Source organism: Streptomyces sp. NPDC004658 (assembly GCF_040609555.1).
Taxonomy (GTDB): domain Bacteria; phylum Actinomycetota; class Actinomycetes; order Streptomycetales; family Streptomycetaceae; genus Streptomyces.
Genome location: NZ_JBEXKG010000044.1, coordinates 1 through 53,195 on the forward strand (window position 1 = coordinate 1; position 53,195 = coordinate 53,195).

General features: G+C 72.6%; 48 protein-coding genes and 1 pseudogene. 31 read left to right on the plus strand and 18 right to left on the minus strand.

The window, feature by feature from the left end; genetic code table 11:
* A pseudogene (locus ABZV94_RS17565) lies at nucleotides 1-366 on the minus strand (hypothetical protein); the annotation flags it as partial.
* Nucleotides 367-434: 68 nt separating this feature from the next.
* A complete protein-coding gene (locus ABZV94_RS17570) occupies nucleotides 435-1,760 on the minus strand; it encodes a DUF2252 domain-containing protein (protein ID WP_356341240.1) in 1,326 nt (441 codons plus the stop codon).
* A 221-nt stretch (nucleotides 1,761-1,981) separates the two neighbouring features.
* On the opposite strand from ABZV94_RS17570, the gene dnaE reads away from it, so the two are divergent.
* Nucleotides 1,982-5,521: a DNA polymerase III subunit alpha gene (dnaE, locus tag ABZV94_RS17575; protein ID WP_356341241.1), complete on the plus strand. Its 3,540-nt coding sequence runs from the start codon at nucleotides 1,982-1,984 to the stop codon at nucleotides 5,519-5,521.
* Between the two features lie 81 nt (nucleotides 5,522-5,602).
* Here the strand turns inward: dnaE and ABZV94_RS17580 are convergent, their stop codons facing one another.
* Nucleotides 5,603-5,770, minus strand: a complete 168-nt coding sequence (locus ABZV94_RS17580; RefSeq protein WP_165951540.1) for a hypothetical protein — start codon at nucleotides 5,768-5,770, stop codon at nucleotides 5,603-5,605.
* Between the two features lie 225 nt (nucleotides 5,771-5,995).
* Here ABZV94_RS17580 and ABZV94_RS17585 point away from each other — a divergent pair, with 225 nt between their 5' ends.
* From ABZV94_RS17585 to ABZV94_RS17600, 4 genes are all read left to right on the plus strand, one after another.
* Nucleotides 5,996-7,216 carry an NYN domain-containing protein gene (locus tag ABZV94_RS17585; protein WP_356341242.1) on the plus strand — a complete coding sequence of 407 codons (1,221 nt, stop codon included), beginning with the start codon at nucleotides 5,996-5,998 and terminating at the stop codon, nucleotides 7,214-7,216.
* Between the two features lie 59 nt (nucleotides 7,217-7,275).
* Nucleotides 7,276-8,289, plus strand: coding sequence for an ABC transporter ATP-binding protein (locus tag ABZV94_RS17590; RefSeq protein WP_356341243.1), 1,014 nt, complete (start codon nucleotides 7,276-7,278; stop codon nucleotides 8,287-8,289).
* A gap of 64 nt (nucleotides 8,290-8,353) precedes the next feature.
* Nucleotides 8,354-9,175 carry an ABC transporter permease gene (locus ABZV94_RS17595; protein WP_356341244.1) on the plus strand — a complete coding sequence of 274 codons (822 nt, stop codon included), beginning with the start codon at nucleotides 8,354-8,356 and terminating at the stop codon, nucleotides 9,173-9,175.
* 34 nt (nucleotides 9,176-9,209) lie between these two features.
* Complete coding sequence (locus ABZV94_RS17600; RefSeq protein WP_356341245.1) at nucleotides 9,210-9,842, plus strand: AAA family ATPase; 633 nt, start codon at nucleotides 9,210-9,212, stop codon at nucleotides 9,840-9,842.
* 111 nt (nucleotides 9,843-9,953) lie between these two features.
* On the opposite strand, the gene ybaK is transcribed toward ABZV94_RS17600, so the two are convergent.
* From ybaK to ABZV94_RS17620, 4 genes are all read right to left on the minus strand, one after another.
* A complete protein-coding gene (ybaK, locus tag ABZV94_RS17605) occupies nucleotides 9,954-10,454 on the minus strand; it encodes a Cys-tRNA(Pro) deacylase (protein ID WP_356341246.1) in 501 nt (166 codons plus the stop codon).
* 18 nt (nucleotides 10,455-10,472) lie between these two features.
* Nucleotides 10,473-11,213, minus strand: coding sequence for an LON peptidase substrate-binding domain-containing protein (locus tag ABZV94_RS17610; RefSeq protein WP_356341247.1), 741 nt, complete (start codon nucleotides 11,211-11,213; stop codon nucleotides 10,473-10,475).
* 11 nt (nucleotides 11,214-11,224) lie between these two features.
* Complete coding sequence (locus ABZV94_RS17615) at nucleotides 11,225-12,310, minus strand: hypothetical protein (RefSeq protein WP_356341283.1); 1,086 nt, start codon at nucleotides 12,308-12,310, stop codon at nucleotides 11,225-11,227.
* A gap of 207 nt (nucleotides 12,311-12,517) precedes the next feature.
* Complete coding sequence (locus tag ABZV94_RS17620; protein ID WP_356341248.1) at nucleotides 12,518-14,095, minus strand: oxidoreductase; 1,578 nt, start codon at nucleotides 14,093-14,095, stop codon at nucleotides 12,518-12,520.
* A 220-nt stretch (nucleotides 14,096-14,315) separates the two neighbouring features.
* Here ABZV94_RS17620 and hisD point away from each other — a divergent pair, with 220 nt between their 5' ends.
* From hisD to ABZV94_RS17670, 10 genes are all read left to right on the plus strand, one after another.
* Nucleotides 14,316-15,641, plus strand: a complete 1,326-nt coding sequence (hisD, locus tag ABZV94_RS17625) for a histidinol dehydrogenase (protein ID WP_356341249.1) — start codon at nucleotides 14,316-14,318, stop codon at nucleotides 15,639-15,641.
* Nucleotides 15,638-16,750 carry a histidinol-phosphate transaminase gene (locus ABZV94_RS17630; protein WP_356341250.1) on the plus strand — a complete coding sequence of 371 codons (1,113 nt, stop codon included), beginning with the start codon at nucleotides 15,638-15,640 and terminating at the stop codon, nucleotides 16,748-16,750. Before hisD ends, ABZV94_RS17630 begins: the two co-directional genes overlap by 4 nt.
* Entirely contained in the window at nucleotides 16,747-17,340 is a 594-nt protein-coding gene (gene hisB / locus ABZV94_RS17635; protein WP_356147650.1) for an imidazoleglycerol-phosphate dehydratase HisB, read from the plus strand. The genes ABZV94_RS17630 and hisB overlap by 4 nt, the downstream gene beginning before the upstream one ends.
* 3 nt (nucleotides 17,341-17,343) lie before the next feature.
* Nucleotides 17,344-17,508 carry a hypothetical protein gene (locus tag ABZV94_RS17640; protein WP_014672133.1) on the plus strand — a complete coding sequence of 55 codons (165 nt, stop codon included), beginning with the start codon at nucleotides 17,344-17,346 and terminating at the stop codon, nucleotides 17,506-17,508.
* Nucleotides 17,499-18,155, plus strand: a complete 657-nt coding sequence (hisH, locus tag ABZV94_RS17645; RefSeq protein WP_356341251.1) for an imidazole glycerol phosphate synthase subunit HisH — start codon at nucleotides 17,499-17,501, stop codon at nucleotides 18,153-18,155. The genes ABZV94_RS17640 and hisH overlap by 10 nt, the downstream gene beginning before the upstream one ends.
* A gap of 3 nt (nucleotides 18,156-18,158) precedes the next feature.
* Entirely contained in the window at nucleotides 18,159-18,884 is a 726-nt protein-coding gene (gene priA, locus ABZV94_RS17650) for a bifunctional 1-(5-phosphoribosyl)-5-((5-phosphoribosylamino)methylideneamino)imidazole-4-carboxamide isomerase/phosphoribosylanthranilate isomerase PriA (RefSeq protein ID WP_356341252.1), read from the plus strand.
* A complete protein-coding gene (locus ABZV94_RS17655) occupies nucleotides 18,881-19,270 on the plus strand; it encodes a RidA family protein (protein WP_058080196.1) in 390 nt (129 codons plus the stop codon). The genes priA and ABZV94_RS17655 overlap by 4 nt, the downstream gene beginning before the upstream one ends.
* A gap of 24 nt (nucleotides 19,271-19,294) precedes the next feature.
* Entirely contained in the window at nucleotides 19,295-20,050 is a 756-nt protein-coding gene (gene hisF, locus ABZV94_RS17660; protein WP_356341253.1) for an imidazole glycerol phosphate synthase subunit HisF, read from the plus strand.
* Nucleotides 20,051-20,165: 115 nt separating this feature from the next.
* Nucleotides 20,166-20,753 (plus strand): helix-turn-helix domain-containing protein, encoded by a 588-nt coding sequence (locus tag ABZV94_RS17665; protein WP_356341254.1) that lies wholly within the window; start codon nucleotides 20,166-20,168, stop codon nucleotides 20,751-20,753.
* 23 nt (nucleotides 20,754-20,776) lie between these two features.
* Nucleotides 20,777-22,015, plus strand: coding sequence for an MFS transporter (locus ABZV94_RS17670; protein WP_356341255.1), 1,239 nt, complete (start codon nucleotides 20,777-20,779; stop codon nucleotides 22,013-22,015).
* Between the two features lie 7 nt (nucleotides 22,016-22,022).
* Here ABZV94_RS17670 and ABZV94_RS17675 read toward each other — a convergent pair whose 3' ends face one another.
* Nucleotides 22,023-22,421 (minus strand): VOC family protein, encoded by a 399-nt coding sequence (locus tag ABZV94_RS17675; protein ID WP_356341256.1) that lies wholly within the window; start codon nucleotides 22,419-22,421, stop codon nucleotides 22,023-22,025.
* 12 nt (nucleotides 22,422-22,433) lie between these two features.
* Entirely contained in the window at nucleotides 22,434-23,069 is a 636-nt protein-coding gene (locus ABZV94_RS17680; protein ID WP_356341257.1) for a TIGR03085 family metal-binding protein, read from the minus strand.
* A 129-nt stretch (nucleotides 23,070-23,198) separates the two neighbouring features.
* On the opposite strand from ABZV94_RS17680, the gene hisI reads away from it, so the two are divergent.
* The 10 genes from hisI (at nucleotide 23,199) to lgt (ending at nucleotide 31,970) form a co-directional block, all read left to right on the plus strand.
* Nucleotides 23,199-23,600, plus strand: a complete 402-nt coding sequence (gene hisI / locus ABZV94_RS17685) for a phosphoribosyl-AMP cyclohydrolase (RefSeq protein ID WP_356341258.1) — start codon at nucleotides 23,199-23,201, stop codon at nucleotides 23,598-23,600.
* Between the two features lie 11 nt (nucleotides 23,601-23,611).
* Nucleotides 23,612-25,090: an anthranilate synthase component I gene (locus tag ABZV94_RS17690; protein WP_356341259.1), complete on the plus strand. Its 1,479-nt coding sequence runs from the start codon at nucleotides 23,612-23,614 to the stop codon at nucleotides 25,088-25,090.
* A 72-nt stretch (nucleotides 25,091-25,162) separates the two neighbouring features.
* Nucleotides 25,163-25,801 carry a TIGR02234 family membrane protein gene (locus tag ABZV94_RS17695; protein ID WP_356341260.1) on the plus strand — a complete coding sequence of 213 codons (639 nt, stop codon included), beginning with the start codon at nucleotides 25,163-25,165 and terminating at the stop codon, nucleotides 25,799-25,801.
* Between the two features lie 116 nt (nucleotides 25,802-25,917).
* Nucleotides 25,918-26,175, plus strand: coding sequence for an HGxxPAAW family protein (locus tag ABZV94_RS17700; protein WP_356341261.1), 258 nt, complete (start codon nucleotides 25,918-25,920; stop codon nucleotides 26,173-26,175).
* A 109-nt stretch (nucleotides 26,176-26,284) separates the two neighbouring features.
* Complete coding sequence (locus tag ABZV94_RS17705) at nucleotides 26,285-26,716, plus strand: DUF2752 domain-containing protein (protein WP_356341262.1); 432 nt, start codon at nucleotides 26,285-26,287, stop codon at nucleotides 26,714-26,716.
* 134 nt (nucleotides 26,717-26,850) lie between these two features.
* On the plus strand, nucleotides 26,851-27,660 hold the full coding sequence (trpC, locus tag ABZV94_RS17710) for an indole-3-glycerol phosphate synthase TrpC (protein WP_356341263.1): 810 nt from the start codon (nucleotides 26,851-26,853) through the stop codon (nucleotides 27,658-27,660).
* 296 nt (nucleotides 27,661-27,956) lie between these two features.
* Entirely contained in the window at nucleotides 27,957-29,240 is a 1,284-nt protein-coding gene (gene trpB / locus ABZV94_RS17715; protein WP_356341264.1) for a tryptophan synthase subunit beta, read from the plus strand.
* Nucleotides 29,237-30,055 (plus strand): tryptophan synthase subunit alpha, encoded by an 819-nt coding sequence (gene trpA / locus ABZV94_RS17720; protein ID WP_356341265.1) that lies wholly within the window; start codon nucleotides 29,237-29,239, stop codon nucleotides 30,053-30,055. The genes trpB and trpA overlap by 4 nt, the downstream gene beginning before the upstream one ends.
* A gap of 111 nt (nucleotides 30,056-30,166) precedes the next feature.
* Nucleotides 30,167-30,940, plus strand: a complete 774-nt coding sequence (locus tag ABZV94_RS17725) for a thioredoxin domain-containing protein (RefSeq protein WP_356341266.1) — start codon at nucleotides 30,167-30,169, stop codon at nucleotides 30,938-30,940.
* An 82-nt stretch (nucleotides 30,941-31,022) separates the two neighbouring features.
* A complete protein-coding gene (gene lgt / locus ABZV94_RS17730) occupies nucleotides 31,023-31,970 on the plus strand; it encodes a prolipoprotein diacylglyceryl transferase (protein ID WP_356341267.1) in 948 nt (315 codons plus the stop codon).
* A 102-nt stretch (nucleotides 31,971-32,072) separates the two neighbouring features.
* Here lgt and ABZV94_RS17735 read toward each other — a convergent pair whose 3' ends face one another.
* From ABZV94_RS17735 to ABZV94_RS17765, 7 genes are read right to left on the minus strand one after another with little or no spacing between them, the layout of a single operon-like run.
* Nucleotides 32,073-32,885: a CoA ester lyase gene (locus ABZV94_RS17735; protein WP_356341268.1), complete on the minus strand. Its 813-nt coding sequence runs from the start codon at nucleotides 32,883-32,885 to the stop codon at nucleotides 32,073-32,075.
* Complete coding sequence (locus ABZV94_RS17740; protein ID WP_356341269.1) at nucleotides 32,882-34,114, minus strand: CoA transferase; 1,233 nt, start codon at nucleotides 34,112-34,114, stop codon at nucleotides 32,882-32,884. Before ABZV94_RS17740 ends, ABZV94_RS17735 begins: the two co-directional genes overlap by 4 nt.
* The gene (gene rbsK, locus ABZV94_RS17745; protein ID WP_356341270.1) at nucleotides 34,111-35,004 is read right to left on the minus strand and encodes a ribokinase; all 894 of its coding nucleotides are present in this window, start codon (nucleotides 35,002-35,004) and stop codon (nucleotides 34,111-34,113) included. The genes ABZV94_RS17740 and rbsK overlap by 4 nt, the downstream gene beginning before the upstream one ends.
* Nucleotides 35,001-36,362, minus strand: a complete 1,362-nt coding sequence (locus ABZV94_RS17750; RefSeq protein WP_356341271.1) for an ADP-ribosylglycohydrolase family protein — start codon at nucleotides 36,360-36,362, stop codon at nucleotides 35,001-35,003. The genes rbsK and ABZV94_RS17750 overlap by 4 nt, the downstream gene beginning before the upstream one ends.
* Nucleotides 36,350-37,534 carry an ADP-ribosylglycohydrolase family protein gene (locus ABZV94_RS17755; protein WP_356341272.1) on the minus strand — a complete coding sequence of 395 codons (1,185 nt, stop codon included), beginning with the start codon at nucleotides 37,532-37,534 and terminating at the stop codon, nucleotides 36,350-36,352. The genes ABZV94_RS17750 and ABZV94_RS17755 overlap by 13 nt, the downstream gene beginning before the upstream one ends.
* Before the next feature lie 8 nt (nucleotides 37,535-37,542).
* The gene (locus ABZV94_RS17760) at nucleotides 37,543-38,661 is read right to left on the minus strand and encodes an ADP-ribosylglycohydrolase family protein (protein ID WP_356341273.1); all 1,119 of its coding nucleotides are present in this window, start codon (nucleotides 38,659-38,661) and stop codon (nucleotides 37,543-37,545) included.
* The gene (locus tag ABZV94_RS17765) at nucleotides 38,658-40,037 is read right to left on the minus strand and encodes an ADP-ribosylglycohydrolase family protein (RefSeq protein ID WP_356341274.1); all 1,380 of its coding nucleotides are present in this window, start codon (nucleotides 40,035-40,037) and stop codon (nucleotides 38,658-38,660) included. The genes ABZV94_RS17760 and ABZV94_RS17765 overlap by 4 nt, the downstream gene beginning before the upstream one ends.
* Before the next feature lie 264 nt (nucleotides 40,038-40,301).
* Between ABZV94_RS17765 and ABZV94_RS17770 the strand changes: the two genes are divergently transcribed.
* From ABZV94_RS17770 to ABZV94_RS17785, 4 genes are all read left to right on the plus strand, one after another.
* Nucleotides 40,302-41,033 carry a VIT1/CCC1 transporter family protein gene (locus ABZV94_RS17770; RefSeq protein WP_356341275.1) on the plus strand — a complete coding sequence of 244 codons (732 nt, stop codon included), beginning with the start codon at nucleotides 40,302-40,304 and terminating at the stop codon, nucleotides 41,031-41,033.
* A gap of 478 nt (nucleotides 41,034-41,511) precedes the next feature.
* Nucleotides 41,512-46,113, plus strand: coding sequence for a glutamate synthase large subunit (gene gltB / locus ABZV94_RS17775; protein WP_356341276.1), 4,602 nt, complete (start codon nucleotides 41,512-41,514; stop codon nucleotides 46,111-46,113).
* Nucleotides 46,106-47,569: a glutamate synthase subunit beta gene (locus tag ABZV94_RS17780; protein ID WP_356341277.1), complete on the plus strand. Its 1,464-nt coding sequence runs from the start codon at nucleotides 46,106-46,108 to the stop codon at nucleotides 47,567-47,569. Before gltB ends, ABZV94_RS17780 begins: the two co-directional genes overlap by 8 nt.
* Before the next feature lie 164 nt (nucleotides 47,570-47,733).
* Entirely contained in the window at nucleotides 47,734-48,495 is a 762-nt protein-coding gene (locus ABZV94_RS17785; protein WP_356341278.1) for a VWA domain-containing protein, read from the plus strand.
* Here the strand turns inward: ABZV94_RS17785 and ABZV94_RS17790 are convergent.
* The gene (locus ABZV94_RS17790; protein WP_356341279.1) at nucleotides 48,492-48,695 is read right to left on the minus strand and encodes a hypothetical protein; all 204 of its coding nucleotides are present in this window, start codon (nucleotides 48,693-48,695) and stop codon (nucleotides 48,492-48,494) included. The genes ABZV94_RS17785 and ABZV94_RS17790 overlap by 4 nt on opposite strands.
* Nucleotides 48,696-48,768: 73 nt before the next feature.
* Nucleotides 48,769-49,650 (minus strand): hypothetical protein, encoded by an 882-nt coding sequence (locus tag ABZV94_RS17795; RefSeq protein WP_356341280.1) that lies wholly within the window; start codon nucleotides 49,648-49,650, stop codon nucleotides 48,769-48,771.
* A 468-nt stretch (nucleotides 49,651-50,118) separates the two neighbouring features.
* Between ABZV94_RS17795 and ABZV94_RS17800 the strand changes: the two genes are divergently transcribed.
* Together ABZV94_RS17800 and pepN are read left to right on the plus strand one after the other, a co-directional pair.
* The gene (locus ABZV94_RS17800) at nucleotides 50,119-50,469 is read left to right on the plus strand and encodes a chorismate mutase (RefSeq protein ID WP_356341281.1); all 351 of its coding nucleotides are present in this window, start codon (nucleotides 50,119-50,121) and stop codon (nucleotides 50,467-50,469) included.
* Nucleotides 50,470-50,596: 127 nt separating this feature from the next.
* Nucleotides 50,597-53,089, plus strand: coding sequence for an aminopeptidase N (gene pepN, locus ABZV94_RS17805; RefSeq protein ID WP_356341282.1), 2,493 nt, complete (start codon nucleotides 50,597-50,599; stop codon nucleotides 53,087-53,089).
* Nucleotides 53,090-53,195 lie beyond the last annotated feature (106 nt).

Consider the following 53,195-nt stretch of genomic DNA (forward strand, 5'->3'; position numbering starts at 1 on the left):
GGCGACCACCGATCTCGACGCCGTGCTCGGCGACAAGTCCATCGACGCGGTGTTCGTCGTCACCCGGCACAGTTCGCACGCGGCCGGGCCGCCCGCGCGGCCGTAGCAGGTGTGCTGGCCCGTGGTGAACACCGTGTCGGCGGTCAGCTCCAGCGGGATCAGCAGGGCCGCGATCCGGCCGTAGCCGCGCTCACGGCCCGCCAGCGCGTAGGCGGTGACGAACACCCCGGCGGCGACCGCGCCCACGGTCGCCAGCGGCAGCGGAGCACGGGACAGCAGCACGTGCGACGCGGTGCTGAGCGTCACGACGAAGGCCGTGAACAGCGCCGCGCGCACGGCTCTGAGCTGGGTCCCGGATATGTCCATAGCGAAAGGAGAGTCTGTCACGTACGCGGGTAAGGGACCCCTAAAGGGTGCCTGTGAATCCGCGAAGGTCACAGCCCCGGAATCCGGCCGTTGCGGAACAGGTCGACGAAGATCTGGTGATCGGCACGCGCGCGTGCGCCGTAAGTGTGCGCGAAGTCCACCAGCAGGGGCGCGAAGCCCTCCTCGTCGGCCGCGAGCGCCGCGTCGATGGCCCGCTCGGTGGAGAACGGCACCAGGGACTCGCCGGAGGTGTCGTCCGCCGCCGCGTGCATGGTGGCGGTGGCCCGGCCCAGGTCGGCGACGACGGCCGCGATCTCCTCCGGGTCGTCGATGTCGTCCCAGTCCAGGTCCACGGCGTACGGCGAGACCTCGGCGACCAGCTGGCCGGCGCCGTCCAGCTCGGTCCAGCCGAGCCACGGGTCGGCGTGCGCCTGGAGGGCGCGCTGGGAGATCACGGTGCGGTGGCCCTCGTGCTGGAAGTACTCCGCGATGGCCGGGTCCGTGATGTGCCGGGAGACGGCCGGGGTCTGGGCCTGCTTGATGTAGATCACGACGTCGTTCTCCAGGGCGTCGCTGTGGCCCTCCAGGAGGATGTTGTACGACGGCAGGCCCGCCGAGCCGATGCCGATGCCCCGGCGGCCCACGACGTCCTTCACCCGGTACGAGTCAGGGCGGGCCAGGGAGGAGTCCGGCAGCGTCTCCAGATAGCCGTCGAAGGCCGCCAGGACCTTGTAGCGGGTGGCCGCGTCCAGCTCGATCGAGCCGCCGCCCGGCGCGAAGCGGCGCTCGAAGTCGCGGATCTCGGTCATCGAGTCCAGCAGCCCGAACCGGGTCAGCGAGCGGGCGTCACGCAGCGCGTCCAGCAGCGGACCCTGCGCGGTGTCCAGCGTGAACGGCGGCACCTCGTCCCGCTTGGCGCCCGTCGCCAGGGCGTGGATGCGCTCGCGGTAGGCGGCGGCGTACACCGTCACCAGCTCGGTGATCTGCGCGTCGCTGAGGGCCTTCGCGTACCCGATCAGCGCGACCGACGCCGAGAAGCGCTTCAGGTCCCAGGTGAACGGGCCGACGTAGGCCTCGTCGAAGTCGTTGACGTTGAAGACCAGGCGGCCGTTGGAGTCCATGTACGTGCCGAAGTTCTCGGCGTGCAGATCGCCGTGGATCCACACGCGCGAGGTGCGCTCGTCCAGGTACGGCCCGCCGCGCTTCTCCGCGTCGAGGTCGTGGTAGAAGAGGGCCGCCGTGCCCCGGTAGAACGCGAAGGCGGAGGCCGCCATCTTCCGGAACTTCACCCGGAACGCGGCCGGGTCGGCGGCCAGGAGCCGGCCGAAGGCGGTGTCGAAGACGGCGAGGATCTCCTCGCCGCGCTGCTCCTCGTCGAGCTGGGGGACCGACATCGCGGAGTGCCTCCTGGTGCTTTGCCTGTACGACAGCGTTTCTGCCGTACCCAACGCACGAAGGTACGCGGGAGTGCCCGCCCGCCGCCCGACCACCACCCCCGTCGAGGCGCTTCCCGCCAAGTCTTCATCTCGTTGTCAGTGGCGCGGCATAGACTTCGACGCTGACCCCAGAACTGTCCGCCAGCCCGTCGCCGAGTGTTTCCCCCGGAGGCCTCACCGTGTCAAAGCCGCCCTTCACGCACCTGCACGTCCACACCCAGTACTCGCTGCTGGACGGTGCCGCGCGGCTGAAGGACATGTTCAACGCGTGCAACGAGATGGGCATGACGCACATCGCCATGTCCGACCACGGCAACCTTCACGGTGCGTACGACTTCTTCCATTCCGCGAAGAAGGCCGGAATCACCCCGATCATCGGGATCGAGGCGTATGTCGCCCCCGAGTCCCGGCGGAACAAGCGCAAGATCCTCTGGGGCCAGCCGCACCAGAAGAAGGACGACGTCTCGGGTTCCGGTGGCTACACCCACAAGACGATGTGGGCCGTCAACAAGACCGGCCTGCACAACCTCTTCCGGCTCTCCTCCGACGCCTACGCCGAGGGCTGGCTGCAGAAGTGGCCCCGGATGGACAAGGAGACCATCGCCCAGTGGTCCGAGGGCATCGTCGCCTCCACGGGCTGCCCCTCCGGCGAGGTGCAGACCCGGCTGCGCCTCGGCCACTTCGACGAGGCCCTCAAGGCCGCCGCCGAGTACCAGGACATCTTCGGCAAGGACAAGTACTTCCTGGAGCTGATGGACCACGGCATCGAGATCGAGCGCCGGGTCCGCGACGGCCTGCTGGAGATCGGCAAGAAGCTCGGCATCCCGCCGCTGGTCACCAACGACTCGCACTACACGTACGCGCACGAGGCGGGCGCCCACGACGCCCTGCTGTGCATCCAGACCGGCAAGAACCTCTCCGACCCCGACCGCTTCAAGTTCGACGGCACCGGCTACTACCTGAAGTCCACCGAGGAGATGTACGCCATCGACTCCTCGGACGCCTGGCAGGAGGGCTGCGCCAACACGCTCCTGGTCGCCGAGATGGTGGACACCACCGGCATGTTCGAGAAGCGCGACCTCATGCCCAAGTTCGACATCCCCGAGGGCTACACCGAGGTCACCTGGTTCCAGGAGGAGGTCCGCCGCGGCATGGAGCGCCGCTACCCGGGCGGCGTCCCCGAGGACCGCCAGAAGCAGGCCGAGTACGAGATGGACGTCATCATCCAGATGGGGTTCCCGGGCTACTTCCTCGTGGTCGCCGACTTCATCATGTGGGCCAAGCGGCAGGGCATCGCGGTCGGCCCCGGCCGGGGCTCCGCGGCCGGCTCGATCGTCGCCTACGCGCTCGGCATCACCGACCTGGACCCGATCCCGCACGGCCTGATCTTCGAGCGGTTCCTCAACCCCGAGCGCATCTCGATGCCCGATGTCGACATCGACTTCGACGAGCGCCGGCGCGTCGAGGTGATCCGCTACGTGACCGAGAAGTACGGCGCCGACAAGGTCGCCATGATCGGCACCTACGGCACCATCAAGGCCAAGAACGCGATCAAGGACTCCGCGCGCGTGCTGGGCTACCCGTACGCGATGGGCGACCGCATCACCAAGGCCATGCCCGCCGACGTCCTCGGCAAGGGCATCCCGCTGTCTGGCATCACCGACCCGAGCCACCCGCGCTACAGCGAGGCCGGCGAGGTCCGCGGCATGTACGAGAACGAGCCGGACGTGAAGAAGGTCATCGACACCGCGCGCGGTGTGGAGGGCCTGGTCCGGCAGATGGGCGTGCACGCCGCCGGCGTGATCATGTCCAGCGAGACCATCACCGAGCACGTCCCGGTCTGGGTGAGGCACACCGACGGCGTGACCATCACCCAGTGGGACTACCCGAGCTGTGAGTCGCTCGGCCTGCTGAAGATGGACTTCCTGGGCCTGCGCAACCTCACGATCATGGACGACGCCGTCAAGATGGTGAAGGCGAACAAGGGGATCGACATCGATCTCCTCAGCCTCCCGCTCGACGACCCCACGACCTTCGAGCTGCTCCAGCGCGGCGACACCCTCGGCGTCTTCCAGTTCGACGGCGGCCCCATGCGGTCCCTGCTGCGGCTGATGAAGCCGGACAACTTCGAGGACATCTCCGCCGTGTCGGCTCTGTACCGGCCGGGCCCGATGGGCATGAACTCCCACACGAACTACGCGCTGCGCAAGAACGGGCAGCAGGAGATCACGCCGATCCACCCCGAGCTGGAGGAGCCGCTCAGGGAGGTCCTGGACGTCACCTACGGCCTGATCGTCTACCAGGAGCAGGTGCAGAAGGCCGCCCAGATCATCGCCGGCTACTCGCTCGGCGAGGCCGACATCCTCCGCCGCGTGATGGGCAAGAAGAAGCCGGAGGAACTGGAGAAGAACTTCGTCATCTTCCAGGCCGGCGCCCGCAAGAACGGCTACAGCGACGAGGCCATCCAGGCGCTCTGGGACGTGCTGGTCCCCTTCGCCGGCTACGCCTTCAACAAGGCGCACTCCGCCGCGTACGGCCTGGTCTCGTACTGGACGGCGTACCTGAAGGCGAACCACCCCGCCGAGTACATGGCCGCCCTGCTCACCTCGGTCAAGGACGACAAGGACAAGTCCGCGGTCTACCTCAACGAGTGCCGCCGCATGGGCATCCGGGTGCTCCCGCCGAACGTCAACGAGTCCGAGGCCAACTTCGCCGCCCAGGGCGACGACGTGATCCTCTTCGGCCTGTCCGCCGTCCGCAACGTCGGCACCAACGTGGTCGAGTCGATCATCAAGTGCCGCAAGGCGAAGGGGAAGTACGCCTCCTTCCCCGACTACCTCGACAAGGTCGACGCGGTAGTCTGCAACAAGCGCACCACGGAATCGCTGATCAAGGCCGGCGCCTTCGACTCGCTGGGCCACACCCGCAAGGGGCTCATGGCCCAGTACGAGCCGATGATCGACAACGTGGTCGCGGTCAAGCGCAAGGAGGCCGAGGGGCAGTTCGACCTCTTCGGCGGCATGGGCGAGGAGACCAGCAGCGAGCCCGGCTTCGGCCTCGACGTGGAGTTCACCGACGACGAGTGGGACAAGACCTATCTGCTCGCCCAGGAGCGGGAGATGCTCGGTCTGTACGTCTCCGACCACCCGCTCTTCGGCCTGGAGCACGTCCTGTCCGACAAGGCGGACGCGGGCATCGCCCAGCTCACCGGCGGTGACTACGCGGACGGCTCGGTGGTGACCATCGGCGGCATCATCTCCGGCCTCCAGCGCAAGATGACCAAGCAGGGCAACGCCTGGGCCATCGCCACCGTCGAGGACCTGGCGGGCTCCATCGAGTGCATGTTCTTCCCGGCCACCTACCAGCTGGTGTCCACCCAACTCGTCGAGGACGCCGTGGTGTTCGTCAAGGGCCGCCTCGACAAGCGCGAGGACGTGCCCCGGCTCGTCGCCATGGAGCTGATGGTCCCGGACCTGTCCAACGCGGGCACCAACGCGCCCGTGGTGCTCACCATCCCGGCCGTGAAGGTCACCCCGCCGATGGTCAGCCGCCTCGGCGAGATCCTCAGCCACCACAAGGGCGACAGCGAGGTCCGGATCAAGCTCCAGGGCCCGCGCAAGACCACCGTGCTCCGCCTGGACCGGCACCGGGTCAAGCCCGACCCGGCGTTGTTCGGCGACCTGAAGGTCCTGCTCGGCCCGTCCTGCCTGGCCGGCTGAGGCCCGGCGGAGGGCGGCGACGCGAAGGGGCGCACCCTTGACGGGTGCGCCCCTCACATGTGCCCGGGCTTCAACTGCCCTTTAGTTGTGGCCGAAGCTCTTCTGCTTCTTGCGAGCCGCCTCCGAGGGGCTGCCCGGGGCGTGCGCCATGGGCGGCTCGTGCTCCTCCGCCTGCGGACGCTGCGCGTGCTCGGACTGCGGAGCGCGGTTCTGCGGGCCGGACTGCTTGCGGTTCTTGTTCTTGGCCATGGTGATCTGCCTCCTGTGGGGGATCTAGGGGCCAGGGCCGGGACCAGATTCACATACGCTGACATCAAGCGCATGTCGGATAATTACCGTGTGTGACAGGGGTGGTGGGCGGACCGGAACCGCAAACGCCACGCCGAAGATCGAGTTCGGGCCGTTAACCCTCGCGAGGTCGGGCAGACTCGAAGGAAGTCCGAAGCAAAACCTCCCGGGAAGAGGGTGAGTCGCGTGGACCGCTGCATCGTCCTGGTGGACGCCGGGTATCTGCTGGGAGCCGCCGCCAGCCTCCTCGCCGGTGAGCCCTCGCGATCCCGGATCACCGTCGACCACGCCGCGCTGATCCAGGCGCTGCGGGAACGCGCCGAGTCCGACACCGAGCGCCCCCTGCTGCGCATCTACTGGTTCGACGGCGCCCCCGACCGGGTCCCCCAGCCGGAGCATCGCCGGCTGCGCGTGATGCCCCGGGTCACCGTCCGGCTGGGCGCCCTCACCCGCAGTGACGGACGCTGGGCCCAGAAGGGCGTCGACGCCGCCATGCACGCCGAGCTGACCGAGCTGGCCCGCAACCGCGCCTGCTCCGACGTCGTCCTCGTCACCGGCGACGGCGATCTGCTGCCCGGCATGATGGCCGCCAAGGAGCACGGCGTCGCCGTCCACCTGTGGGCCGTCCAGGCCGCCGACGGCGACTACAACCAGTCCGAGGACCTGGTCGCCGAGGCCGATGAGCGACGCGTGCTGGACCGCGCCTGGATCACCCAGGCCGTCCGCGCCAAGGAGCTGACCGGCGTCTGCGCCCCGCCGCCCGAGCCCCGCCCCGAGATCGCCGCGATCCTCTCCGCGCCGCTGCCCGAGTCCGCGCTCACCACGGCGACCGAACGGCCCGCCGAACAGCCGGCTCACCCGCCGGCCGCCGCCGCGGCCCAGAACGGCACCCAGGAGCGGGTGAGCCCCAAGGGCGTCCCCACCCCCAAGGACCTGGCCGCGCTGCGCGCGCCCGGCACCCAGCCCGTGCAGCACCCGGCGACCGCGACCCTGCGCTGGTCCTCCGACAAGGGCTGGGTCGACCGGCCGGGCGCCGTCGCCGAGCCCCCCGAGGTCGCCTCCATGCCGACGCTGGCGCAGCTCACCACCGCCGAGCAGCGGTGGGCCGACCGGGAGGAGGACATCACCACCGTCGGCGGCGACCCATACGAGGTCGGCCAGGTCTTCGCCCGCCGCTGGATGTCCCGGCTCGGCGACCAGAGCCATCTCCAGCGGCTGTCGCAGATGTACCCGCGCATCCCGCACCGGATCGACGGCGAGCTGCTGCGCTACGCGGCGCGGTTCGGGCTGCTCGCGCACAAGGACGACCAGATCGACGAGCACGACCGTTACGCCATTCGGGCGGGGTTCTGGCGGGAGATCGACGTCCCGGCGGCGGCCGAGCAGCACGCGCCCGCCGCCGACTGAAGGCCCGGAGCCGCCCCCAAAGGCGAGTAAAGGCCCCCGACCCCGTAGGCTCGTCCCTTGTGAGTACGCGCGCGGCACAGGCACTTCGGTACGACGAGGTCGTACGCGTGCGCGGGCTCGGCAAGACCTACCCGGCCGTGAAGGGCCGGCGGGGCGCCCCGGGCACCCCCGAGGTGCGGGCCACCGACGGGGTCGAGCTGGACGTGCGGCGCGGTGAGGTCTTCGGGCTGCTCGGCCCGAACGGCGCCGGCAAGTCCACCCTCGTCCGGCAGCTCACCGGACTGCTGCGGCCGGACACCGGCAGCGTCGAGATACTCGGCCACGACATCGTGCGCCACCCCGAGCGGGCCGCCCGGCTCCTCGCCTACCTGGGGCAGGAGTCCACCGCCCTGGACGAGCTGACCGTCTCCCTCGCCGCCGAGACCACCGGACGCCTGCGCGGCCTGGACGTCCGGCGGGCCCGGGCCGAGCGGGACGCCGTCCTGGAGGAACTGGGGCTGACCCCGATCGCCGGACGGGCGCTGAAGAAGCTGTCCGGCGGGCAGCGGCGGCTCGCCTGCTTCGCCGCCGCCCTGGTCGGGGAACGCCCGCTGCTCGTGCTGGACGAGCCGACCACCGGCATGGACCCGGTGGCCCGGCGCGCGGTCTGGGCGGCCGTGGACCGGCGGCGGGCCGAGCGCGGTACGACCGTGCTGCTGGTCACCCACAACGTCATCGAGGCCGAGACGGTCCTGGACCGGGTCGCCGTGCTCGACCAGGGCCGGGTCATCGCCTGCGACACCCCTGCCGGACTCAAGGCGCAGGTCGCCGGCGAGGTGCGGGTGGAGCTGGTGTGGCGGGAGCGGGCGCCGCTGGAGGTGCCCGAGGTCGCCGCGCTGCGCGAGCGGGCCGTGGAGTCCGGCCGGCGCTGGACGCTCCGGCTCGCGCCCGAGGAGGCCCGCGCCGTCGTCGCCACCGTGACCGGCGGGACCGCGTTCGCCGCCCTGGACGACTTCACGCTCGCCACGCCCAGCCTGGAGGATGTCTATCTGGCGCTGGGCGGCGCGGCCCGGCAGGGGCTGGTGAAGACGTGAGCACGCCGGCCGCGGAATGCGTAGGGGTCGGTGCGACCGCCGTGGGGAAGAGGAGCAGCCCGTCGTGAGTGTCGTACCCGCCGAGGTTCTGTCGGGCGGTGCCCGGGCCGTGCCGGACACGGCGGCCGGCGCGGCCGAGCTGGGGCCTGCCGCGCGGCTGTGGCCGTCGCTGGTGGCCGTCTACCGGGCGCAGCTGTCCCGGGCCCGGGTGGCGCGGATCCCGCTGCTGTTCGTGGCGACCTTCCAGTCCATCGGCATCGCCGTCATGATGCGCGGTGTCGTCGACAGCGGCCATGAGGCCCAGTCCGTGGTGGCCGGGTCCTCCGTGCTGGTCGTCGCGTACGTCGCGCTGAACCTGCTGTCGCAGTACTTCGGGCAGCTGCGGGCCAGCGGCGGCCTCGACCACTACGCCACGCTGCCGGTGCCGCCGGCGGCCGTGGTGCTGGGCGCGGCGGCGGCGTACGCGTCCTTCACCGTGCCGGGGACGCTGGTGACGGCCGTCTTCGGCTGCGTGCTGTTCGGGCTGCCGCTGTCCAACCTGTGGATCCTGGTGGCCGTGATCCCGCTCGCCGGCGCCGCGCTGGCGGGGCTGGGCGCCGCCTGCGGGCTGCTGGCGCCCCGCCCGGAGCTGGCCACGCTGCTCGGCCAGCTCGGCATGTCGGCCGCGCTGCTGCTCGGCGTGCTGCCGGCCGACCGGATGCCGGAGATCATCCGGCTGGCCCGTGATCTGCTGCCGTCCACCTACGGCGTGGAGGCGTACGCGCGGACCTTCGGCACCGACCCCGACTGGGCCGTCGTCCTCGCTGACCTGGGGGTGTGCGCGGGCGTCGGGGTGGTCTCGCTGGCCGTCGCGACCTGGGCGTACCGCAGGGCCGCCGTCCGGTGACGCGGCCCACAGCGCGACCTGGCACGATGGTCGGGTGACCGCACCGCTGACTCCGCCTCCGCCGCCGCACGAGAACTCCCCGCACCAGTTCTGGCAGGCGCCGCCGCCCGCCGGGGCGCCGGGTGCGGGTGCGGGTGCGTACGAACAGGACGGCCCCGGGATGAAGACGGAACTGCGGGAGGCCGCCGTGATCACGGTGGCGGTCGCGCTCGGCGGGGTGCTGTTGGGGCTGCTGTGGTGGTGGCTGGCGCCGCACGTGCCGCTGGTCGGTGACGAGTTCGACGACAACTGGGTCGTCTACGTCAAGGACACCGAGGGCGAGCAGGCGGTCGGGGTGGACGGTACGTTCACCCTGCTGGGGCTTGGCTTCGGGCTGGTCAGCGCCGTGGTGCTGTTTCTGCTGCGGCGGCGCGGCGGTGTGCCGCTCGTGGTGGCGCTGGGCCTGGGCGGGCTGCTCGGATCCCTGCTGGCCTGGCGGCTCGGGGTGGTGCTGGGGCCGGACTCCGACGTACTCGCGCACGCGCGGGCCGTGGGCAAGGGGGTGATGTTCCCGGCGCCGCTCAAGCTGTCGGCGAAGGGAGCGTTGCTGGCGTGGCCGCTGGCGGGACTGCTGGCGCATCTCGGACTGACCGCGCTGTTCGGTCCCCGCGACCCCGAGGCGCCGTGACGAGGGGCACCGCCCCTGACACCCGCGTTCTCTGATTCCGCGTTCCCGGGCTCCCGCGTGCTCCTGGTCCCGCCCGGCCCGGCCGGTCCCGCGTGCCGCTGCTTCCGTGTGTCAGCCGCGTCCGATCGGGGCCAGCAGCGCATCGGTCAGCTTGGCCAGGTCCCCCGGCGCCAGCTCGACCTCCAGGCCCCGGCGGCCCGCCGAGACGCAGATCGTCGGGTGCGACTCCGCCGAGCCGTCGATGACCGTCGGGAGCTTCTTGCGCTGGCCGAGGGGGGAGATGCCGCCGCGGACGTAGCCCGTGGTGCGTTCGGCGAGGGCCGGGTCGGCCATGGTCGCCCGCTTGCCGCCCACCGCCGCCGCCAGGGCCTTCAGGTCCAGCGAGCCGGCCACCGGGACGACACCGACCACGAGGGAGCCGTCCACGTCGGCCACCAGGGTCTTGAAGACGCGGTCGGGGGAGACGCCCATCGCCTCCGCCGCCTCCTCGCCGTAGGAGGGGTGGGACGGGTCGTGGTCGTAGGCGTGGACCGTGAAGTCCACGCCCGCCGCGGTCAGGGCCACCGTCGCGGGCGTCCCCGCGGACTGCTGCTTCTTCGACTTCTTCGCCATGGGGCTGTCGGGCTTCCCTCAGTTCAGACTCGTCGGCGTCCGCGTCAGCTCGAACGCGGGCAATGACGGCAGGCTACGGATGATGGACGTCTCCGCGCGAAGGAGTTTCAGCTCGTCCCGGAGCCGGGAGGCGGTGTCCGGGGCCTGGAGCAGCCGCTGCTTGGTCGGCGTGTCGTGCACCATCGCCGCGGCCACCAGGTACGACACCACGCCCGGGTCGTCCGGCAGGTCGGCACCGGTGGACAGCGAGCGCTCGCGGGCGCCCGCCAGGCGCTTCTGGTACTGGCGGAAGGAGCGCAGGACGCCCTCGGCCAGCGCGCCGGCCTCGTCCCCGGGCTCCTCCGGCAGCTCCTCCAGCTCGGCGGTCAGGAACGGACCGGACGCGTCCACGGACAGCAGACGGACGCGGGTCGTGCCCGTCGCCAGGACCTCGAAGGTGCCGTCGGACCGCTCCCGGATGGTCGCCGCGTCCGCCACGCAGCCCACCCCGTGGAAGGCCTTGAGCGGGTCGGGACCGAAGCCGGCGGCCGGGCCCCGGTCGGGCTCGGCCGTGGGGTCCGGCATGCCCGGGGCGCTCGGCGCGACCTCGTGGCCGTCGCGGATGGCGACGACGGCGAAGCGGCGCGGCTCCTCCTCGGGAGTCTTCAGCAGCGTGCGCATCATGGCGCGATAACGCTCCTCGAAGACGTTCAGCGGCAGCACGAGCCCGGGGAACAGCACCGAGTTCAGCGGAAACAGCGGGAGACGGACGGTGGTCACGGCGCCCCAGCCTAGTGGTCGGCGGCGCGGGTGTGTCCGCCGTGCTCACCGAGAGGGTCCCGGGACGCCGTCAGCAGCCCGGCCGGGGCGGGCCGCGGCCCCGCCGTCTCCAGGTGTTCGCGCACGCGCAGGAAGTGGCCGAGCGGGTCGTCGGAGATCAGGTCCCAGGGGAAGGAGGTGGCGTACGGGCCGATCAGCCGCAGCTGGGTGCGGGCGTCCTCCCAGCGGTCCAGCCGCAGCAGGACGTACAGCAGCTTGTTGCGGACCTCGGCGGGCCACGGGTCGGCCGCCGGGAAGCGCCCGGACAGCTCGATGGCCCGGTCGGCCGCCGCGTCCAGCCGGGCGCGCGGCACCTCGGGACCGCAGCCGTCGGTCAGATAGCCGAAGGCCGCGCGGGCGGGCAGCGCCTGGACGAGCGAGTCGGCCGGGGCGTCCTGCGCGGCGCGGTCGGCGAAGTCGAAGCACTCGCGGTGGGAGGCGTGGGGCGTGTGGGGTGTGTCTCCCCACAGGGTGCAGCAGAAGGCGGCCAGGTAGCGCAGGGCGGCCACGTGGCAGCCGTAGTGGTGCGGGGCGCGCCGGACGGCCGCCTCCCACAGCTCCTCGAAGTAGCGGTGCCCGGCCCGCGAGCCGCGCGCGTGGTCGAGCGCGATCCGCCAGGGCACCGGGTCGCGGTCGTCGGCGCGGGCGGCGGCGGTGATGAGCGGGCTCACCTCGCGCAGCAGCTCGGCGCGGGCCGGCGAGGGCCAGGCGCGGTCCACCGCCAGCTGGGCCCCGAGCAGCAGCACGCCGGGGTCGTCCGGGGCGGCGGCGCGCCACTCGTCGTACCACTCGGGGCGGGAGCGGGCGAAGGCGGCCAGGCGCCGCACGTAGCGGTCCCGGTTCTCCCACTCGGCCGCGGTGCGGGTGACGGCGAGCAGGCCGGCCGCGGCGGCGTACTCGCCCCGGCCGGCCGCGACCAGGGCGGGCGAGAGGCGGTCGTCGGGCGCGTCGAGCACGGCCTCGTCCCCGGCCGGCGGGCGGCCGGCCGGGCGCGCGGAGCGTTTGGTCATCCGGGTGGGGCGGATGAACGAGGGCAGCAGAGCCATGGTGCCGACCATTGAAAGTCCGCAGGTGGGGGCGGCGCCAGAGGGTCTGGGCAAGTCATGGAAAGTTGTAGGGGCGGAAGTCAAGGGCCAGTAAAGGGTGAATGTGTGTTTTGTGCGAGGTGTGTACGTGAAGGGCAGATTCCGGCGCCCTGATGGATTCCCGCCCGCCGCAGGCCCTGTCAGCCCCGCCGCCGCCCTGCCCGCCCGCCGCGGGCCCCGTCAGCCCCGCCGCAGCAGCCGGGTCGCGCCCGCCGCCACCGTCGTCGCCAGGACCCAGCCGATCAGGATCAGCGCCGCCGCCAGCCACTGCCAGCCGCCGCGCAGCTGCCACTGGCCGGCCTGGCCCAGGTCGATCACCGGCAGCAGCAGGTCCAGCGTGAACAGCGCCGGGCTCCAGACCGGATGGCCGCCGGAGCTGACCGGTGGATGGTCGGCGCGGGCGAAGGCGAGCGTGCCCGCCGCCCACAGCACCGCCATCCACACGGCGGCCCGGCCCGGGCGGTAGCCGTAGGCCACCGTCCAGTCCTGGAGGTATCCCCAGACCTTCCCGGTCAGCGGCAGCGTCTCGCGCCGCCGGCGCTGCTTGGCGAGCAGCACCTCGCGCGCGTCCTCGTCCTCCCCGGCCGCGCGGAGCACCGCCGCCAGCCGCTCGTACGGCTCCGGGGCGTACTCGGCGGTGGCCGCCGCCACCCAGTCCAGGCGCTGGGTCAGCGGGAACGGGCCCTGCGGCACCAGGTTCTCGTAGGTGAACCCGCCCATGTGCAGATTGCCCGCGTCCGGCCAGCTGCTCGCCCGGTCCACCAGGTTCACGATCCGCGCGCCGGACAGCACCACCTTGCCGCGCTGCGGCTTGTCCCCGAGGAAGCGCAGCTCCGGCGTCTGCACCCGGCGCAGCGACAGCTCCTGGTCGTCGGTGAAGGTGAACAGGGCCCGCTCCAGGTCGACGGCGTCCCCGAACCGCCCGTCGTCCAGGCGCACCCCGCCCCGGGACTCGAACCGCTGGACGCGTGTGCCGCGCGCGGGTGTCGTGCCGCTCAGCAGCGGGTTGCCCACGCCGGCCGGGGTCAGGTACAGGGTCCGCTCGACCGTCAGCTGGGGGGCGTTGAGGGCGAAACGGGCGTAGGGGTTGGCGAGCTTGGCGCCGCGCAGGCTGAGCGAGACGCCGATCTGGGCGCCGCGCAGGCTGAACTCGCCGTGCGACTCCAGCATCTCCGCCTGGAGGTCCTGCCCGACGGTCAGGCCGTCGGCCGCGATCGACCGCCCGCTGCGGTCCCGGTAGGCGACCGCCTGGTTGAGCAGCAGGTCCGTGCCGATGTGCGCGTCCGTCAGCCGGACCCCGTTGTGGAACCGGCAGCGCGGCAGGTGCAGATCACCCTCCGTGTGCACCCGGGCCGCCTCCAGGCGCGGCACCGCGCAGTCCACCAGGCGCAGGGTCGTGAACCGGGCCTCCGGCAGCCGGACCTCCTCGTCGAAGCGGCAGCCGCGCAGCTCCACGTACGGCGTGATCTGGCCGCCGGCGAGATCCAGCGGGTCGGTGATCCGCACGCCGGCGAGTTTCAGCGCGGACACCCGGCCGGCGAGCGCGGGCGGGCCGTCGAGGAGCAGCCAGCACACGATGCGGGCCCGCACGGTCCGCTCGGGGCCCCAGGGGTGCCCGCCGTGCGGATCGTCCACCGCGAAGTCGCCGCTGGTCAGGTCGTACACGCTGCCGTTGCGGAAGGCCTGCCACATGCCCGCCTCGGTCGCGGTCAGGTCGTCCGGCAGGTCCCCCGTGCGGATGCCGGCTCCCTCGCTCACCGTTCTCCCTCTTCTCTCCTCTTCCGGTTCGCTGGTTTTCGTACAGCCGTTCATGCCCTCTGTGACCGACGGGACACCACCCGTGAAGGTGATCTTCCGGGTTCCGGCCAGCCTCTGTACCAACCGTTGGCCCACGACGTAGCCCGCACGGGTCCACGCTCTGTATCAGCCATTGATACGCGCGGACGGCTCGCGACGGCGGTCTGAGAGAATTGGGACTGTGATTTCCCGAATCGATCTGCGCGGCGACGCCCTTCCCGAGGGCCCCGCCCTGCGCGACCTGCTGCCCCGAGCCGACTTCGACGTTCAGGCCGCCCTGGAGAAGGTGCGCCCGATCTGCGAGGCCGTGCATCATCGTGGCGACGCGGCGCTGATCGACTTCGCCGAGAAGTTCGACGGAGTACGGCTGGAAACCGTCCGTGTCCCGGCCGGGGCGCTCACCGACGCGCTCGCCGGTCTCGACCCGGCCGTGCGCGCCGCCCTGGAGGAGTCCATCCGCCGCGCCCGGCTGGTCCACCGCGAGCAGCGCCGTACGACCCACACCACGCAGGTCGTGCCCGGCGGCTCGGTGACCGAGAAGTGGGTTCCGGTCGAGCGCGTCGGGCTGTACGCGCCGGGCGGCCGTTCGGTCTACCCGTCGTCCGTGGTGATGAACGTGGTGCCCGCCCAGGAGGCCGGCGTCGAGTCCATCGCGCTCGCCTCACCGGCCCAGGCCGAGTTCGGCGGGCTGCCGCACCCGACGATCCTCGCGGCCTGCGCCCTGCTCGGCGTGGACGAGGTGTACGCGGCCGGCGGCGCCACCGCCGTCGCGATGTTCGCGTACGGCACGGAGTCCTGCCCGCCCGCCAACATGGTCACCGGGCCCGGCAACATCTGGGTCGCCGCCGCCAAGCGCTACTTCACCGGCAAGATCGGCATCGACGCCGAGGCCGGCCCGACCGAGATCGCGATCCTCGCGGACGCCGGCGCCGACCCGGTGCACGTCGCCTCCGACCTGATCAGCCAGGCCGAGCACGACCCGCTGGCGGCGGCCGTCCTGGTCACCGACTCCGTCGAGCTGGCGGACGCGGTCGAGAAGGAGCTGGAGCCGCAGGTCGCGGCCACCAAGCACATCGACGACCGGATCGTGCCGGCGCTGAAGGGCAAGCAGTCCGCCATCGTGCTGGTCGACGGCATCGACGAGGGCCTGCGGGTCGTCGACGCGTACGGCGCCGAGCACCTGGAGATCCAGACCGCCGACGCCGCGGCGGTGGCCGACCGGGTCCGCAACGCGGGCGCCGTCTTCATCGGCCCCTGGGCCCCCGTCTCGCTCGGCGACTACGCGGCCGGGTCCAACCACGTCCTGCCCACCGGCGGCTGCGCCTGCCACTCCTCGGGCCTGTCCGTCCAGTCCTTCCTGCGCGGCATCCACATCGTCGACTACACGAAGGACGCGCTCGCCGAGGTCGCCCACCACGTGGTGACGCTGGCGGAGGCGGAGGACCTGCCGGCGCACGGCGCGGCGGTCAAGGCGAGGTTCGGCTGGAAGGTACCCGAGAGCAAGTGAGCGACGTGCGGATCGACGATCTCCCCGTACGGGACGAGCTGCGGGGCAAGTCCCCCTACGGCGCCCCCCAGCTGGACGTCCCCGTACGGCTGAACACCAACGAGAACCCCTACCCGCTGCCCGAGCCGCTGGTCGAGCGGATCGCGGAGCGGGTGCGGGAGGCCGCCCGCGGCCTGAACCGCTACCCGGACCGGGACGCGGTCCAGCTGCGCACCGAGCTGGCCAGGTACCTGACGAAGACCGGGAAGTACCCGCTCGGCATCGAGAACGTGTGGGCCGCCAACGGCTCCAACGAGGTCATCCAGCAGCTGCTCCAGACCTTCGGCGGGCCGGGCCGTACGGCGATCGGCTTCGAGCCGTCGTACTCGATGCACGCGCTCATCGCGCGCGGCACCGGCACGGGCTGGATCTCCGGCCCGCGGAGCGAGGACTTCACGATCGACCGGGCCGCGGCCGAGCAGGCGATCGCCGAGCACAAGCCGGACGTCGTCTTCATCACCACCCCCAACAACCCCACCGGCAACGCGGTCCCCCCGGAGACCGTCCTCGCGCTGTACGAGGCGGCGCAGGCGGCCAAGCCGTCGATGGTGGTCGTGGACGAGGCGTACGTCGAGTTCAGCCACGGCGACTCGCTGCTGCCGCTGCTGGCGGGCCGCCCGCACCTGGTGATCTCCCGGACGATGTCCAAGGCGTTCGGCGCGGCCGGCCTGCGCCTCGGCTACCTGGCCGCGCACCCGGCGGTCGTGGACGCCGTCCAGCTGGTCCGGCTGCCGTACCACCTGTCGGCGATCACCCAGGCGACCGCCCTGGCCGCGCTGGAGCACACCGACACGCTGCTCGGGTACGTCGAGCAGCTGAAGGCGGAGCGGGACCGGCTGGTCGCCGAGCTGCGGGCGATCGGCTACGAGGTCACCGAGTCCGACGCCAACTTCGTGCAGTTCGGCCGGTTCGCCAGCGCCCACGAGGCCTGGCGGAAGATCCTGGACCGGGGCGTCCTGGTCCGGGACAACGGCGTACCGGGATGGCTGCGGGTGTCCGCCGGCACCCCGGAGGAGAACGACGCGTTCCTCGACGCGGTCCGTGAACTGAAGAAGGAGCTTGAGGGATGAGCCGCGTTGGACGCGTGGAGCGCACCACCAAGGAGACGTCGGTGCTGGTCGAGATAGACCTCGACGGCACCGGCAGGACCGACATCGCCACCGGCGTCGGTTTCTACGACCACATGCTCGACCAGCTCGGCCGGCACGGTCTGTTCGACCTGACCGTCAAGACCGACGGCGACCTGCACATCGACTCCCACCACACCATCGAGGACACCGCCCTCGCGCTCGGCGCCGCCTTCAGGCAGGCGCTCGGCGACAAGGTGGGCATCTACCGCTTCGGCAACTGCACGGTCCCGCTGGACGAGTCCCTCGCCCAGGTCACCGTCGACCTGTCCGGCCGCCCGTACCTCGTGCACACCGAGCCCGAGAACATGGCGCCGATGATCGGCGAGTACGACACGACGATGACCCGGCACATCCTGGAGTCCTTCGTCGCCCAGGCGCAGATCGCGCTGCACGTGCACGTCCCGTACGGGCGCAACGCGCACCACATCGTGGAGTGCCAGTTCAAGGCGCTGGCCCGGGCGCTGCGTTACGCCTCCGAGCGCGACCCGCGCGCGGCCGGCATCCTCCCGTCGACGAAGGGCGCGCTGTAACCCATGACCGGTCTGTCGACCCTCCTGATCGTCGTCGGCCTCTTCCTGGTCGGCGGCATCATCTCCTTCGTCAAGCAGAAGATGCCGACCAGCCTGATCGTGCTGCTCTCGATCGGCGCGGGCCTGTGCCTGGTGGCGGGCGTCATGCGACTGGAGGTGTGGAATTGAGCACCACGTCCACGCACAAGAAGGTCGTCGTCTTCGACTACGGCTTCGGCAACGTCCGCTCCGCCGAGCGGGCCCTCGCGCGCGTGGGCGCCGACGTCGAGATCACGCGCGACTTCGACAAGGCGATGAACGCCGACGGCCTGCTCGTGCCGGGCGTCGGCGCCTTCGCCGCCTGCATGCAGGGCCTGCGCGCCGCCCGGGGCGACTGGGTCGTGGACCGCCGGCTGTCCGGCGGGCGCCCGGTCATGGGCATCTGCGTCGGCATGCAGATCCTCTTCGCGCGCGGCATCGAGCACGGCGTGGAGGCCGAGGGCCTGGACGAGTGGCCCGGCACGGTCGCGCCGCTCCAGGCCGACGTCGTGCCCCACATGGGCTGGAACACGGTGGACGCCCCGGCCGACTCGCAGCTGTTCGCCGGCCTGGACGCCGACGCGCGCTTCTACTTCGTGCACTCCTACGCCGTCCACGACTGGGCCCTGGAGGCCCACAACCCGGTGATCGAGGCCCCCAGGGTCACCTGGTCGACGCACGGCAAGCCGTTCGTGGCCGCCGTGGAGAACGGCGCCCTGTGGGCCACCCAGTTCCACCCCGAGAAGTCCGGCGACGCCGGCGCCCAGCTCCTCACCAACTGGATCGGAACCCTGTAGACCATGGCCAAGCTCGAACTCCTCCCCGCCGTCGACGTCCGCGACGGCCAGGCCGTCCGCCTCGTGCACGGCGAGTCCGGGACCGAGACCTCCTACGGCTCCCCGCTGGAGGCCGCCCTCGCCTGGCAGCGGTCCGGCGCCGAGTGGCTGCACCTGGTCGACCTGGACGCCGCGTTCGGCACCGGGGACAACAGGGCCCTGATCGCCGAGGTCGCGGGAGCGATGGACATCAAGGTGGAGCTGTCCGGCGGCATCCGCGACGACGACACCCTGGCCGCCGCCCTCGCCACCGGCTGCACCCGGGTGAATCTCGGCACGGCAGCCCTGGAGACCCCCGAGTGGGTCGCCAAGGTCATCGCCGAGCACGGCGACAAGATCGCCGTCGGCCTGGACGTGCGCGGCACCACGCTGCGCGGCCGGGGCTGGACCCGGGACGGCGGCGACCTCTACGAGACGCTGGAGCGCCTGAACAAGGAGGGCTGCGCCCGCTACGTCGTCACCGACATCGCCAAGGACGGCACCCTCCAGGGCCCCAACCTGGAGCTGCTGAAGAACGTGTGCGCCGCCACGGACCGTCCGGTCGTGGCGTCCGGCGGCGTGTCGTCCCTGGACGACCTGCGCGCCCTCGCCGAACTGGTACCCCTCGGTGTCGAGGGCGCCATCGTAGGGAAGGCGCTGTACGCGAAGGCGTTCACCCTGGAAGAGGCCTTGGAGGCTGTGTCGTCATGAGCGGAGCCGTGCGGCGCGTGCAGAGCGGAAGTCCCTGGGAAGAGAGTTTCGGATTCGCGCGCGCCGTCACGGCGGGTGACCGGGTGCTGGTGGGGGGCACGACGTCCTTCAAGGGCACCGTGCTGTACGGGGAGGGCGACCCCTACGAGCAGGCCAAGGTGGCCTTCACCAGCGCCCTGGAGGCGATCGGGGAGTTCGGGCTCGGCATCGAGTCCGTGATCCGTACGCGGATGTACCTGACCCATGTGCGGGACGTGGACGCCGTCGGGCGGGCCCACCAGGAGCTGTTCGACGCCGTCCGCCCGGTCTCGACCCTGCTGGTCGTGGAGGGCTTCGTCGACCCGCGCATCCTGGTCGAAGTAGAACTAGAAGCATTCAGAGGCTGAAGGCCTTTAAGGAGCCGTGGATTCATGACCCTGGCGGTCCGAGTCATCCCCTGCCTGGACGTGGACAACGGCCGGGTCGTCAAGGGCGTCAACTTCCAGAACCTGCGCGACGCCGGCGACCCCGTCGAGATGGCCAAGGTGTACGACGCCGAGGGCGCCGACGAGCTGACGTTCCTGGACATCACCGCCTCCTCCGGCAACCGGGAGACGACGTACGACGTGGTGCGCCGCACCGCCGAGCAGGTGTTCATCCCGCTGACGGTCGGCGGCGGCGTCCGCACGGCCGAGGACGTGGACAAGCTGCTGCGGGCGGGTGCGGACAAGGTGGGCGTCAACACGGCGGCCATCGCGCGCCCCGACCTGATCCGCGAGATCGCCGAGCGGTTCGGCCGGCAGGTGCTGGTCCTCTCGGTGGACGCCCGCCGCACCCCCGAGGGCACCTTCGAGGTGACGACCCACGGCGGCCGGCGCGGCACCGGCATCGACGCGGTGGAGTGGGCGCACCGGGCGGCCGAGCTGGGCGCCGGGGAGGTCCTGCTGAACTCCATGGACGCGGACGGCACGAAGGACGGCTACGACCTGGAGATGATCGCGGCGGTGCGCAAGCACGTGACCGTCCCGGTGATCGCCTCCGGTGGCGCGGGCAAGCTGGCCGACTTCCCCCCGGCCATCGACGCGGGCGCGGACGCGGTGCTGGCGGCCTCGGTGTTCCACTTCGGCGACCTGAGGATCGGCGAGGTGAAGGAGACGCTGCGCGGGGCGGGGCACCCGGTGCGGTGACCGTCGCCGCGAAGGCCCCGGCCGGATGGCCGGGGCCTTTTGGTTTCCGAGAAGCGCAAGAAAATTTGCGCAAGGAATATTGCGCAGTTTCTCTTTCGTATCTAGGGTCGGTCTCATGGCACGCGAGGAGAACCGCCGGATCACGGACATCGGGACGCTCAAGGCGCTCGCGCATCCGCTGCGCATGCGGCTCTACCGCCTGCTGTGCGTCGCCGAGACCGCCACCGCCTCACAACTGGCCGAGCAGGTCGACGAGGCCGTCTCCCTCGTCAGCTACCACCTGCGCAAGCTGGCCGAACACGGTCTCGTCGAGGAGGCCGAGCCGCGCAGCGCGGACGCGCGGGAGCGCTGGTGGCAGCCGGCGTCCGACGGCGTCACCATCCGCGACGAGGACTTCCGGGACGCCCCCGAGAAGGCGGCGGCGCACCTGGCGGCCTCGCGGCTGTTCCAGGACCAGCGCGCCGAGATGTACCGGCGGTACCTCGACGAACGCGCCCACTGGGGACCCGAGTGGAACACCGCGGCCCACGACTCGGAGTCCCTGCTCCGGCTCACCGCCGGGGAGCTCGCCGCGCTGAAGAAGGACCTGGCCGACCTGCTCGAGCGGTACGACGAGCAGGGACGGGCCCGCGAGGCCGCCGGCGACACCGAGGGGCGCGAGCACGTCGCGCTGCACGTGTACGGCTTCCCGTTCCGCGTCTGACGTCTGAGAGGACAGCCCCTCCCGTGACCGCCACGCTCGTACCGCCCGCCACCGCACGGGCCCACCGCGACCCCAACGTGCTGCGCTGGCTCGGGGCCTACACCTCCTCGATGCTCGGCGACAGCGTGTACTACCTCGCCCTGTCCTGGGCCGCCGTCCAGGCCGGAAGCCCCGCGCAGGCCGGGCTCGTGATGTCGGCCAGCGCGCTGCCCAGGGCCCTGCTGATGCTCGGCGGGGGAGTGGTCGCCGACCGGTTCGGGCCGCGCCGGGTCGTCATCGGCAGCGACGCCGTCCGCTGTGCCGCCGTCCTCGCCGTGGCCGCCCTGCTGGCGCTCACCCGCCCCGGACTGTGGCCGCTCGCCCTGCTGGCACTCCTCTTCGGCACCGTCGACGCGGTGTTCCTGCCCGCCGTGGGCGCCCTGCCGGCCCGCCTCACCGAGAAGGGCCAGCTCGCCCGGGTCCAGGGCATGCGCGGCCTCGCCATCCGCTTCGCGAGCGTCGTGGGCGCCCCGCTCGGCGGACTCGCCGTCGCCCTCGGCGGCGCCCCGGCCGCGTTCACCGTCGCCGGGCTCCTCATCGCCGTCTCGCTCCCGCTGCTGGCGTCGGTGCGGGTACGGGAGCTGCCGCGGGACGGCACGCCCGGCAGGGCGGGAACCGCGTGGAGCGACCTGAAGGCCGGACTGCGCTACATCCGACGGCACCGGGTCCTCGCGCCGCTGATGGTCGCCATCGCCCTCGGCGACCTCGGCTTCGTCGGGCCGCTGAACGTCGGGCTGACCCTGCTCGCCGACCGGCGCGGCTGGGGTGCCGCCGGGATGGGCTGGGTGCTCGCCGGGTTCGGGGCCGGCGCGGGAGCCGCCTCGCTGCTGCTGACCGTCCGGGGGCGGCTGCCGCGCGCCGGGCTGGTCGCCGGGTACGCCATCGTCACGGGCTGCGTGGCCGTCGGCGCCCTCGCCCACGTGCCCGGCCTCCCCGCCGCCGTCGGCACGGCCGTACTGGTGGGCCTGCTCACCGGGCTCAGCGGCGCGATGTGCGGAGCCCTGCTCCAGACCCAGGCCGACCCCGCCTACCTCGGCCGGGTCACCTCCGTCTCCAGCCTGGTCAGCCTCGGGCTCACCCCGCTGAGCATGCCGTTCGCCGCCGCCGCGATCGGGACATGGGGTCCCGGCCCGGTGTTCACCGCCAGCGCGGCCGTCTGCGGGCTCGGCGGGGCCGTCGCCCTCGCCGTACCGGCCCTGCGCCGCGCCGAACTCCCCGGCTGACCGGCCATCACTCCCTGGGCTGAACCAGCTGCACCAGATTGCCCACCGTGTCGTCGAACACCGCCGCGATCACCGGCCCCTGCTCCTGCGGGGGGTGCGTGAACCGGACACCCAGGCCGCGCAGCCGGTCGTACTCCGCCTCCAGGTCGTCCACGGAGAAGACGATGCAGGGCAGCCCCGCCTCGTACAGCGCCCTGCGGTACGGCTCCGCGATCGGGCCCTGCCCGGGCTCCAGCAGCAGCTGGAGATCGGGCTGGGCGCCCTCCGGGGCGCCGACCGTGACGAAGAGCGTGCCGTCGCCGAGGTCCATGTGCGTGCGGGTCTCGAAGCCGAGGACGTCGGTGTAGAAGGCGTGCGCCGTCGCCACGTCGTCCACGTACACGCCGGTCATCGCCACCCTGATCACGGGCCGGCCCCCTCAGAGGCCCAGCTGCTTGGTGTCGCGCAGCGTGGCGATCGCCTCCGTGTCGCCGTCCAGCTCCACCTCGGCCGCGCGCTGCCGGCCGAACGCGAACATCAGCAGCTCCGACGGCTCACCGGTCACCGTGACCACCGGGGTGCCCCGGTGCGCCACCGCCGTCTGCCCGTTCGGACGGCGCAGCACCAGCCCCGTCGGCACACCCCGGCCCATCAGCCGCGCGACGCGTTCGAGGCGGGACCACAGCGCGTCCTGGAACACCGGGTCCAGCTCGCGCGGGCTCCAGTCCGGCTGAGCGCGGCGGACGTCCTCCGTGTGGACGTAGAACTCCACGATGTTGGCCGCCTCGTCGACCTGCTTGAGCTGGAAGGGTGAGAAACGCGGCGGACCGGTGCGGATCAGCTGGATCAGTTCCTCGTACGGCTTCGCCGTGTACTCGGCCATCACCTTCTCCAGACGCGGCGCGAGCTGCTTGATCAGCGTGCCCCCGGCCGCGTCCGGGCGGCGCTCGCGCACGATCACGTGCGCGGCCAGGTCCCGGGCCCGCCAGCCCTCGCAGAGGGTCTCGGCGTCCGGCCCGACGGTTTCCAAGAGGTCGGCGAGGAGAAGCCGTTCACGCTTGGCGAAGGTCGACATGCTGTCAGCCTACGACCGCGTATCCGGTCCGCCCACCCGTGACCTCCCCGAGGAGGCGCTCGGGGCCGCCGTGACCATTCCATGGACGGCCGCGTCCCGCTGTCGGTCCCGCGCGGCACAATGTGACGCATGACCAGTACGACCGGTGCCCCCCGGCCCAGCAGCCTCGACCCGGAGATCGCCGCGCGGCTCAAGCGCAGCCCCGACGGGCTCGTCCCCGCCATCGCCCAGCAGTACGACACCGGAGAGGTGCTCATGCTCGGCTGGATGGACGACGAGGCGCTGCACCGGACGCTCACCACCGGCCGCTGCACCTACTGGTCCCGCAGCCGCCGGGAGTACTGGGTCAAGGGCGACACCTCCGGCCACGTCCAGTGGGTGAAGTCGGTCGCGCTGGACTGCGACGCCGACACCCTGCTGGTCAAGGTCGACCAGGTCGGCGCCGCCTGCCACACCGGCGCCCGCACCTGCTTCGACGCGGACGTACTCCTCAAGGACGCCGGTTCGGGCGTACCCGGACCCGGTCAGTAAGGTCAGCGGCCATGGAACTGGAGACCTTCCGCAAGCTGGCCACCGACCGGCGTGTCATCCCGGTCACGCGCAAGCTGCTCGCCGACGGCGACACCCCGGTCGCGCTGTACCGCAAACTCGCCGCCGAGCGCCCCGGCACCTTCCTGCTGGAGTCCGCGGAGAACGGCCGCTCCTGGTCCCGCTACTCCTTCGTCGGCGTCCGCAGCGCAGCCACGCTCACCGCGCGGGACGGACAGGCCCACTGGCTCGGCACCCCGCCCGTCGGAGTGCCCACCGACGGCGACCCCCTCGCGGCCCTGCGCGCCACCCTCCAGGCCCTGCACACCCCGCACCAGGAGGGCCTGCCGCCCTTCACCGGCGGCATGGTCGGCTACCTGGGCTACGACATCGTGCGCCGCCTGGAGAAGATCGGCCCCGGCGAGCGCGACGACCTGCGGCTGCCCGAGCTGACCATGCTGCTGACCAGCGACCTCGCGGTGATGGACCACTGGGAGGGCTCGGTCCTGCTGATCGCCAACGCGATCAACCACAACGACCTCGACACGGGCGTCGACGAGGCGTACGCGGACGCCGTCGCCCGCCTCGACGCCATGGAGGCCGACCTCTCCCGCCCGGTCGCCCAGCCCCCGGCCCACCTGCCGCCCTCCGAACTGCCCGAGTACACCGCCCGCTGGGGCGGCCCCGACTTCCAGCGGGCCGTCGAGGACGTCAAGGAGCGCATCCGCGCGGGCGAGGCCTTCCAGGTCGTGCCCTCCCAGCGCTTCGAGACGCCGTGCACGGCGAGCGCCCTGGACGTCTACCGGGTCCTGCGGGCCACGAACCCCTCGCCGTACATGTACCTCTTCCGCTTCGACGGGTTCGACGTCGTCGGCTCCTCCCCCGAAGCACTGGTGAAGGTCGAGGACGGACGCGCGATGGTCCACCCCATCGCCGGCACCCGGCACCGCGGGGCCACCCCGCAGGAGGACCAGGCCCTAGCCGAGGAACTGCTCGCCGACCCCAAGGAACGCGCCGAGCACCTGATGCTGGTCGACCTCGGCCGCAACGACCTCGGCCGGGTCTGCGAACCCGGCTCGGTCGAGGTCGTCGACTTCATGTCCATCGAGCGCTACTCGCACGTGATGCACATCGTCTCGACCGTCACCGGCAGGGTCGCCCCGGGCCGCACGGCCTTCGACGTGCTCACCGCCTGCTTCCCGGCCGGCACCCTCTCCGGCGCCCCCAAGCCCCGCGCGATGCAGATCATCGACGAACTGGAGCCGTCCAGGCGCGGCCTGTACGGCGGCTGCGTCGGCTACCTGGACTTCGCCGGCGACTCCGACACCGCGATCGCCATCCGTACGGCCCTGCTCCGCGACGGCACGGCCCACGTCCAGGCCGGCGCCGGCATCGTCGCCGACTCCGACCCGGTCGCGGAGGACCAGGAGTGCCGCAACAAGGCGGCGGCGGTGCTGCGCGCGGTGCACACCGCCAACCGGCTGGGCACGTAGGGCACTCCGCTCGCGGATGGGGCGCTTCTCATACGAACCCCGGGTGACGGTTCACCCGGGGTTCAGGCGATAGTGGAGTACGTGACTGCCGTACCTGACCCCCGTTCCCAAGCCGCCGCGTCCGCCCGGTCCGGCCGGCGGAGCCTCGCCGTGGCCCTCCTGTGCGGCGCGCTCGGCGCGGCCGTGGCGCTGCTCGCGTCCCGGCAGCGCTGGGCGGAGGGCACCGCGACGGTGGCCGGCGGCGCGTTCCCGCTGACCGCCAAGGGCAGCGACGTCACGGGCGTCCCCGCGGCCCTCGCCATAGTGGGCCTCGCCGCGCTCGTCGCCGTCTTCGCCGTCCGCAGGGCCGGCCGGTTCCTCGTCTCCGGGCTGCTCGCGCTGTCCGGCGCCGGGACAGCCGCCGCGGCCCTCGTGTCCGCCTCCGACAGCTCCGCGCTGGACGAGCAGGCCGCCAAGGCGAGCGGCGACACCTCCGCCACGGTCGACGCGCTCACCCACACCGGCTGGCCCTACGTCGCGGCCGCCGGCGGTGTGCTGCTCCTGCTCGCCGGACTGCTCGCCCTGCGCTACGGCCGTCTGTGGCCCGCCATGTCGGGCCGCTACGAGCGGGGCACCGCCCGCCCGCGGCGCACGGCCCGGCCGGTCGACCCGGAGCGGCCCGAGGAGATCTGGAAGGCGCTGGACCGGGGCGAGGACCCGACCGGCGCCTGAACCCCGGATGTGGTGAACCAGACGCCACCCCCGCGTCCGGCACACGCACGCGTACGGGACAATGGACGGCGAGCGTCCGGCTCGTACGACACACAGACAGCAACGAGGAGCAAGTCATGGCGGGCAGCAGCCACGGTCACACCCCGGCCGCCTGGACCGGTGTCATCATCGCCTTCATCGGTTTCTGCGTCGCGGGTGCCTTCATGGTGATGGCCCAGCCCGTCGGCTTCTGGGCCGGTATGGCCCTCACCCTCCTCGGCGGTGTGGTCGGCGGCATCATGCGCGCCATGGGCCTCGGCCAGCCCAAGCAGGACCGTGCCCTGCCGCACACCGCGCCCGCGGCGACGCGCGAGCCGGCGGCCGCGAAGAGCTGAGCCCAGGGCCTTGCGCGAGGGGCGGTCCGGCAGCCGAAAGGGTGCTGCGGACCGCCCCTCGCGTTCGCCGGGTGAGGCGGGTCCGTGACCGGCGGGGCAGAATGCCCGCGTGAACGTCCACAGCCGACCGGTCGCCGCCCTCGTCCCCGTCTGGCGGCGGATCGCCGTGCCGGTGGCCCTGCTGGCGGCCGTGGCCGGGGCCTTCGCGTACGTGGGGGCCGTGGACCCGAACGAACCCGGGCACTACCCCGTGTGCCCGCTGTACCGGCTCACCGGGCTGTACTGCCCGGGCTGCGGAGGGCTGCGGAGCGCGCACGCCTTCGTGCACGGCGATCTGCTCGGGGCGCTGCGTGACAACGCGCTCGGCGTGCTGGCCTACCTGGGCTTCGGCGTGCTGTGGACCGTCTGGGTGGCCCGCGCGGCGCGCGGCCGGCCGGTGCGGTTCGGGCTCGGCACGGCACAGCTGTGGGCCCTCGGCGCACTGCTGCTGGTGTTCACCCTCGTCCGGAACCTGCCCTTCGGCGGCTGGCTCCATCCTTGATCGAACAGCGAATGTCCAGGTAGTGGGACCGCCCTCGACCGGATGCGAGGCCTCGGCGCTCCTGCGGATACCATCGGTTTGACCACGGGTTTTCAGAACCTGAAGGAACCACCGTCTGGAAGGGGGCCGCTCGCGTGAGTGTGCTCGACGAGATCATCGACGGAGTCCGTGCCGACCTCGCGGAGCGGCAGGCACGCGTCACCCTCGACGAGCTCAAGGAGCGCGCGGCCAAGGCCCACGCCGCCAAGGACGGGGTGGCCGCGCTCAAGGGCGACGGCGTCAAGGTGATCTGCGAGGTGAAGCGCTCCAGCCCCTCCAAGGGCGCGCTGGCCGCGATCGCCGACCCCGCCGGACTCGCCGCGGACTACGAGGCGGGCGGCGCGGCCGTCATCTCCGTCCTCACCGAACAGCGCCGCTTCGGCGGCTCGCTCGCCGACCTGGAGGCGGTGCGCGCGCGGGTCGACATCCCGGTGCTGCGCAAGGACTTCATCGTCACCTCGTACCAGCTCTGGGAGGCCCGGGCGTACGGCGCCGACCTCGCGCTGCTGATCGTGGCCGCCCTGGACCAGCCGGCCCTGGAGTCGCTGATCGAGCGGGCGGTGTCCATCGGCCTGACCCCCCTCGTCGAGGTCCACGACGAGGACGAGGTCGAGCGGGCGGTGGACGCGGGTGCCAAGGTCATCGGCGTCAACGCCCGCAACCTGAAGACGCTGGAGGTGGACCGCGGCACGTTCGAGCGGGTCGCCCCGGAGATCCCGGACAGCATCGTGAAGGTCGCCGAGTCCGGCGTCCGCGGCCCGCACGACCTGATCGCGTACGCCAACGCCGGCGCCGACGCGGTGCTGGTCGGCGAGTCCCTGGTGACCGGCCGCGACCCGAAGGCGGCGGTGGCCGACCTGGTGGCGGCGGGCGAACACCCGGCACTTCGGCACGGGCGCGGCTGATCCCCGCTAGGCTTGGTGGCGATGACTCTCACCGTGACGACTGTGGACCGGCACGCGCGCCTGGCGCGCGGCTGCCGCCCGAGGGGCTGCCGCGCCCCCGCCCGGCGTGTCCACGGTCGCAGGGTGCGGTACGTCATCGGTGACGAGCCGGGACAGGTGAACGGACGTCGATGGCAGCGCGCCCCAGAGGGGCGCGGGGAACTGCGCGACCAGCCCCACACGGTCTGAGGTCGTACGACAAGCTCCGCCCCCACGGCGATTAGTGTCTTTCCACAATCTCACCGTGAGGTTTCCGCATGCCCAGCGAGTTCTTCGTCCCTGACCCCACCGGCCAGGTGCCCAGCGCCGAGGGCTACTTCGGCGCGTTCGGCGGCAAGTTCATCCCGGAGGCCCTCGTCGCCGCCGTGGACGAGGTCGCCGTCGAGTACGACAAGGCCAAGAGCGACCCCGAGTTCGCCCGTGAGCTCGACGACCTGCTCGTCCACTACACCGGCCGCCCGTCGGCGCTCACCGAGGTGCCCCGCTTCGCCGAACACGCCGGTGGCGCCCGTGTGTTCCTCAAGCGCGAGGACCTCAACCACACCGGCTCCCACAAGATCAACAACGTGCTCGGCCAGGCCCTGCTCACCAAGCGCATGGGCAAGACCCGGGTCATCGCCGAGACCGGCGCCGGCCAGCACGGTGTCGCGACGGCCACCGCCTGCGCGCTGTTCGGCCTCGACTGCACCATCTACATGGGCGAGGTCGACACCAAGCGCCAGGCCCTCAACGTGGCCCGCATGCGCATGCTCGGCGCCGAGGTCGTCGCCGTGAAGTCCGGTAGCCGCACCCTGAAGGACGCCATCAACGAGGCGTTCCGGGACTGGGTCGCCAACGTCGACCACACCCACTACCTCTTCGGCACGGTCGCCGGCCCGCACCCCTTCCCGGCCATGGTCCGCGACTTCCACCGGGTGATCGGCGTGGAGGCCCGCCGCCAGCTCCTGGAGCGCGCCGGCCGCCTCCCCGACGCGGCCGTCGCCTGCGTCGGCGGCGGCTCCAACGCCATCGGCCTCTTCCACGCCTTCATCCCCGACGAGGGCGTCCGCCTCATCGGCTGCGAGCCCGCCGGCCACGGCATCGAGACCGGCGAGCACGCGGCCACCCTCACCGCAGGCGAGCCCGGCATCCTGCACGGCTCCCGGTCCTACGTCCTCCAGGACGACGAGGGTCAGATCACCGAGCCCTACTCGATCTCCGCCGGACTGGACTACCCGGGCATCGGCCCGGAGCACTCCTACCTGAAGGACTCCGGCCGCGGCGAGTACCGCGCGATCACCGACGACGCCGCCATGCAGGCCCTGCGCCTGCTGTCGCGCACCGAGGGCATCATCCCGGCCATCGAGAGCGCCCACGCGCTGGCCGGCGCCCTGGACGTCGGCAGGGAGCTCGGCAAGGACGGCCTGATCGTCGTCAACCTGTCCGGCCGCGGCGACAAGGACATGGACACCGCCGCCCGCTACTTCGGCCTCTACGACACCGACGCCGAGGTGGCCGCCAACGAAGCCGACACCGCCGAGATCGAGGGGGACGCCAAGTGAGCGGGAACGTGCAGCTGCTGAGCGACACCCTCGCCGCCGCCAGGGCCGAGGGCCGCTCCGCGCTCATCGCCTACCTCCCGGCCGGCTTCCCGACCGTGGACGGCGGCATCGAGGCGGTCAAGGCCGTCTTCGACGGCGGCGCCGACGTCGTCGAGGTCGGACTGCCGCACAGCGACCCGGTGCTCGACGGCCCGGTCATCCAGACCGCCGACGACATCGCCCTGCGCGGCGGTGTGAAGATCGCCGACGTGATGCGCACGGTCCGGGAGGCCCACGAGGCCACCGGGAAGCCGGTGCTCGTCATGACGTACTGGAACCCCATCGACCGCTACGGCGTGGAGCGGTTCACCGCCGAGCTGGCCGAGGCGGGCGGCGCGGGCTGCATCCTGCCCGACCTGCCCGTGCAGGAGTCGGCGCTGTGGCGGGAACACGCCGAGAAGCACGGGCTGGCCACGGTCTTCGTCGTGGCGCCGAGCAGCAAGGACGAACGGCTCGCCCAGATCACCGCGGCGGGCAGCGGCTTCGTCTACGCGGCCTCCCTCATGGGCGTCACCGGCACCCGCGAGTCCGTCGGCGCGCAGGCCCAGGACCTGGTCCGGCGCACCCGCGCCACCGGCACCGAGCTGCCCGTCTGCGTCGGGCTGGGCGTCTCCAACCCGGCCCAGGCCGCCGAGGTCGCCGGCTTCGCCGACGGCGTGATCGTCGGCTCGGCGTTCGTGAAGCGGATGCTGGACGCCCCCGACCACGCCTCCGGCATCGCGGCGGTCCGCGAACTGGCCGGTGAGCTGGCGAAAGGCGTGCGCGGACAGGCGTGACGGACCGGCGTGACCGCCGGCGGAACTCCCGTGCCGGATGACTCGGTCACTCGAACGGGTGGACCTCGGGCCGGGGAGGCGCGCTGCGCCTCCCCGGTTCGTTCTGGGGGTGTGAGCGAGAAGAACCGTGACGGAAAGCGCACCGCCCGGGAACGGCTGGCGGTCGAGCGCGAGAAGCAGAAGGCCGCGGAGAAGCGACGGCGCACGCTGATCGTGGGCGCGAGCGTCGTCTGCGTCCTGGGGCTGGCGGCGGTGATCGGCGTGCTCGCCGCGAACGCCGGCAAGCACAAGGGCGGCAGCGCGGGCCCGGCCGTGGCACCGTCGGGCGCGCAGGGCAAGGACGGCCTCGCCATCCCGGTCGGCAAGGACGGCGCCAAGTCGACGCTCACCGTCTGGGAGGACTTCCGCTGCCCGGCCTGCCAGGCCTTCGAGGCGGCGTACCGGCCCACCCTCCACGAACTGACCGACGCCGGCAAGCTCAGAATCGAGTACCACCTCGTCCGGCTGATCGACGGCAACCTCGGCGGAACCGGCTCGCTGCGCGCCGCCAACGCCGCGGCCTGCGCCCAGGACGCGGGGAAGTTCCGCGACTACCACGACGTGCTGTACGCGAACCAGCCCAAGGAGACCGACGACGCCTTCGCGGACAACGGCAAGCTGATCGAGCTGGCCGGCAAGGTCAAGGGCCTGGACACGCCCGCCTTCCGCACGTGCGTCCGGAACGGCACGCACGACAGCTGGGTGGACAGGTCCAACCAGGCCTTCCGGTCCGGCGGCTTCACCGGTACGCCCACGGTGCTGCTCGGCGGCAAGAACATCTACCAGGACCAGACGATGACCCCGGCCAAACTCAGGCAACTGGTGGAGGCCGCCGCGCGCGGGTAAGCGTTTCTCACGCCCCCGTTATGGACCCGTAGCCGGGCTGCTTGCCGTCCCCACGGCCCGGCACGGTAGCGTCGGACATGCCATGAACCTTGCCTACATCCCCAGCCCGTCGCACGCGGTATGGCACCTCGGCCCCATCCCGCTGCGCGGCTACGCCTTCTGCATCATCATCGGCGTCTTCGTTGCCGTCTGGTTCGGCAACAAGCGCTGGATCGCCCGCGGAGGGCAGTCCGGCACGGTCGCCGACATCGCCGTCTGGGCCGTGCCGTTCGGCCTGGTCGGCGGCCGGCTCTACCACGTCATCACGGACTACGAGCTGTACTTCAGCGAGGGCCGTGACTGGGTGGACGCCTTCAAGGTGTGGGAGGGCGGCCTCGGCATCTGGGGCGCCATCGCGCTCGGTGCGCTCGGCGCGTGGATCGGCGCGCGGCGCCGGGGCATCCCGATGCCCGCGTACGCCGACGCCGTCGCGCCCGGCATCGCGTTCGCGCAGGCCATCGGCCGCTGGGGCAACTGGTTCAACCAGGAGCTGTACGGCCGCGAGACCCACCTGCCCTGGGCGCTGCACATCACCTCCTCCGAGGGCGGCCGGGTCCCGGGGTACTACCACCCGACCTTCCTGTACGAGTCCCTGTGGTGCGTCGGCGTGGGCCTGCTGGTCATCTGGGCGGACCGCCGCTTCAAGCTGGGGCATGGCCGGGCGTTCGCCCTGTACGTCGCCGCGTACTGCGTGGGCCGGGGCTGGATCGAGTACATGCGGGTGGACGACGCCCACCACATCCTGGGCCTCCGCCTGAACGACTGGACCGCGCTGCTCGTCTTCCTGCTGGCGGTGACGTACATCGTGGTGTCGTCGAAGAAGCGGCCGGGACGGGAGGCCGTGGTCGAGCCCGGGTTCTCCGACGGTCCGGCCGAGGACACGGACGCCAAGGGCGCGGACGCCAAGGACACGGACGCCAAGGACACGGACGGCGACGCCGACGCGGGCGCCGAGGGCGAGGAGAAGGCGGCACCGGCCGAGAAGAGCTGACCGTCCCCCGTACGACACGAGGCACACACCGAGGGCGCCCGGAGTTCTTCCGGGCGCCCTCGGTGTGTGCGGGCCGATGCCCTCGGTGGGGCCACTCGGCTCCTACGTCCTGCGCGACAGCGACAGCGTCCGCCGCGCCATCGCCACGACCGCCGCGTCGATGAAGCGGCCGTCGGGGAGGGCCTGGGCGCCCCCGTTCGCCGAGGCCGCCTTGATGACCGTCTCCGCGTGTTCGATCTCCGCCTCCGTGGGCAGGTAGGCCCGCTCGATGACCGGCAGCTGGCGGGGGTGGATCGCGGCGCGGCCCAGGAACCCCAGAGCGCGGCCGTGGGCGCAGGAGGCGGCCAGGCCGTCGAGGTCACGGATGTCCGGATAGACGGTCTGGGACGGCGGGGCGAGGCCTGCGGCGCGGGCGGCGACGATCACCCGGGAACGCGGCCAGTCCAGGCCCGCGTCGGCCCGTACCCCCAGGTCGGCGCGGAGGTCGGCCTCGCCCAGGGCGATGCCCCGCAGGCCCGGATGGGCGGTGGCGATGGCGTAGGCGTACTCGATGCCGAGGGCCGACTCCAGGAGCGCGTACAGGGGCACTGGCACGGCCACGGCGACCTGCCGTACCTCGCCCGGGGCCGTCACCTTCGGCAGCCGCACCCCGGACAGGCCCGGCAGGCCGGCCAGGGCGTGCAGGTCGGCGCCGGCCCAGGGGCTGTCCAGGGCGTTGACGCGCACGTGCACCGGGACCGGCTGCGCCTGCGACAGCAGGTCCGCGGTGGCCGCGCGGGCGTACTCCTTGCGGTCCGGGGCGACGGCGTCCTCCAGGTCGATCACCACCACGTCGGCGCCCGCCACCAGGGCCTTGGCCACGACGTGCGGGCGGTCGCCGGGGACGTAGAGCCAGGTGAGCGGGAAGCGGGTCACAGGGCGCCCCCCGCGCGCAGCGCCGCGATGTCGGCCGGGGTGAGGCCGAGTTCGGTGAGCACGGCGTCGGTGTCGGCGCCGTGCGGGCGGCCGGCCCAGTGGATCGCGCCAGGTGTGGCGGAGAGCCGGAAGAGGACGTTCTGCATGCGCAGCGGGCCCAGCTCGGGGTCGTCGACGGTGGTGACCGTGTCCAGGGCCCGGTACTGGGGGTCCGCCAGGACGTCCCGGACGTCCTGCACGGGGGCCACCGCGGCCTCCGCCTCCTCGAAGGCCGCCAGCACCTCGGCGCGGGTGCGGCCGGCGATCCAGGAGCCGACCGCCTCGTCCAGCACGTCGGCGTGGGCGGCCCGGTCGGCGCCGGTGGCGAACCACGGCTCCTCGATCAGCTCCGGGCGGCCCACCAGCCGTAGCACCCGTTCGGCGACCGACTGGGCGGAGGTGGAGACGGCGACCCAGGTGCCGTCGGCGGTGCGGTAGGTGTTGCGCGGGGCGTTGTTCGCGGAGCGGTTGCCGGTGCGTTCCTGGACGTAGCCGAGCTGGTCGTACCAGGTGGCATGGGGTCCGAGGACCGACAGGATCGGCTCGATGATCGCCATGTCGACCGTCTGTCCCACGCCGGTGCGCTCGCGCGCGGCCAGCGCCGTCAGCACGGCGTAGGCGGTCGCCAGGCCCGCGATCGAGTCCGCGAGACCGAAGGGCGGCAGCGTCGGGGGCGCGCCCGGTTCGCCGGTGACCGCGGCGAAGCCGCTCATCGCCTCGGCGAGGGTACCGAAGCCGGGGCGGTGCGCGTAGGGGCCGAACTGGCCGAACGCGGTGACCCGGGCGAGGACCAGCCGGGGGTTGACCGCGGACAGCTCGGGCCAGCCGAGGTCCCATTTCTCCAGGGTTCCGGGGCGGAAGTTCTCGATCACCACGTCGGCGGTGGCGGCGAGCCGCAGCAGGGTGGCCCGGCCCCCGGGGGCGGACAGGTCGAGGGTGATGGCCCGCTTGTTGCGGCCGAGCACCTTCCACCACAGGCCGACGCCGTCCTTGGCCGGGCCGTGGCCCCGGGACGGGTCGGGCCGCCGGGGATGCTCCACCTTGATCACCTCGGCGCCGAAGTCACCGAGCAGCGTCGCGGCCATCGGCCCGGCGAACAGGGTGGCGAGGTCCAGCACCCGCAGGCCGTCCAGGGCCGGGGACGTGCCGGCCGTCGCAGCCTCCGCACGTGTCGTGCTCGTCGTGTTCATGCGCTGTACTGGGCCTCGATCTCCGGGCGGTACGGCATCGACGCCGACGCGCCTTCCCGCTGGACGGAGATCGCCGCCGCGGCCGCCGCCCAGGACAGGGCCTCCCGTACGGGTTTCTCCTCGGCGAGGGCCACCGCGAGCGTGCCGACGAACGTGTCGCCCGCGCCCGTGGAGTCCACGGCCCGCACGCGGGGTGCGGGGACGACGAGCGGTTCGGCGCCCCGGGTCAGGTACAGGCAGCCCGTGGCGCCCAGGGTGACCACGACCTCCGGCACCAGGTCCAGCAGGGCGGCCGCCGCCTCGCGCGGGTCGGGGCGGCCGGTGAGGGTGACCGCCTCGTACTCGTTCGGCACCAACAGGTCGATGGCGGCCAGGAGCGCGGGCGGCAGCGGCTGGACCGGCGAGGGGGTGAGGACCGTGCGGACGCCGTGCCGGTGGGCCGCCTCCGCTCCGGCGACGACCGCCGCCAGCGGGATCTCCAGTTGCAGCAGCAGGGCGTCGGCGGTGGCGATCACCCCCTCGTCGCCGGGCGAGAGGTGGTCGACCGTGCCGTTCGCGCCGGGGATGACGACGATCGCGTTGCCGCCCTCGTCGTCCACCACGATGTGCGCGGTGCCGGACGGGCCCTCGACCGTGCGCAGGAAGTCCGTGTCCACACCGGAGTGTTCGAGGGTGTCGCGCAGCCGCGCGCCGAAGGCGTCGTTGCCGACGGCCCCGATCATCGAGACGGTGGCGCCGGCGCGGGCCGCGGCGATCGCCTGGTTGGCGCCCTTGCCGCCGGGGATCGTACGGAACTCCCGCCCGGTCACTGTCTCCCCGCGCTGCGGGGCCCTGTCGACATAGGTGACGAGGTCCATGTTCGTGCTGCCGAGGACGGCGATGTGGGTCATGGTCGGGTCGCCTCCAGGTGGGTGAGGTGGGCGAGGGTGTCGAAGCCGGCGCCGTCGAAGTCCGCGACGCTGGTGGCGAGCCGGTTCTTCAGCGGGGCCCGCCACCGCTCGGGGAGCGCGCCGGGGGAGCCGGCGAGGAGGCCGGCGATGCTTCCGGCGGTGGCGCCGTTGGAGTCGGTGTCCCAGCCACCCGAGACGGCACGGCAGACGGAGCCGGTGAAGTCGCCGTCGGCGTGGGTGAGCGCGGCGACGGTCAGGGCGGTGTTGGGGAGGGCGTGGACCCAGTGGTGGGTGGGGCCGTAGACGGCGTGGAGTTCGTCCACGACGTCGTCGAAGTCGCCCGTGGTGGTGGCCAGTCGGACGGCGTGGTCGAGCGCCTTGGCCAGGCGGGAGCGGGCCGGTACCACCGCGCGGCCGGAGCGCAGGCAGGCGTGGACGTCGTGGGTGCCGGCGGCGGCCGTCGCGATGGTGGCGGCCGTGAACATCGCCGCGTAGACGCCGTTGGCGGTGTGGGTGAGGACCGCGTCGCGGTGGGCCTGCTCGGCGGCGGCCGCCGGGTCGCCGGGGTTGCTCCAGCCGTGCATGTCCGCGCGGATCAGCGCGCCGATCCACTCGCGGAACGGGTTGCGGTGGCGGGCCGTGTGCGGGGGTTCGATGCCGGCGAGGAGGTTGCGGTGGGCGACGCGCTCGGCGGTGAACGTGCGGCCGGGCGGGAGCTCTTCGAGCCACAGCCGGGCCACGTCGTCGGTGGTGAAGTCCCTCCCGTGCCGCTGGAGCAGGAGGAGGTTGAGGAGGGGGTAGTTCAGGTCGTCGTCCTCGGGCATGCCGTCGATGTTCTCGGCGAGCGAGGTGGCGGCCGAGCGGCGGTTCCACGGGTGGGCTGCCAGCAGGTCGTCGGGAACTCCCCTGGCGGTGAAGTAGGTGCCGAGGGGCCAGTTCCCGGTCGCCCGGGCGAGGGCGCGGATGCCGTCGAGCGGGAGTTTCTCGACCGGTTTGCCGAGGAGGCAGCCGATGGCCCGGCCGAGCCAGGCGGCCTCCAGCGCGCGGGGGTCCGGTGCGGTGGCGGACCGTGCGGCGGGCCAGTCGGGGCACTGGGACCTGATGCGGGCCAGGTCCGTCGGCTCGTCGTCGGCGAAGCGGCTGGGCAGATCGGCGAGTTCGTCCAGCAGGTCCTCCGCCAGCAGGCGCAGATAGCGGGACGCCCGGTGCGGCGAGGCACCCGCGCGCTCCGGGGCGTCCGGGCCGCCCGCCGCACGCCAGCGGGCCTCGACCGCCTTCGGCTCGCGCCCGTCCAGGCGGGCCTGGCGCAGTTCGTGGCCCAGCAGGTCCTCCGGCTGGACCCAGGTCAGTCGCAGCACGGCCGGCCTCCGAGCGCGGTGAACGCCTCCTCGTGGGCGCGCCGGCGGCGGACGTCCCGGTCGAAGATCTCGCGCGCGACCTCGGTGAGCGTCCGGGCCGGCGCCCACAGATCCAGGCGGCTGGCGTCGGCGACGGTCTTCGCCCACTCCACCGGGGCGGGCGAACCGAGCGCGCCCGCGAGGGCTCCGGCCATCGTCGCGATCGAGTCGCAGTCACGGCCGTAGTTGACCGAGCCGAGCACGGCCTGCCGGTAGTCGCCGCCCGAGACGACCAGCATGCCCAGCGCGACGGGGAGTTCCTCGATGGAGTGCAGCCGGGAGGGGCGGCGGGCGGCGAGGGAGGGGGCGCGGTAGTTCGGGCCGACGGTGTCGTACGGCGCCACCGCCGCGCGCAGCGGACCGAGCGCCGACTCGAAGTCCCGGTGTCCGGCGGCGACTTCGCAGACCTTCTCGATCGCCGTACGGGTGCCGTCCTTGGCCAGGGACAGACAGGCGTCCACCACCGAGTCCGGGGTCGCGCCGGGGGCGGTCGCGGCGGCCACCGCCGCGGCGAACACCCCGGCCGCCTCACGGCCGTACGACGACTGGTGCGCGCCCGCGACGTCCAGCGCCTCGGCGTAGGCGCCGGCCGGGTTGGCCGCGTTGACCAGGCCGACCGGGGCCATGTACATCGCGGCGCCGCAGTTGACGATGTTGCCGGTGCCCGCTTCCCGGGGGTCGGCGTGACCGTAGGCCAGCCGGGCCACCAGCCACTTCTCGGCGAGGAAGAGGCGGTGCAGCGGCAACGCCTCGGCCTCCAGTTCGGGGATCCAGCGGGGGGTGGTCATCAGGTCCGGGACCAGATGGTCGGCGATCGCGTACGCGTCCAGGTGGTCGCGGACGCGGTCGTAGACGCGGATCAGCGCGTGCGTCATCAGGGTGTCGTCGGTGACGTGGCCGTCGCCCTTGTGGTACGGCGCGATGGGGCGGGCGGTGCGCCAGGCGTCACCGTGCCACGGGCCGACGATGCCGCGCACACGGCCGCCGTGCCGCTCGGCGATCTGGTCGGGGGAGTAGCCCTCCACCGGGCCGCCGAGGGCGTCACCGACGGCGGCTCCCACCAGGGCGGCGGTGACGCGGTCGGCGAGACCGCCGGCACCCGGACCCGTGCATTGTTCTTCTTTGGGCGTCATGCCCCGAATCATCCTCCTGGGCGGGCCGGTTGTGCGGCTTCCAGGAGTCCGGCGAGTTCCACCAGGTCGGTGCCGGTAAGGCGGGGCAGGGTGCAGCCCGGCAGGATGCGGCAGGCGTCCCGCCAGCTTCCCGGGATGGCCGCGCCGCCGCCCAGGGCGCCGGTGAGCGCGCCGGCGAGGGCGGGGGCGGAGTCGGCGACCCGGGACAGGCAGGCGGCGGCCGGTACGGCCTCGGCGATCCGGCCGCGGGCGGCGGTGGCGAGGGCCAGGGCGACGGGGACGGTCTCGGCGGCGGCGATGCCGTAGCTGTAGACGTGGTCGACGATCTGGTGCTCCAGGAGGGGGACGAGGGCGAAGGCCGACTCGCTGTCCTCGGCCAGGGCGAGGGCGTGGCGGGCGTTGCGGCCGATCTCGGTGTCCGCCGGGAGTTCGGCGAGCGCGGCGGACACACAGGTGTCGGTGTCCGCGTCGGCGAGGGCGAGGGAGAGGGCCGACGCCATGGCCCGCGCGCCGTGCACGCCGTCGCCGTCCTGGGTGTAGCGGGCGTCGAACTCGGCGAGCGCCGCGGCCTGTTGCGGGTCGCCGGGGTGGGCCACGGCGAGGACGCAGGCGCGGACGCAGGCCGCGTCGTCGAAGTAGTGCGGGTTGTCGTGGCCGGTGGCGGGCGGGCGCAGGCCGGCGGCGAGGTTGCCGAGGCCGGCGCGGACGGAGATGCGGGCGCGCAGCGGCAGTACGGCGGACTCGATCTCCGGCGCGCGGTCCGCGGCGGCGGCCACCTCGGAGGCCACGGCGGTCCAGGTCAGGTCGATGGCGGCGCGCATACGGCGGGCTCGGCTCAGGTCGCCGAGGACGTCGTCGTCGCCGGCGCGCAGAACGGCCTCCGCGGCGAACGCCGCCCACTCCGCGTCGTCGGAGGGGCCGAGGCGAAGCGGCCCGGGGGGCTGGTTGAGGGCGATCGGCACCGGGAGGGTGGTGGTGGCGTTCTGCTCGGCGAACGTGTCCAGTTCCCGGGTGAGGCGGCGGGTCCACTCGGGCATGCGGACGGCGCGGTGCCGGGCGGCGGGCCAGCCGGCGGCGTCTCCCGCGGCCAGGCCGAGGAGGAGGCCCTCGATACGGCGCGCTGTCATGACCGGCCCTCACCGTCCGGTTGCCCGGCGAGGGGGCTGCGCTGAAGTCCGGCCGGCCGTGGGGGTGGCTGCACCACACACTCGCCTGCCGCCCGCTCCCCCTCCGCGACGGCCGCCGGCAGGACCGTGGCCAGTGCCGGCGCCGTGTGCGCCGCGATCACCTCCCGCTTCCGTGCCGCCCCTGTTTCCGATGCCGGCGCCGTGTGCGCCGCGATCGCCTCCCGCTTCCCCGCCACCCCTGTTTCCGATGCCGGCGCCGTGTGCGCCACGATCACCTCCCGCTTCCCCGCCACCCCTGTTTCCGATGCCGGCGCCGTGTGCGCCGCGATCACCTCCCGCTTCCCCGCCACCCCGGCCGCCGTCCCTCCGGTGCCGGCTTCCGCCGCCGTCACCAGGAGTTCCGCGATCTCCAGGACGTGGTGGCCGGCGATGGACGGCAGGCAGCGGCCGCGGGCCGGGCCGATGGCGGTGGCCCAGGCCGGCGGGATGGCCGAGAGGCCCTGGGTGGCGCCGGAGAGGGCGCCCGCCACCGCCGCCGTCGTGTCCGCGTCGCGGCCCATGTTGACGGCCGTGAGGACCGCCTCCCGGAAATCGCCGTCGGCCGCCGCGTACGCGCCGAAGGCGAGGGCGACCGCTTCCGGGGCCAGGTCGGTCCAGGGATAGCCGCCGATGACGACGGCGGAGCGGACCGCGCGTTCGCCGCGGTGCGCGACCGCCACCGCGCGCCGCAGGGAGCGGGCCGTCCAGGAGTCGTCCGGGATCACCGCGAGGGCGGCGGCGATCACCACGGGGACCGCCGCGCCGGTCATCGCCGCGGCCACGCCCGCCGCGACCGCCTGGCCGCCGTAGATGCCCTCGCCCTCGTGGCTGACCGAGCCGTCGACGGCCACCAGGCGGGCCGCTTCGGTGGGGCGCCCGGCGGCGAACACCCCGAAGGGCGCCGCCCGCATCGCCAGCCCGTCGCTCCAGGCGTGCCGGTGCTGGGCCGAGATGGGGGCGGCGAGGCCGCGGCGGAGGTTCTCCAGCGTGCCGCGCTCGCTGAAGCCCGCACCGCGGAAGGGCCCCTCGGCCCGGTCGGCGATCCATTCGTGCCAGGCCGCCTCGACATGCTCCGGTGTGAGCGCGGCGCCGTGCCGGGCCAGCAGCAGTCCGGAGAAGATCGCGTACTCGGTGTCGTCCGTGCCGTACGGCTGCTCGCTGACGTACCCGGTGATCCGGCCCCAGCGGGCGCGGATCTCGGAGGGTCTGAGGTTCTCCGCCGGTGCCCCGAGGGCGTCCCCGACGGCCAGGCCGAGCAGCGCACCGCGGGCCCGTTCGCGCAGGCCGGTGGCGTCACCGGGCGCCGGGGCCGGGGCGGTGCAGGCGATCGATGCCATGGTCGGCCTCCTTCGGCGGGTCGCACGGGGACCCTTGGCGGATGTGTCCCACGGCAGGGGGCCGCGTGAGCCTCGGGGGGTGCCCCTGTCACCCGGTCGGCAACTGAGCTGGCATTCGCACGTATGAGCGCTCACGGGAGAAAGTGCAGGTTAGCTCAGCCTTTCCTTGCTGGCGCGGACGGAAGGATGGGCGTAAGTTCTGTGTTGTCGAAAAGTAGAACTCGTCCAAAGTTAGCTTTGGCTTAGCTTCCCTGGGGGGCCCGGATGGCCATCATCGAAACCGAGGCCGCGCTGCACGAGGCGCACCGAGACAACCACACGCACCGCGACGTGAACGGCGGGTGGCTGCGCCCCGCCGTCTTCGGTGCCATGGACGGTCTCGTCTCCAACCTCGCCCTGATGACGGGCGTGGCCGGCGGGTCCGTGAGCCACCAGACCATCGTCATCACCGGTCTGGCGGGGCTCGCCGCCGGCGCCTTCTCCATGGCGGCCGGCGAGTACACCTCCGTCGCCTCCCAGCGGGAGCTCGTCGAGGCGGAACTCGACGTCGAGCGCCGTGAGCTGCGCAGGCACCCGCAGGACGAGGAGGACGAGCTGGCGGCCCTGTACGTGGCCCGCGGGGTCGAGCCGGGGCTGGCCCGGCAGGTCGCCCGGCAGCTGTCCAAGGACCCGGAGCAGGCCCTGGAGATCCACGCCCGTGAGGAGCTGGGCATCGACCCGGGGGACCTGCCCTCGCCGCTGGTCGCCGCGGTCTCGTCCTTCGGCTCGTTCGCCCTCGGCGCCCTGCTGCCCCTGCTGCCGTACCTGCTCGGTGCGACCGCGCTGTGGCCCGCCGTCCTGCTGGCTCTCGCCGGCCTCTTCGGGTGCGGTGCCGTCGTGGCCAAGGTGACCGCGCGCAGCTGGTGGTTCAGTGGTCTGCGGCAGCTCGCGCTCGGTGGTGCGGCGGCCGGTGTGACGTACGCCCTGGGCAGCCTGTTCGGAACGGCCGTAGGATAGCTCGACCGGTACCTATGCGATGGGCCGCATAAGTACCCGTTACTCGCTGGTTTCGAGTGCGTGACCACCGGGCATGAGCCGTAAGCGCTGCGGGCAATGACGCCTGCCGCACCCCCGTGGGGTGGGCGATGACGCTCGCCCCCACCCCCCTCAGGGCCGCCGGACGCCGATCCGACCGATCGTGTCCGCAACGGTCCCCCCGCATCCGTCGGCCGCCACCCCGCGGCCCCCGCCGTCACCGCACGGCACCGCCGTCCTCACACGGCACCGCGCCGTCACCGCACGGCACCCGCCGCGTCCGCGCGGCACCTCCGCCGCGACCGCGGCGTCCGCATGCTGGAACGGTGTTTCCGGTTCCCGAGAACCGCTCCATCATGTAACCTGCACGAAATTTTGATCTCATCGCAGATCTCACGCAGAGGGCCAACGTCGTCCCTCGGCACCTGCCACATGCCACATGACGACGACGGGAGAGCCGATGCGTACGCCGCGCCAGCCGTCCCAGCACTCCGCGAATGGCCAGAACTGGTCGTTCATGGATGCTCGCCCTGCTGCGCAGGGTATGTACGACCCCCGCAACGAACACGACGCGTGCGGCGTCGGTTTCGTCGCCACCCTCACCGGCGAGGCGTCCCACACCCTGGTCGAGCAGGCCCTCACCGTCCTGCGCAACCTGGAGCACCGGGGTGCCACCGGCTCCGAGCCCGACTCCGGCGACGGCGCGGGCATCCTCTCGCAGGTGCCGGACGCCTTCCTCCGCGAAGTGGCCGGTTTCGACCTTCCCGCAGCCGGCTCCTATGCCGTAGGCATCGCCTTCCTGCCGGGGGACGGGACCGAGGACGCCGTCTCGCACATCGAGACGATCGCCGACGACGAGGGCCTCACCGTCCTCGGCTGGCGTGAGGTCCCGGTCGCCCCGGAGCTGCTCGGCTCCACCGCCCGCTCCACCATGCCGGTCTTCCGCCAGATCTTCGTCACCGACGGCGGCGCCAGCGAGGGCATCGCGCTGGACCGCAAGGCCTTCGTGCTGCGCAAGCGCGCCGAGCGCGAGGCCGGGGTCTACTTCCCGTCCCTGTCCGCCCGGACGATCGTCTACAAGGGCATGCTGACCACCGGCCAGCTGGAGCCCTTCTTCCCGGACCTGTCCGACCGCCGCTTCGCCTCCGCGATCGCGCTCGTGCACTCCCGGTTCTCCACGAACACCTTCCCGTCGTGGCCGCTCGCGCACCCGTACCGCTTCGTCGCGCACAACGGTGAGATCAACACCGTCAAGGGCAACCGCAACTGGATGGTCGCCCGCGAGTCGCAGCTGGTGTCGGACCTGTTCGGTTCCGACGACAAGGCCATCGAGCGGATCTTCCCGGTCTGTACGCCGGACGCCTCCGACTCCGCCTCCTTCGACGAGGTCCTGGAGCTGCTGCACCTGGGCGGCCGTTCGCTGCCGCACTCCGTGCTGATGATGATCCCCGAGGCGTGGGAGAACCACGACTCCATGGACCCGGCCCGGCGCGCCTTCTACCAGTTCCACTCCACGATGATGGAGCCCTGGGACGGCCCGGCCTGCGTCACCTTCACCGACGGCACCCAGGTCGGCGCCGTGCTCGACCGCAACGGCCTGCGCCCCGGCCGCTACTGGGTCACCGACGACGGCCTCGTCGTCCTCGGCTCCGAGGTCGGCGTCCTCGACATCGACCAGGCCAAGGTCGTCCGCAAGGGCCGCCTCCAGCCCGGCAAGATGTTCCTCGTCGACACCGCCGAGCACCGCATCATCGAGGACGACGAGATCAAGGCGTCCCTCGCCGCGGAGAAGCCGTACGCCGAGTGGCTGGAGGCCGGCGAGATCGAGCTGGGCGACCTGCCCGAGCGCGAGCACATCGTCCACACCCACGCCTCGGTCACCCGCCGCCAGCAGACCTTCGGCTACACCGAGGAGGAGCTGCGCGTCATCCTCGCCCCGATGGCCCGCACCGGCGCCGAGCCGATCGGCTCCATGGGCACGGACTCGCCGATCGCGGCCCTGTCCGAGCGCCCGCGGCTGCTCTTCGACTACTTCACCCAGCTGTTCGCGCAGGTCACCAACCCGCCGCTGGACGCGATCCGCGAGGAACTGGTCACCTCCCTGCGCTCGTCGCTGGGCCCGCAGGGCAACCTGCTGGAGCCGACCGCCGCCTCCTGCCGCTCCGTCGTGCTGCCCTTCCCGGTCATCGACAACGACGAGCTGGCCAAGCTCATCCACATCAACGCCGACGGCGACATGCCCGGCTTCAAGGCCGCCACGCTGTCCGGCCTGTACCGGGTCTCCGGCGGCGGTGAGGCCCTCGCCGCCCGCATCGAGGAGATCTGCGCCGAGGCCGACGCGGCGATCGAGAACGGCGCCCGCCTGATCGTCCTGTCCGACCGGCACTCCGACGCCGAGCACGCGCCGATCCCGTCACTGCTGCTCACCGCGGCCGTCCACCACCACCTCATCCGCACCAAGCAGCGCACCCAGGTGGGCCTGCTGGTCGAGGCCGGCGACGTCCGCGAGGTCCACCACGTCGCCCTGCTCATCGGCTACGGCGCCGCCGCCGTCAACCCGTACCTGGCGATGGAGTCGGTGGAGGACCTGCTGCGCGCGGGCACCTTCATCAACGGCATCGAGCCCGAGCAGGCCATCCGCAACCTGATCTACGCCCTCGGCAAGGGCGTCCTGAAGGTCATGTCCAAGATGGGCATCTCCACCGTCGCCTCCTACCGCGGCGCCCAGGTCTTCGAGGCCGTCGGCCTGGACGAGGCCTTCGTGGAGAAGTACTTCAACGGCACCGCCACCAAGATCGGCGGCGTCGGCATCGACGTCATCGCCCAGGAGGTCGCCGCCCGCCACGCCAAGGCCTACCCGGCCTCCGGCATCGCCCCCGCGCACCGCGCGCTGGAGATCGGCGGCGAGTACCAGTGGCGCCGCGAGGGCGAGCCGCACCTGTTCGACCCGGAGACGGTCTTCCGCCTGCAGCACTCCACGCGCACCGGCCGGTACGACATCTTCAAGAAGTACACCGAGCGGGTGAACGAGCAGTCCGAGCGCCTGATGACGCTGCGCGGCCTGTTCGGCTTCAGGTCCGACCGGCAGCCGATCCCGGTCGAGGAGGTCGAGCCGGTCTCCGAGATCGTCAAGCGGTTCTCGACGGGCGCCATGTCGTACGGCTCCATCTCCAAGGAGGCGCACGAGACCCTCGCCATCGCCATGAACCAGCTGGGCGGCAAGTCCAACACCGGTGAGGGCGGCGAGGACCCGGAGCGCCTGTACGACCCCGCGCGCCGCTCGGCGATCAAGCAGGTCGCGTCCGGCCGCTTCGGCGTGACCTCCGAGTACCTGGTCAACGCGGACGACATCCAGATCAAGATGGCCCAGGGCGCCAAGCCCGGCGAGGGCGGCCAGCTGCCCGGCCACAAGGTCTACCCGTGGGTCGCCAAGACGCGTCACTCGACGCCGGGCGTCGGCCTGATCTCGCCGCCGCCGCACCACGACATCTACTCCATCGAGGACCTGGCCCAGCTGATCCACGACCTGAAGAACGCGAACCCGCAGGCGCGGATCCACGTGAAGCTGGTCTCCGAGGTCGGCGTCGGCACGGTCGCGGCCGGTGTGTCCAAGGCGCACGCGGACGTCGTGCTCATCTCCGGCCACGACGGCGGTACGGGCGCCTCCCCGCTGACGTCCCTCAAGCACGCGGGCGGCCCCTGGGAGCTGGGCCTCGCCGAGACCCAGCAGACCCTGCTGCTCAACGGCCTGCGCGACCGCATCGTCGTCCAGACCGACGGCCAGCTGAAGACCGGCCGTGACGTGGTCATCGCCGCGCTGCTCGGCGCCGAGGAGTTCGGTTTCGCGACCGCTCCGCTCGTCGTCTCCGGCTGCGTGATGATGCGCGTCTGCCACCTGGACACCTGCCCGGTCGGCATCGCCACCCAGAACCCGACCCTGCGCGACCGCTTCGCCGGCAAGGCCGAGTACGTCGTGAACTTCTTCCAGTTCATCGCCGAGGAGGTCCGCGAGCTCCTCGCCGAGCTGGGCTTCCGCTCCATCGAGGAGGCCGTCGGCCACGCCGAGGTGCTGGACGTCGAGCGCGCGGTCGACCACTGGAAGGCGCAGGGCCTGGACCTGGAGCCGCTGTTCCACGTGCCGGACCTGCCCGAGGGTGCCGTCCGCCACCAGCTGGTCGCCCAGGACCACGGCCTGGAGAAGGCCCTGGACAACGAGCTGATCAAGCTCGCCGCCGACGCGCTGGCCGCTTCGGACGCCACCGAGGCACAGCCGGTGCGCGCCCAGGTCGCCATCCGCAACATCAACCGCACGGTCGGCACCATGCTCGGTCACGAGGTGACGAAGAAGTTCGGCGGCGCGGGCCTGCCCGACGACACCATCGACATCACCTTCACCGGCTCGGCCGGCCAGTCCTTCGGCGCGTTCCTGCCGCGCGGTGTCACCCTCCGCCTGGAGGGCGACGCCAACGACTACGTCGGCAAGGGCCTCTCCGGGGGCCGGATCATCGTCCGCCCGGACCGGGCGGCCGACCACCTCGCCGAGTACTCGACCATCGCGGGCAACACCATCGCCTACGGCGCCACCGGCGGCGAGCTGTTCCTGCGCGGCCGTACCGGTGAGCGGTTCTGCGTCCGCAACTCCGGGGCGCTGGTCGTCTCCGAGGGCGTGGGCGACCACGGCTGCGAGTACATGACCGGCGGTCACGCCGTCGTCCTCGGCCCGACCGGCCGCAACTTCGCGGCGGGCATGTCCGGCGGTATCGCCTACGTCATCGACCTCGACCGCGACAACGTCAACGCCGGCAACGTCGAGTCCGTCGAGGCGCTGGACGAGGCGGACAAGCAGTGGCTGCACGACGTGGTGCGCCGCCACGCCGAGGAGACCGGCTCGACGGTCGCCGAGAAGCTGCTCGCCGACTGGGACACGGCCGTGGAGCGCTTCAGCAAGATCATCCCCAGCACGTACAAGGCAGTGCTCGCCGCCAAGGACGCCGCCGAGCGAGCCGGTCTCCCCGAGACCGAGATCACCGAGAAGATGATGGAGGCGGCGATCAATGGCTGACCCCAAGGGCTTCCTGAACCACGGCCGTGAGGTCGCCAAGACCCGCCCCGTCGACGAGCGGGTCAAGGACTGGAACGAGGTCTACGTCCCCGGCTCCCTGCTGCCGATCATCAGCAAGCAGGCCAGCCGCTGCATGGACTGCGGCATCCCGTTCTGCCACAACGGCTGTCCGCTCGGGAACCTGATCCCCGAGTGGAACGACTACGCCTACCGCGAGGACTGGGCCGCCGCCCAGGAACGGCTGCACGCGACCAACAACTTCCCGGAGTTCACCGGTCGCCTCTGCCCGGCCCCCTGCGAGTCGGCGTGCGTGCTGGGCATCAACCAGCCGCCGGTCACCATCAAGAACGTCGAGGTCTCGATCATCGACAAGGCGTGGGAGACCGGGGACGTCGCCCCGCAGATCCCCGAGCGCCTGTCCGGCAAGACGGTCGCGGTCGTCGGCTCCGGCCCGGCGGGTCTCGCCGCCGCCCAGCAGCTGACCCGGGCCGGTCACACGGTCGCCGTCTACGAGCGCGCGGACCGCGTCGGAGGCCTCCTCCGGTACGGCATCCCCGAGTTCAAGATGGAGAAGCGGCACATCAACCGCCGTATCGAGCAGATGCGCGCGGAGGGCACCCGCTTCCGCACCGGCATCGAGATCGGCCGCGACATGAAGGCGACCGACCTGAAGAAGCGGTACGACGCCGTGGTCCTGGCCGTCGGTGCCACGACCGCCCGTGACCTGCCGGTGCCCGGCCGCGAGCTCAAGGGCATCTACCAGGCCATGGAGTACCTGCCGCTCGCCAACAAGGTCCAGGAGGGTGACTACGTCACCGCCCCGATCTCGGCCGAGGGCAAGCACGTCGTCGTCATCGGCGGCGGTGACACCGGCGCGGACTGCGTGGGCACCGCCCACCGGCAGGGCGCCGCCTCCGTCACCCAGCTGGAGATCATGCCCCGCCCGAGCGACGAGCGGCACCCGGTCAACCAGCCCTGGCCGACCTTCCCGATGCTCTACAAGGTCACCTCGGCCCACGAGGAGGGCGGCGAGCGGGTCTACTCCGTCTCCACCACCCACTTCGAGGGCGACGAGGACGGCAACGTGCAGTGGCTGCACCTCACCGAGGTGGAGTTCATCGACGGCAGGCTGACCCCGAAGCCGGGCACCGAGCGCAAGATCCCGGCCCAGCTGGTCACCCTCGCCATGGGCTTCACCGGCACCGACCGGGAGAACGGCCTGGTGGAGCAGTTCGGCCTGGAGCTCGACGAACGCGGTAACATCGCCCGCGACGCCGACTTCCAGACCAACGTGCCGGGTGTGTTCGTCGCCGGTGACGCCGGCCGCGGCCAGTCCCTCATCGTGTGGGCGATCGCGGAGGGCCGCTCGGCCGCCCGCGGGGTCGACCGCTTCCTGACCGGAGCCAGCGACCTGCCGGCCCCGATCCGCCCGACGGACCGCGCCCTGGCGGTCTGACGCGCGCACGACGGACCCCAGGTCCCGCACTGACGTCCCGTACAAAGGCGTACGGAACATGAACGGCGCCTGCCCGCCTGTCCCCGACCGGACGACTGGGCAGGCGTCGTCGCATGTCCGCGCACGGGTACGCTCGGGCGCCGGAACAGCCCAGGGGGAAGAGCATGGCCGCGATCAGTCTGCGCAAGGTGGAGGAGACCGCGCCCGCGCTGGCCGGCGCGTACCGGTCGGCGGGGGTGTCCCTGCGCAAGCACGGCCTGGACGGGCTGCGGGCGGCCGTCTACCTCGTCGTCGACCACTCGGGTTCGATGCGGCCGTACTACCGGGACGGCAGCGTGCAGGCGCTCGCCGACCGGGTGCTGGGCCTGTCCGCGCACCTGGACGACGACGGCCGGGTCCCCGTCGTGTTCTTCTCCACGGACGTCGACGCGGTCACCGACATCGCCCTCGCCGGACACGAGGGCCGCATCGAGAGGATCGTGGCCGGGCTCGGCCACATGGGCAGGACCAGCTACCACCTGGCGATGGACGCCGTCATCGACCACTACCTGGACAGCGGCGCCACCGCCCCCGCCCTCGTCGTCTTCCAGACCGACGGCGGACCGATCAACAAGCTCGCCGCCGAACGCCACCTCTGCAAGGCGGCGCGGCTCCCGCTGTTCTGGCAGTTCGTCGGCTTCGGCGACCCGGAGAGCCGGCAGTTCGAGTTCCTGCGCAAGCTGGACGAACTGGCGGTGCCAGGCAAACGGATCGTGGACAACGCCGGCTTCTTCCACGCCGGCCAGGACCCGCGCCGCGTCTCCGACGCCGAGCTGTACGACCGTCTCGTCGGCGAGTTCCCCAGGTGGCTCACGGCCGCACGCGCGGCGGGCGTCGTACCGCCGGACCGGGACCCGACCCCGCGCGAACCCGCCGGCATCCCCTAGAGCCCGTCCGCGAGCACCAGCTCCCGGCACTCCTGCAGCGCCGTCCGGGCCGTCCGGTACGCCGCCTCGCACGCCGTGAGCTTGGCGGCGGCCACCTCCGCCGGGCACAGGGACACCGCCGCGCCGGTGGTCGTGGAGGCGTTCGTGGTGTGCGGGGCGCTGTGTGCGGCGCTGCCGCGGCGGGCGGTGTCGGAACACACCGGCTGACACCCCGACTCGGCGAAGGACAGCTGCCTTGGACCCCGCCCCCGCACTCCGCCCCCGCCGGCCGAGCTACGTGTCGCACTCCAGCACCGTCCGGCACAGCCCGCACCGCGCCCGTACCCGCCCCCGCACCGGCACCCTGATCCGCTGGTGGCAGGTCGGGCACGGGAAGGTCACCCCGAGGTGGCCGCCGCTGTCCGGGGTGAAGGAGTACGGGGCGGTCGGCGGGGCGCCGGAGGCGTGCCGGCGATCGTGGGCGTAGCGGCGGCGGCCCGCCCAGCCGGCCCCGGTCAGCGGCGGCTGCTGCTCGTCCTGGCGGGCCCGGGCCATCCCCTTGACGTAGGCGGTGTAGGCCTGCGGGCTGGTGAACCACACCGACGGGTCCTCGTGGAAGAGCAGGGCCCGCTTGGCCAGCACGTAACCGAACTCCTCCGGGGTGAGATAGCCGAGTTTCTGCGACGAGACCCCGTCCTCCCGGTAGGCGTCCAGCAGCAGCCAGCCCGCGCCGAGATAGGTCGTCGCCGTGTCCGTCAGGATCTCGTTCTCCGCCGTGGTGGGAAAGGCGAGATCAAGGCGGTGCAGGTAGACGTGCGCCACCTCGTGGGCGAGCGCGGCGCCGATGTCCCTGCGGTGGGTACGGAACCGGTCGTTCAGCTCGACGAAGTACTCCGGACCCGCCGCGAGTTCGACGTTCGCCGCGTGGGTCATCTCCCGGAAGCCGACGATCAGCCGCGCGTCCGGCAGCCGGAAGTGCCGCACGATCTCCCGGGCCACGCGCTGCGCGCCCAGATGGAGGTCGTCGGTGTCGCAGAAGGCCACGTCGGCCGGCACCACGCTGGCCGAGAACGTCTCGATGGTGTCGCGGGACAGGCGCCGGTAGAGCGCGGTGATGGCGGCCCGCACCGTCTCCAGATGCGGGTAGCCGTGCTGGACCGGCCCGCCGTTCGCCACGTCGGCACCCCCTGAAGACGCCGGAACTCCTCTCCACTGTAGGCGGGACGGCGCACGGAAAGGGCCCCGTCGGACGATCGCTCACAGGGCCGGCCGACGGGACGGGGCCGACTGGGCGGTCGGTAGGCGGTCGGCCGGCGGGACGGGTTCGGCTGGGGCGGTCGGCCCGCGCGCCGACCCCCGCCACGACCGAGCTGCCCGCCGCAGCCGCCGCCCGCCGCGCCGGCTACGACGACCCGGCCACGACGACCCCGCCCACCTCTCCCGGCTGCTCACCCTGCGCGCGCTCCTCGCCCCGCCCCGCCCCCGTCCTGTTCCGCGCCCAGCAGGCCCGGACCGTCCGGACCCGGTCCGGGACCGCCCCCCGGCGGATGGAGCGACCGCGTCCCGGCCCCGGCGATCCGCCGGTGATCCACTCCCCGGACACCCCGTAGGGCACGGCCCGTGAAACGCATAGGGTGAGCCCCCATGACCACCAGCAACACCGGCACCGGTGCCGACGACCCCCAGGTCCGCCAGGAACTGGAGCGGCTGCGCGACAGCATCGACAACATCGACGCGGCCGTCGTCCACATGCTCGCCGAGCGCTTCAAGTGCACCCAGCAGGTCGGCCGGCTCAAGGCGCTGCACCAGCTGCCGCCCGCCGACCCCGCCCGCGAGGCCCGGCAGATCGAACGGCTGCGCCGCCTCGCCGAGAACGCCAAGCTCGACCCTGCGTTCGCCGAGAAATTCCTCAACTTCATCATCGCCGAGGTGATCCGGCACCACGAACGCATCGCCGAGGACACCCACAACGGACAGCCGGCGCGCGAGGACTGAGCAAAGCCCCGGCCGGGACACCGGGAGGGGCCGGCCGGGTGAGCGGCCACGGGGGCGCGCAGGGGACAAAAGCCATGTACCGATCCACCCCTGTGCGCTGTCGGCCCCATCAGGCAGCATGGCCTGCATGTCCGTACTCACGCGCGACGAAGCGCAGCTCCGAGCACAGTTCCTCGACGTCCACCGGTACACGGTCGAACTGGACCTCACGACCGGTGGCGAGACCTTCGACTCCCGTACCGCGATCCGGTTCACGGCGCGGTCCGACGGGGACACGTTCGTCGAGCTGAAGCCCGCCGAGCTGCGCAGTGTCACGCTCGACGGACAGCCGCTCGACCCGGAGTCCCTCAGCGACGACCGGCTGCCGCTGAAGAACCTCACCGCCGGCGAGCACGAACTGCGCGTCGACGCCGTCATGCGCTACTCCCGCACCGGCGAGGGCATGCACCGCTTCACCGACCCCAGCGACGGCGAGACGTACGTCTACACGCAGCTGTTCCTGGACGACGTCCAGCGCGTCTTCGCCGCCTTCGACCAGCCCGACCTGAAGGCCGTCTTCGAGGTCTCCGTCAGGGCCCCCGAGGGCTGGAGCGTCCTCGCCAACGGCGTCACCGAGCACCGCGGCGACGGCCTCTGGCAGGCCGCGCCCACCCCGCCGGTCTCCACCTACCTGGTCGCCGTCGCCGCCGGCCCCTGGCACTCGGTGCGCACCGAGCACCGCGGACTGCCCTTCGGCATCCACTGCCGCCGCTCGCTCGCACCCCACCTGGACACCGACGCCGACGAGATCCTCGACATCACGCGCGCGTGCTTCGACCGCTACCACGAGAAGTTCGAGGAGCCCTACCCCTTCGACTCCTACGACCAGGCGTTCGTCCCCGAGTTCAACGCGGGCGCCATGGAGAACCCGGGCCTGGTCACCTTCCGTGACGACTTCGTCTACCGCTCCGCCGTCACCGACACCGAACGGCAGACCCGCGCCATGGTCATCGCGCACGAGATGGCCCACATGTGGTTCGGCGACCTCGTCACCCTCAAGTGGTGGGACGACATCTGGCTGAACGAGTCCTTCGCCGAGTACATGGGCTACCAGACCACCGCCGAGGCCACCCGCTTCACCGACCCCTGGACCGAGTTCGGCGTCACCCGCAAGTCCTGGGGCTACGACGCCGACCAGCGGCCCACCACCCACCCGGTCGCCCCCGAGAACGTCGACGACACGGCCTCCGCCCTGCTCAACTTCGACGGCATCTCCTACGCCAAGGGCGCCTCCGCGCTGCGCCAGCTGGCCGCCTGGCTCGGCGAGAAGGACTTCCTCGCCGGCATCAACACCCACTTCACGCGGCACAAGTTCGGCAACGCCACCCTCGCCGACTTCATCGACTCCCTCGCCTCGGCCACCGACCGCGACGTGCACGCCTGGGCCGACAGCTGGCTGCGCACCACCGGCGTCGACACGCTCACCCCGCGGATCGCCCCCACCGGCGGCACCTGCGCGCTGACCGCCGACCGCGCCGGCAGCCGCCCGCACCGCCTCAGCGCCGGCCTGTACGACCACGACGTCGCCGAGGAGGGCCGGCTGGTACTGCGCGAGCGCATCGGCCTCGACGTCCCGCAGACCGCGCCGCAGCCCATCGGCAAGCGCCCCGCCCTGGTCCTCCTCAACGACGGCGACCTCACCTACGCCAAGATCCGCTTCGACGCCGCCTCCTTCGAGACGCTCCGCACCAGCCTGTCCGGCCTGCCGGACCCGCTCACCCGCGCGGTCGTCTGGAACGCCCTCAGGGACGCCGTCCGCGACGGCGAACTCCCGCCCGCCGCCTACCTGGAGACGGCCCGCGCCCACCTGCCCCGCGAGACCGACCTGGCCGTCGCCCAAGGCGTCCTCGCCTTCGCCGCCGGCCAGCTCGCCGACCAGTACCTGGCACCGGAGGACCGCCCGGCGGCCCTGGCCACCCTCACCTCGCTCTGCCGCGACCTGCTGCGGCGCACCGAGGACGGCGACCACCCCGGCCTGCGGCTGATCGCCGTACGGCACCTGATCGACGTCGCCGCCCACCCGGAGACCATCGCCGCCTGGCTCGCCGACGGCATCGTGCCCGGCGGACCGGAACTCGACCCCGAACTGCGCTGGCGCATCCTCGCCCGGCTCGCCGTGCTCGGCGCCACCGACGAGGACGCCATCGCCGCCGAACTGGCGCGCGACCCGAGCGCCACCGGCCAGGAGGGCGCCGCCCGCTGCCGTGCCGCCCTGCCCGACCCTGAGGCCAAGCGCGCCGCCTGGGAGGCGATGTTCGCCGGCGACGACCTGTCCAACTACCTCTTCACGGCCACCGCCCAGGGCTTCTGGCAGCCCGAACAGGCGGAGCTGGTACGGGAGTACGTGCCGCGCTTCTACGCGGACGCGGCCGCCGTCGCCGCCCGCCGCGGCCCCGCCATCGCCGTCGCCGCCGGCCGCTGGTGCTTCCCGGCCCACGCCGTCGACGCCGAGAACCTCCGCCTCGGCGAGGCCTGCCTGCGCGACGCCGACCTCACCCCGGCCCTGCGCCGCACCCTCGCCGACCGCCTGGACGACCTGTCCCGCGCCCTGAAGGCGCGCGGCGAGGAGCGCGCGGAGTAGGCGAAGCAGGCACCTCCTCGACCTGCTGCTCGACCTGGACTTCCAGGTTGAACAGGTAGCCGACGGACTCCTCCTTGATGCCGTCCATCATCGCGGTGAACATGTC

Coding starts and splice junctions, on each gene's coding strand:
- ABZV94_RS17570 (WP_356341240.1), bottom strand. CDS start 1,760: ATGTCGGTCCCCCAGCTCGACGAGGAGCAGCGCGGCGAGGAGATCCTC.
- ABZV94_RS17580 (WP_165951540.1), bottom strand. CDS start 5,770: ATGGCCAAGAACAAGAACCGCAAGCAGTCCGGCCCGCAGAACCGCGCT.
- ybaK (WP_356341246.1), bottom strand. CDS start 10,454: ATGGCGAAGAAGTCGAAGAAGCAGCAGTCCGCGGGGACGCCCGCGACG.
- ABZV94_RS17615 (WP_356341283.1), bottom strand. CDS start 12,310: ATGGTCGGCACCATGGCTCTGCTGCCCTCGTTCATCCGCCCCACCCGG.
- hisB (WP_356147650.1), top strand. CDS start 16,747: ATGAGCCGCGTTGGACGCGTGGAGCGCACCACCAAGGAGACGTCGGTG.
- ABZV94_RS17640 (WP_014672133.1), top strand. CDS start 17,344: ATGACCGGTCTGTCGACCCTCCTGATCGTCGTCGGCCTCTTCCTGGTC.
- priA (WP_356341252.1), top strand. CDS start 18,159: ATGGCCAAGCTCGAACTCCTCCCCGCCGTCGACGTCCGCGACGGCCAG.
- ABZV94_RS17655 (WP_058080196.1), top strand. CDS start 18,881: ATGAGCGGAGCCGTGCGGCGCGTGCAGAGCGGAAGTCCCTGGGAAGAG.
- hisF (WP_356341253.1), top strand. CDS start 19,295: ATGACCCTGGCGGTCCGAGTCATCCCCTGCCTGGACGTGGACAACGGC.
- ABZV94_RS17665 (WP_356341254.1), top strand. CDS start 20,166: ATGGCACGCGAGGAGAACCGCCGGATCACGGACATCGGGACGCTCAAG.
- ABZV94_RS17680 (WP_356341257.1), bottom strand. CDS start 23,069: ATGTCGACCTTCGCCAAGCGTGAACGGCTTCTCCTCGCCGACCTCTTG.
- hisI (WP_356341258.1), top strand. CDS start 23,199: ATGACCAGTACGACCGGTGCCCCCCGGCCCAGCAGCCTCGACCCGGAG.
- ABZV94_RS17690 (WP_356341259.1), top strand. CDS start 23,612: ATGGAACTGGAGACCTTCCGCAAGCTGGCCACCGACCGGCGTGTCATC.
- ABZV94_RS17700 (WP_356341261.1), top strand. CDS start 25,918: ATGGCGGGCAGCAGCCACGGTCACACCCCGGCCGCCTGGACCGGTGTC.
- trpB (WP_356341264.1), top strand. CDS start 27,957: ATGCCCAGCGAGTTCTTCGTCCCTGACCCCACCGGCCAGGTGCCCAGC.
- lgt (WP_356341267.1), top strand. CDS start 31,023: ATGAACCTTGCCTACATCCCCAGCCCGTCGCACGCGGTATGGCACCTC.
- ABZV94_RS17740 (WP_356341269.1), bottom strand. CDS start 34,114: ATGAACACGACGAGCACGACACGTGCGGAGGCTGCGACGGCCGGCACG.
- rbsK (WP_356341270.1), bottom strand. CDS start 35,004: ATGACCCACATCGCCGTCCTCGGCAGCACGAACATGGACCTCGTCACC.
- ABZV94_RS17755 (WP_356341272.1), bottom strand. CDS start 37,534: ATGACGCCCAAAGAAGAACAATGCACGGGTCCGGGTGCCGGCGGTCTC.
- ABZV94_RS17760 (WP_356341273.1), bottom strand. CDS start 38,661: ATGACAGCGCGCCGTATCGAGGGCCTCCTCCTCGGCCTGGCCGCGGGA.
- ABZV94_RS17765 (WP_356341274.1), bottom strand. CDS start 40,037: ATGGCATCGATCGCCTGCACCGCCCCGGCCCCGGCGCCCGGTGACGCC.
- ABZV94_RS17770 (WP_356341275.1), top strand. CDS start 40,302: ATGGCCATCATCGAAACCGAGGCCGCGCTGCACGAGGCGCACCGAGAC.
- gltB (WP_356341276.1), top strand. CDS start 41,512: ATGCGTACGCCGCGCCAGCCGTCCCAGCACTCCGCGAATGGCCAGAAC.
- ABZV94_RS17780 (WP_356341277.1), top strand. CDS start 46,106: ATGGCTGACCCCAAGGGCTTCCTGAACCACGGCCGTGAGGTCGCCAAG.
- ABZV94_RS17785 (WP_356341278.1), top strand. CDS start 47,734: ATGGCCGCGATCAGTCTGCGCAAGGTGGAGGAGACCGCGCCCGCGCTG.
- ABZV94_RS17800 (WP_356341281.1), top strand. CDS start 50,119: ATGACCACCAGCAACACCGGCACCGGTGCCGACGACCCCCAGGTCCGC.
- pepN (WP_356341282.1), top strand. CDS start 50,597: ATGTCCGTACTCACGCGCGACGAAGCGCAGCTCCGAGCACAGTTCCTC.